The organism is Actinacidiphila sp. DG2A-62 (assembly GCF_035825295.1).
Lineage (GTDB): Bacteria > Actinomycetota > Actinomycetes > Streptomycetales > Streptomycetaceae > Actinacidiphila.
Map to the genome: position 1 here is coordinate 6710001 of NZ_JAYMGI010000002.1, position 57671 is coordinate 6767671.

A 57671-nucleotide genomic window follows, 5' to 3' on the forward strand; every position below is an offset into this window, starting at 1 on the left:
GAAGCAGCCATCCTTGAAAGAGTGCGTAATAGCTCACTGGTCAAGTGATTCCGCGCCGACAATGTAGCGGGGCTCAAGCGTACCGCCGAAGTCGTGTCACTCACACATGAAGGCCTAACGGCTGTGTGGGTGGGTAGGGGAGCGTCGTGTGCCGGGTGAAGCCGCACCGGAAGGTAGTGGTGGATGGTTCACGAGTGAGAATGCAGGCATGAGTAGCGATACACACGTGGGAAACGTGTGCGCCGATTGACCAAGGGTTCCTGGGTCAAGCTGATCTGCCCAGGGTAAGTCGGGACCTAAGGCGAGGCCGACAGGCGTAGTCGATGGACAACCGGTTGATATTCCGGTACCCGCTTTGAAGCGCCCAGTATCGAATCCTCTGATGCTAAGCCCGTGAAGCCGTCGGCTGAGTCTTCGGACGAGGTCGGAGTGGTGGAGCCGGTGACCCGAGGTGGTAGTAGGTAAGTGATGGGGTGACGCAGGAAGGTAGTCCAGCCCGGGCGGTGGTTGTCCCGGGGTAAGGGTGTAGGACGCCAGGTAGGTAAATCCGTCTGGCACACAGTCTGAGACCTGATGCCGAGCCGATTGTGGTGAAGTGGATGATCCTATGCTGTCGAGAAAAGCCTCTAGCGAGTTTCATGGCGGCCCGTACCCTAAACCGACTCAGGTGGTCTGGTAGAGAATACCGAGGCGTTCGGGTGAACTATGGTTAAGGAACTCGGCAAAATGCCCCCGTAACTTCGGGAGAAGGGGGGCCACACCTGGTGATCACTCTTGCAGTGTGAGCTGGGGGTGGCCGCAGAGACCAGCGAGAAGCGACTGTTTACTAAAAACACAGGTCCGTGCGAAGCCGTAAGGCGATGTATACGGACTGACGCCTGCCCGGTGCTGGAACGTTAAGGGGACCGGTTAGTCCTGCTTCGGTGGGGCGAAGCTGAGAACTTAAGCGCCAGTAAACGGCGGTGGTAACTATAACCATCCTAAGGTAGCGAAATTCCTTGTCGGGTAAGTTCCGACCTGCACGAATGGCGTAACGACTTCTCGACTGTCTCAACCATAGGCCCGGTGAAATTGCACTACGAGTAAAGATGCTCGTTTCGCGCAGCAGGACGGAAAGACCCCGGGACCTTTACTATAGCTTGATATTGGTGTTCGGTTCGGCTTGTGTAGGATAGGTGGGAGACTGTGATCATCGGGCGCCAGCCTGGTGGGAGTCGTCGTTGAAATACCACTCTGGTCGTGCTGGATGTCTAACCTCGGTCCGTGATCCGGATCAGGGACAGTGTCTGGTGGGTAGTTTAACTGGGGCGGTTGCCTCCTAAAGGGTAACGGAGGCGCCCAAAGGTTCCCTCAGCCTGGTTGGCAATCAGGTGGTGAGTGTAAGTGCACAAGGGAGCTTGACTGTGAGACTGACGGGTCGAGCAGGTACGAAAGTAGGGACTAGTGATCCGGCGGTGGCTTGTGGAAGCGCCGTCGCTCAACGGATAAAAGGTACCCCGGGGATAACAGGCTGATCTTCCCCAAGAGTCCATATCGACGGGATGGTTTGGCACCTCGATGTCGGCTCGTCGCATCCTGGGGCTGGAGTCGGTCCCAAGGGTTGGGCTGTTCGCCCATTAAAGCGGTACGCGAGCTGGGTTTAGAACGTCGTGAGACAGTTCGGTCCCTATCCGCTGTGCGCGTTGGAGTCTTGAGAAGGGCTGTCCCTAGTACGAGAGGACCGGGACGGACGAACCTCTGGTGTGCCAGTTGTCCTGCCAAGGGCATGGCTGGTTGGCTACGTTCGGGAGGGATAACCGCTGAAAGCATCTAAGCGGGAAGCCTGCTTCGAGATGAGGGCTCCCACCCCCTGTGAGGGGTTAAGGCTCCCAGGAGACGACTGGGTTGATAGGCCGGATGTGGAAGCCTTGTGAGGGGTGGAGCTGACCGGTACTAATAAGCCGAGGGCTTGTCTACAAGACTGTGTGTTCGCGTCCACTGTGCGGTTCTGAAACAACCAGCCCCACCCGTTGGCGGGGTGGGTGTGTTTCATGGTGTTTCGGTGGTCATAGCGTGAGGGAAACGCCCGGTTACATTCCGAACCCGGAAGCTAAGCCTTTCAGCGCCGATGGTACTGCAGGGGGGACCCTGTGGGAGAGTAGGACACCGCCGAACAATCTTTGAAGAAGCCTCAACCCCCGAGCTTGGTCTCGGGGGTTGAGGCTTTTTTACTGCCCGTTACCCCGCGTTCACGTCGTGCCGAGAACCTGGGCGCCTCGACAGCCGGAGGTGTGGAGACGTGCAGCAGATGACGACTGCCGGACGACGACGGCACATGGCCGCTTCCGACATGACGGCCGCCGCGTACCGCGACGCCCTCCGGGAGTTGGGGATCGGGGCGGGTGACGAGGTCATCGTGCCGTCGTTCGGGCCCGGGGCTCCCGCCGACGGTGTGCGGTTGGCCGGTGCGGAGCCGGTCTTCGCGGACATCGACCCCCGTACCTTCTGCCTCGACCCCGTATCGGTCTCGGCGAGCGTCACCAGTCGTACCGCCGCCGTGCTGCCGGTGAACGTCTTCGGGCACCCGGCGCCGCTGGACCGGCTCTCCGAACTGGCCGAGCGGTACGGGCTGGCCCTCGTCGAGGAGGCCCGCAGCGTTGAGGACGCCGGGCAGGTGGCCCGCCGCCGGGCCTACGCGCGGTTCCTGGACTCGGCGTTGAAGGGCGTCGTGGTCCCGTACACCGAGCCCGGGGCGCACCACCTGTATGTGCAGTACGCCGTACGCATCCCGGGAAACGGCCGGCCGGACCGGGACGCCTTCGCGCGGGCGCTGCGGGCCAGGGGCGTGCGGGCCGAGGTGAGCGTTCCGGTACCGGTGCACCGGATGCCGGCGCACCGCTCCGGGGTGCTGCTGCCGGAGACCGAGCGGGTGGCCGCGGACACGCTGTCTCTGCCGGTCCACTCCGGGCTGACGCAGCGGGAGTTGACGCATGTCGCGGACGCCTGCAACGCGCTCGGCGGACTGCTCTGAACGGGTTTCACCGGGGTGCCGTTCATAGGCTAAGATCGTCACATCCGACAGCGCCCCAATAGCTCAGTCGGTAGAGCGTCTCCATGGTAAGGAGAAGGTCTACGGTTCGATTCCGTATTGGGGCTCCGAGGAAGTAAAGGGAGAAGGCCTCCGCCGCTGCGGGGGCCTTCTCTTTTCGGTGTTCCGGTAGGGCCGGCGGGCTCAGTCCTTGGGAAGTTCCGGCACCCGCATGGCCAGGATCGCCATGTCGTCGGAGGGAGCGTCGGAGGCGAAGCGCTCCACCGCGCGCTGGATGCGGGCGGCGACCGCGCCGGCGGTCAGGCCCGTGCAGGTGGCGAGGACGTCCGCGAGGCCGTCGTCGCCCAGCATGCGGGAACCCTCACGGCGCTCGGTGACGCCGTCGGTGACGCACAGCATCACGTCGCCCGGGTCCAGGGTGATCGACTGCTCGACCAGTTCCAGATCCTCCATGACGCCCAGCAGCGGCTGCGGGTCCGCGGCCGGCTCCACCGTGCCGTCGGGCCGCAGCCGCAGCGGGAGCGGGTGGCCGGCGCAGACCATGCGCAGCACCGCGCTGCCGTCCTGCTGCGGCCACAGCTCGCCGTAGAGAAGGGTGAGGAAACGGCTGCGGGCGCCCTCGTCGAGGATGGCGGCGTTGAGGCGTTCGAGGACGGCGGGGCCGCCGAAGCCCTCGCGGGCCAGCAGGCGCAGCGCGTGCCGGGCCAGGCCGGTGACCGCGGCGGCCTCGGGGCCGGTGCCGCAGACGTCGCCGATGGCGAAGCCCCAGCAGCCGTCGCGGATCGGGAACAGGTCGTAGAAGTCGCCGCCGACCTCGTTGCCCTCACCGGCCGCGCGGTAGACGACCTCGACCTCGACGCCCGGGACGCTGGGCAGCTCCGGCGGCAGCAGGCTGCGCTGGAGCGCCTGGCTGATGGCGGTGCGCTCGCTGTAGAGGCGGGCGTTGTCCAGGGCGAGGGCGGCGCGGCGGGACAGATCTTCGGCCAGCTCCAGGATCTCCTGGCGGAAGCGTTCGTCGGTGGGTTTACCGAGGGTGAGCATGCCGATCACGCGGTTGCGGGCGACCAGCGGCAGCACGACGGTCTCCCCGCCCACGGCCGCGGCGGTGGCCAGGACGATGCCCGGGGTGCTCGCGGGGCGTGCGCCGGACGGGCCGTTGCCGACGCCCAGGCTGCGCAGTGACGCGCGCAGGGCGCTGGAGTGGGCGGCGTCCGAGGGCGCCGTCCAGATCCTGGCGCCGGGGGTCGGGTCGGGGTCGGGCGGCCGGACCTGGGACAGCAGCGCCTTGATGCCGTCGATGCGGTCCTCGTCCTCGTGCAGGACGAACGCCAACTCGGGCTCCGCCTGCTCGGCCATCGTGTAGACGGCGCACCAGGAGGCGAGGGTGGGCACGGTCATCTGGGCCATCAGGGCGAGCGTCTGGTCCCGCTCCAGGGTGCCGGCCAGCAGGTCGGAGGCCTCGACGAGGAAGGACAGCGAGCCGCGGCGCAGGCGCTCCAGCTCGGTGAGCCGGGCGCTCTCGACGGCGAGTGCGATCCGGTCGGCGGCGAACTGCAGCCGCAGCGCCTCCTGGTTGGAGTAGCGTCCGGGGGCCTCGGCCGCGACGCCGAGGGAGCCGGTGAGCCGGCCCTCGACCTTCAGCGGGACGGTGACGACCGAGCGCATGCCCGTGCCGGACAGCAGCGGGACGGCGCCGGGCGCCGCGGTGAGGTCCTCGTGCACCGCGGGCATCCGGGCGCTGCCGTAGCGGCCGGTGCCGGCCTCGACGGGGACGCGGGCGAACCGCTGGCGGGCCGAGGGCAGGCCGGTGGAGGCGCGTACCTCCAACTCCGTCTCGTCGTCGGTGGCCAGCAGCAGGTAGGCGGCGTCGCCGTCGAGCATGTCGCGGGCGCGCTCCACGGTGCGCTGGAGCAGTCCGTCGAGGTCGTCGGGGGCGGGGGAGCCGATGAACACCTCGAAGGCGTCGGCGCTCTTGCCCTGCCGTGAGGCGCCGCCGTCGGAGCCGGCGGGGCCGCGGCTGGGGGTCTGCAGGACGGCGCGCTCCTCGGCGCGCACCAGCAGGCAGACCGTGGAGGGGGCGCCGGCGCTGTCGCGGACCCGCAGGTGGGAGCCGTAGACGGGGAGCACGCGGCCGTCTGCGTCGCGCAGCCCGTAGGTGCCCTCCCAGCGGGACAGGCGCAGCGCCTCGGCGAGGCCGATGCCGGTGCCGGGGGTCTGCGGCCAGGCGGTGACGTCGGCGAGCGACTTGCCGACGATGTCGGCGGCGGCGTGGCCGAAGAGGTCGGCGGCGTCGTCGTTCCAGCGCGTGATGACGCCGTCGGCGTCGACCTGGACGACGGCGACCCGGACCCGTTCGTCGGCGACGGGCAGCTCGGCGGTGGGCAGCACCGGGCCGGCCGAGCGGGTGCCGGCCGGGCGCTCGGGCAGGTCGAGCTGGAACCAGACGTCCTTGCCCGCCGGGGTGTACTCCACACCCCAGCGGTTGGCGAGCGCGGCGCACAGCATCAGGCCGCGGCCGCCCTCGTTGTCGCTGTCGCGGAACTGGCGGCCGCGGGACTGCAGCGGCACCTCCCGCTCGGGGTAGTGGTCGGCGACCTCGACGCGCACCGCCGTGTCGTACCGCAGGCAGGTGACGTCGGCGGCGGTGCCGGCGTGGATGACGGCATTGGTCACCAGCTCGCTGGTGAGCACCACCGCGTCGTCCACGACATCGGCGAAGCCCCAGCCGTGCAGGGTGTCGCGGACGAAGGCGCGGGCGACCGCGACCGACCGCCCCACCGGTTCGAAGGTGGCCGCTGCCCGCGCCGTGATCACCGCTCTCCTCGCTGCTCGTGCCTGCTCGAGCGCCGCTCGTGTCTGGCCGGACGTCCCCGCACCGCTCCAGGGCGCGCCGCCGCGCTGCTGAACTCTCACCGACGGCTCCCAGGGATGTGTGCCGGGCACTGCGAAGGGAGGGACGGGCGGGTCCCCCCGATCACAGAGCCAGGTTACTGACCCCCGCGGACACCGTGTGCGCCGGTTGCGGGTGTTTCCACCCCGAAGTCGGCCACGGATGCGAGCGATGCTGCCGAACTGTTATGGCCGGGCGGTGCGAGGGTGAAACACTGGGCGTGTTCTGCAGTCGGCAAGGTTGCACATCTGTTGTACATCTGCGGGTCGGTCGACCCCACAGGAGGACACGGTGGAGTCTGGCGCATCGGCGCGGGGCACGGTCACGCGTACGAAGAACGGGCGATCCCGTGGCGGCGGGACCGTCGAGGTCGATGCCGCGGCGCTCGCGAAGCTGCTGGGGGCCCTCACCGCCATGCGGGACGGCAACTTCCGACGGCGGTTGCCGGTGGCGGGCGACGGGCCGATGGCGGAGATCGCCGCCGTCTTCAACGAGGTCGCCGACCGCAACCAGCACCTCACCGGTGAGCTGGCCAGGGTCCGGCGGGTCGTCGGGCGGGACGGCAAGCTCACCGAGCGGCTGGAGACCGGGGCCGGCGAGGGCGCCTGGGCGGCTGCCATCGAGGCGTCGAACGCGCTGGTGGACGACCTGGTGCGGCCGGTGTCCGAGGTGGGCCGGGTGCTGTCGGCGGTCGCCGAGGGCGACCTGGACCAGCGGATGGACCTGCGCGCGCAGAACGCGGACGGTTCGGCGCACCCGCTGCGCGGCGAGTTCCTGAAGGTCGGCCGGACCGTCAACGGCCTGGTCGACCAGCTGTCGGCGTTCACCGACGAGGTGACCCGGGTGGCCAGCGAGGTGGGCACCGAGGGCAAGCTCGGCGGTCAGGCGAAGGTGCGGGGGGTGTCGGGCTCCTGGAAGGACCTGACCGACTCGGTGAACACCATGGCGTACCGGCTGACCGCGCAGGTGCGCGACATCGCGCTGGTGACCACGGCGGTCGCCAAGGGCGACCTGTCCCGCAAGGTCACCGTGCACGTGGCCGGCGAGATGCTGGAGCTGAAGAACACCGTCAACACGATGGTGGACCAGCTGTCCTCGTTCTCCTCCGAGGTCACCCGGGTGGCCCGCGAGGTCGGTACGGAGGGCGAGCTGGGCGGCCAGGCGCAGGTGCCGGGCGTGGCGGGGGTGTGGAAGGACCTGACCGACTCGGTCAACCTGATGGCCGGCAATCTGACCGCGCAGGTGCGCGACATCGCGCAGGTGACGACCGCGGTCGCCAACGGCGACCTGACGCAGAAGATCACCATCGGCGCGCGCGGCGAGGTCGCCCAGCTGGCCGAGACGATCAACGCGATGACCGAGACGCTGCGCACCTTCGCCGACGAGGTCACCCGTGTCGCGGGCGAGATCGGCGCCGAGGGCCAGCTCGGCGGGCAGGCCCAGGTGCCGGGCGCGGCCGGCACGTGGAAGGACCTCACCGACTCCGTCAACACCGCCTTCCGCAACCTGACCGCCCAGGTGCGGGACATCGCGCAGGTGACGACGGCGGTCGCGGGCGGCGACCTGTCGCAGAAGGTCACGGTGGACGTCTCCGGCGAGATGCTGGAGCTGAAGAACACCGTGAACACCATGGTCGACCAGCTGTCGGCGTTCGGCGCCGAGGTGACCCGGGTGGCCCGCGAGGTCGGCGTCGAGGGCCAGCTGGGCGGGCAGGCGCAGGTGTCCGGCGCGGCCGGCACGTGGAAGGACCTGACCGACTCGGTCAACACGGCGTTCCGGAACCTGACGGCGCAGGTGCGCAACATCGCGCAGGTGACGACGGCGGTCGCCAACGGCGACCTGTCGCAGAAGGTCACGGTGGACGTCTCCGGCGAGATGCTGGAGCTGAAGAACACCGTGAACCGCATGGTCGACCAGCTGGGCTCCTTCTCCGCCCAGGTGACGCGGATGGCCACCGACGTGGGCACCGAGGGGCGCCTCGGCGGCCAGGCGCGGGTGGACGGCGTCAGCGGCACGTGGAAGGACCTGACCGACTCCGTCAACTTCATGGCCGGCAACCTGACGTCCCAGGTGCGGCAGATCGCCCAGGTGACGACGGCAGTGGCCCGCGGCGACCTGTCGCAGAAGATCGACGTGGACGCGCGCGGGGAGATCCTGGAGCTGAAGAACACCATCAACACGATGGTCGACCAGCTCTCGTCGTTCGCCGAGCAGGTGACCCGGGTGGCCCGCGAGGTCGGCACCGACGGGCGCCTCGGCGGCCAGGCGCAGGTGCCAGGTGTGGCCGGGGTGTGGCGCGACCTGACCGACTCGGTGAACTTCATGGCCGGCAACCTGACGGGCCAGGTCCGCAACATCGCGCAGGTGGCGACCGCGGTCGCGCGCGGCGACCTGTCGCAGAAGATCGACGTGGACGCCAAGGGCGAGATCCTGGAGCTGAAGAACACCCTCAACACCATGGTCGACCAGCTCTCCTCGTTCGCCGAGGAGGTCACCAGGGTGGCCCGCGAGGTCGGCACCGAGGGCATCCTGGGCGGCCAGGCGGAGGTCAAGGGTGTCAGCGGCACCTGGAAGGACCTCACCCAGTCCGTCAACTTCATGGCGAACAACCTGACCAGCCAGGTCCGCAACATCGCCGACGTGACCGGCGCGGTCGCCAACGGCGACCTGTCGCGGAAGATCACCGTCGACGCCAAGGGCGAGATCCTCGCGCTGGTGACGACCGTGAACACGATGGTGGACACGCTGTCGGCGTTCGGCGACGAGGTGACCCGGGTGGCCCGCGAGGTGGGCACCGAGGGGCAGCTGGGCGGGCAGGCCCGGGTGCGCGACGTCTCCGGCATCTGGAAGGACCTCACCGAGTCGGTGAACGGCATGGCCTCCAACCTCACCAGCCAGGTGCGGTCGATCTCCTCGGTGGCCACCGCCGTCGCCAATGGCGACCTGACGAAGAAGATCGACGTCGACGCGCGCGGCGAGATCCTGGAGCTGAAGAACACCATCAACACGATGGTGGACACGCTGTCGGCGTTCGGCGACGAGGTGACCCGGGTGGCCCGCGAGGTCGGCACCGAGGGCATCCTCGGCGGCCAGGCCCGCGTCCCGGGCGTGGCGGGCACCTGGAAGGACCTCACCGAGTCGGTGAACGGCATGGCGTCGAACCTGACCGGCCAGGTCCGCCAGATCGCCCAGGTGACGACGGCCGTGGCGCGCGGCGACCTGTCCAAGAAGATCGACGTGGACGCGCGCGGGGAGATCCTGGAGCTCAAGACCACGATCAACACCATGGTCGGGCAGCTGTCCGCCTTCGGTGACGAGGTGACCCGGGTGGCGCGCGAGGTGGGCACCGAGGGCCGCCTGGGCGGCCAGGCGCGGGTACCGGGCGTCTCGGGCATCTGGAAGGACCTCACCGAGTCCGTCAACCTGATGGCCAACAACCTGACCAGCCAGGTCCGCAATATCGCGCAGGTCGCCACCGCGGTGACCCGCGGCGACCTCAACCTGCGGATCGACGTCGACGCGGCCGGGGAGATCCTGGAGCTGCAGGACTACATCAACACGATGATCGTCCGGCTGCGCGAGACCACCCTGGCCAACAAGGAGCAGGACTGGCTCAAGGGCAACCTGGCGCGCATCTCCGGACTGATGCAGGGCCGCCGCGACCTGCGCGACGTGGCGGCGCTGATCATGAGCGAGCTGACGCCGGTGGTCTCCGCGCAGCACGGCGCGTTCTTCCTCGTGCAGGAGACCGCGGAGGACGGCGAGGAGTACGAGCTGCGGCTGATCGGCAGCTACGGCTTCTCCCGGCGCACCATGTCCACGGTGTTCCTGCCCGGCGAGGGGCTGATCGGGCAGGCGGCGGTGGAGAAGCGGACCATCCTGGTCGAGCACGTGCCGCCGGGCTACCTGAAGATCACCTCGGGGCTCGGCGAGGCGCCGCCGTCGCACGTCATCGTGCTGCCGGTGCTCTTCGAGGGCCGGGTGCTCGGGGTGATCGAGCTGGCGGCGTTCCAGCCCTTCACGCAGATCCAGAAGGACTTCCTCAACCAGATCACCGACATCATCGCGATCAGCGTCAACACGATCTCGGTCAACACCAAGACCGAGGGCCTGCTCAAGCAGTCCCAGGAGCTGACCGAGCAGCTCCAGGAGCGCTCGGCGGAGCTGGAGAACCGGCAGCGGGCGCTGGAGCTGTCCAACGGGGAGCTGGAGGAGAAGGCCGAGCTGCTGGCGCGGCAGAACCGCGACATCGAGGTGAAGAACACCGAGATCGAGGACGCCCGGCAGGTCCTGGAGGAGCGCGCGGAGCAGCTCGCGGTCTCCATGCGCTACAAGTCCGAGTTCCTGGCCAACATGTCGCACGAGCTGCGCACCCCGCTCAACTCGCTGCTGATCCTGGCCAAGCTGCTCGCCGACAACGCCGAGGGCAATCTGTCGCCGAAGCAGGTGGAGTTCGCCGAGACCATCCACGGCGCCGGCTCCGACCTGCTCCAGCTGATCAACGACATCCTGGACCTGTCCAAGGTCGAGGCAGGCAAGATGGACGTCTCGCCGACCAGGATCGCGCTGGTCCAGCTGGTGGACTACGTGGAGGCGACCTTCCGGCCGCTGACCGCGGAGAAGGGCCTGGACTTCTCGGTGCGGGTCTCGCCCGAGCTGCCGGTCACGCTGCACACCGACGAGCAGCGGCTGCTGCAGGTGCTGCGCAACCTGCTGTCCAACGCGGTGAAGTTCACCGCGAGCGGCTCGGTGGAGCTGGTGATCCGGCCTGCCGGCGCCGAGGTGCCGCAGTCGATCCGGGAGCAGCTGCTGGAGGCGGGAACGCTGCGCGAGCCGGACCAGCCGCTGATCGCGTTCTCGGTGACCGACACCGGCATCGGCATCGCGGCCAGCAAGATGCTGGTGATCTTCGAGGCGTTCAAGCAGGCCGACGGCACGACCAGCCGCAAGTACGGCGGCACCGGCCTGGGCCTGTCGATCAGCCGCGAGATCGCCCGGCTGCTCGGCGGCGAGATCCACGCCGACAGCCAGCCCGGCCGCGGTTCGACGTTCACGCTGTACCTGCCGATGAGCCTGGGCGACGTGCCGCCCGCCGCGCCGCAGCTGCCCCCGGGCAGCCAGGGCGGCGACGCCGAGCAGGGTTCGGGCGGCCGCACCCGCGGCCCGGGCAGCAGCCTGGCCCGGCTGCGCCGCCGCTCGGCCCAGCCCGCCCCGCAGCCGAACGGCCACGGGGACGGCGACGGCCACGGACACGGCCACGTCCACGGCGACGGTCAGGGCGACGGCGGCCAGGGGCCGGCCGCGCCAGGGGCGGCGCGGGCCGCCCGGCCGGAGCGGCCGCGGGCCCGCACGACGGCAGCCAGGACGGCGCCTACGACGGTGCGCACGCGGCGGCCCGGAACGGAGCCCGGAGCGCCGCCCAGAACGGCGCGCAGGGCAACGGCCGGCAGCCGGGACCCGAAGCGTGGGAGGACCAGGGCGCGGACGCCTACCCCGGCTTCTCCGGGGGCTTCAACGGCGAGAAGGTCCTGATCGTCGACGACGACATCCGCAACGTCTTCGCGCTCACCAGCGTCCTGGAGCAGCACGGCCTGACGGTGCTGTACGCGGAGAACGGCCGCGAGGGCATCGAGGTGCTGGAGCAGTACGACGACATCGTGGTCGTGCTGATGGACATCATGATGCCCGAGATGGACGGGTACGCCACGACCTCGGCGATCCGCAAGATGCCGCAGTTCGCCGGCCTGCCGATCATCGCCCTCACCGCGAAGGCGATGAAGGGCGACCGGGAGAAGGCCATCGAATCGGGGGCGTCGGATTATGTGACGAAGCCTGTCGACACCGACCATCTGCTCACGCTCATGGAACAGTGGATGCACGCGGGATGACGCGTGGCGCGCGGCGCGGGAGATCTTTGCCGACTCCTGTGCCGCGTGAGGTGTGACGGCCCGGAAAGCAGGGAACCTTCTGGTCTCCGCCTGCGTTTTCGGTACGTGTTGAGTGACCTGGCGGTGACAGGGTGTGGCGAACGGCGGGGTGCGACTACCATGACCGGCACAAGGACGGGCGGCGTGACGGAGTCGGCCGCGGGGGCGGCAACCGGCTCATTGCCGGGGCGAGGAGGTCGGGCCATGGTGCAGAAGGCCAAGATCCTCCTGGTCGATGACCGGCCGGAGAATCTGCTGGCGCTGGAGGCGATCCTCTCCGCGCTCGATCAGACCCTGGTCAGGGCATCGTCCGGGGAGGAGGCGCTCAAGGCGCTGCTCACCGACGACTTCGCGGTGATCCTGCTCGACGTGCAGATGCCGGGCATGGACGGCTTCGAGACCGCGGCGCACATCAAGCGCCGGGAGCGGACCCGGGACATCCCGATCATCTTCCTGACCGCGATCAACCACGGCCCGCACCACACCTTCCGCGGCTACGCGGCGGGCGCGGTCGACTACATCTCCAAGCCGTTCGACCCGTGGGTGCTGCGCGCCAAGGTCTCGGTCTTCGTGGACCTGTACATGAAGAACGTCCAGTTGCGCGAGCAGGCGGCGCTGCTGCGGCTGCAGTTGGAGCAGGGCGTGCCCGCCGCGGCCGGCGGCAACGGCCGGGGCGGCGGTCGCGACGGCCGTCGCAGCCGGCCTCGTCGCCGAACTCTCCGCGCGACTGGCCGCCGTGGAGGAGCAGGCCGAGGCGCTGAGCAAGCAGCTCAACGAGTCCGCGGACGCCGCGGCCGTGGCCACCGCCGCGCACCTGGAGCGCAAACTCACCGGACTGCGCCGGGCGCTGGACGCGCTGGAGCCGCCCGGTTCCGGCGGGGACGGCATCGTCAGGCAGCAGGGACCGGAGTAGACCCGGGCGACAGCGGGAGGCGTCCGCCCGGGCGCGGGCAATGGGCGTCCGCCCCGGCGCGTCACCCCGGGTTGACGGACCGTCAATCAGCTCATCTGTCCGATGCGACACGAACGGGCGTATGGGCGGCCACGCGTGTCCCGCGATCACAAGGGCGGTAATCTCGGCACCATGGCCCCCCGTACCTCCGGCACCGCCAAGAAAGCCCCGGCGAAGCCGGCGGCCAAGAAGACCGCGGCCAAGAAACCTGCGGCGAAGGGCGCTGCCTCGAAGCCGCCGGCGAAGAAGGCGGCGAAGGCACCGGCGGCCAAACCCGCGCCCAGGCCCGCACCCTCGCCGACCAACGGCCTCTACCGCATGGTCCGCGCCCTGTGGCTGGGCCTGGCGCACGCCGTCGGCGCGGTCTTCCGGGGCATAGGGCGCGGCGCCCGCGGACTGGACCCGGCGCACCGCAAGGACGGCCTGGCGCTGCTGCTGCTCGGCCTGACCCTGGTGGTCGCCGCCGGCACCTGGTCCAACCTCCAGGGCCCGGTCGGCGACCTCGTCGAGATGCTCGTCACCGGCGCCTTCGGCCGCCTCGACCTGCTGGTGCCGTTCCTGCTCGGCGCGGTCGCGGTCCGCCTGATGCGCCACCCCGAGCAGCAGGAGGCCAACGGCCGGATCGTGATCGGCCTGTCCGCGCTGGCCATCGGCGCGCTCGGCCTCATCCACATCGCCTGCGGCTCGCCGAGCCGCGGCGACGGCGCCCGGGCCATGCGCGACGCCGGCGGCCTCATCGGCTGGGCCGCCGCCTCCCCGCTGCTCTCCACCGTCGGCTCGTTCCTCGCGGTGCCGCTGCTGCTGCTCGTCACCGCCTTCGGGCTGCTGGTCGTCACCGCCACACCCGTCAACGCGATTCCGCACCGGCTGCGCCAGGCGGGCTCCCGGCTGGGCCTGTACGCGCAGCCCGCGGAACCGGACGCGGTGCCGCTGGAGGACTTCTTCGACGACGAGGAGCCGGACGAGCGGCGGCTGCCCGAGGACGAGTCGCCGGTGCGCCGGCTGCCGACCCGCTTCACCAAGCAGCCCGCCCGCTCCGGCGCCGCCGCGCGGGAACCGTACGACGTGGACGGCGACGGATCGTTCGACGAGGAGCCCAAGCCACGGCGCCGGCCCCGCCGCCGCGCCGAGACCGCGGGCGCCGAGGCCGGGGGCCCGGACGCGGTGGACGTGGCGGCCGCGGCCGCCGCATCCCTCGACGGCGCGGTGCTGCACGGCGTGCAGCCCTCGCCGCTGGTCGCCGACCTCACCCAGCAGGTCGGCAAGCAGGTCCCGGCCGCCCGCGCCGAGGACACCGCGGACCTCTCCGGGGCCGCTCAGACACCGCGGACGGCCGCCGACGCCGTCGGCTCCGTACCCGACCTGACCAAGCCCGCCGCGCCCGCCGCCGACGGCGACGGACTGCCCCCGCGCGCCGAGCAGCTCCAGCTCTCCGGCGACATCACCTACGCGCTGCCGTCGCTGGACCTGCTGGAACGCGGCGGTCCCGGCCGCACCCGCAGCGCCGCCAACGACGCGGTGGTCGCCTCGCTCGGCCAGGTCTTCAAGGAGTTCAAGGTCGACGCGGTCGTCACCGGCTTCACCCGCGGCCCGACGGTCACCCGCTACGAGATCGAACTGGGCCCCGCGGTCAAGGTCGAGCGGATCACCGCGCTGGCCAAGAACATCGCGTACTCGGTGGCGAGCCCCGATGTGCGGATCATCAGCCCGATCCCCGGCAAGTCCGCGGTCGGCATCGAGATCCCCAACAGCGACCGCGAGATGGTCAACCTCGGCGACGTGCTGCGCTCGGCCGACGCGGCGGGCGAGGACCACCCGATGACCGTGGCGCTCGGCAAGGACGTCGAGGGCGGCTACGTGATGGCCAACCTCGCCAAGATGCCGCACGTCCTGGTGGCCGGCGCCACCGGCTCCGGCAAGTCCTCCTGCATCAACTGCCTGATCACCTCGGTGATGTGCCGCGCCACGCCGGACGAGGTGCGGATGGTGCTGGTGGACCCCAAGCGCGTCGAGCTGACCGCGTACGAGGGCATCCCGCACCTGATCACCCCGATCATCACCAACCCCAAGCGGGCCGCCGAGGCCCTGCAGTGGGTGGTGCGCGAGATGGACCTGCGCTACGACGACCTGGCGGCGTACGGCTTCCGGCACATCGACGACTTCAACGCGGCGGTGCGCTCCGGCAAGGCCAAGACGCCCGAGGGCAGCGAGCGCGAACTCGCGCCCTACCCGTACCTGCTGGTGATCGTGGACGAGCTGGCCGATCTGATGATGGTCGCCCCGCGCGACGTGGAGGACTCCATCGTCCGCATCACCCAGCTGGCCCGGGCCGCCGGCATCCACCTGGTGCTCGCCACCCAGCGGCCCAGCGTCGACGTCGTGACCGGTCTGATCAAGGCCAACGTGCCCTCCCGGCTCGCCTTCGCGACCTCCTCGCTCGCCGACAGCCGGGTCATCCTCGACCAGCCGGGAGCCGAGAAGCTCATCGGGAAGGGTGACGGGCTGTTCCTGCCGATGGGCGCGAACAAGCCGATCCGCATGCAGGGCGCCTTCGTCACCGAAGAAGAGGTCGGCAAGGTCGTCGAGCACTGCAAGGCGCAGCTCACGCCCACCTACCGCACCGACGTCACGGTGGGCAGCGGCCCCAAGAAGGAGATCGACGAGGAGATCGGCGACGACCTGGACCTGCTGTGCCAGGCGGCCGAGCTGGTCGTCTCCACCCAGTTCGGCTCGACGTCCATGCTCCAGCGCAAGCTGCGGGTCGGCTTCGCCAAGGCCGGGCGGCTGATGGACCTGATGGAGTCGCGCGGCGTGGTGGGTCCCAGCGAGGGGTCCAAGGCCCGCGACGTGCTGGTCAAGGCGGACGAGCTGGACGGCGTCCTCGCGGTCATCCGCGGCCAGGAGCAACCTTCCTAGCCGCCCGGTCGTCTACCCCGGTGCGCGGACGGTTCGCGCGACGGCCGGGAACAGCCCCTGGACAGGTCGGTCGGCCCGAGTGGCGGACAAAAACGGCCCTCCGATTGCTCCCGCGTTCCCGACCGCCCCTAGACTGAACTTCCAGCAGGTGGCTGCACGCTCGAAAGGCGCCCTCGTGTCCATCGGCAACTCGCCCTCCGACGACCGCCCTTCGGTCGGTCGTGCCCTCGCCAAGGCCCGCATCGAAGCGGGGCTGTCCGTCGACGAGGTCAGCACCCGCACCCGGGTACGCGTCCCTATCCTCCAGGGGATCGAGCAGGACGACTTCTCGCGCTGCGGCGGCGACGTGTACGCGCGCGGCCACATCCGCAGCATCGCGCGCGCCGTGGGGCTCGATCCGGAACCGCTGATCGCGCAGTACGCGGCCGAGCAGGGCAGCCCCGAGACGCCCGCGCCGGTGCCGCCGCTGTACGAGGCCGAGCGGCGCATCCGCGCCGAGCCGCGGCGGCCGAACTGGACCGCCGCGATGATCGCCGCGATCGTCGCCGTGATCGGCTTCGTCGGCTACACCGTCGTCTCCGGCAGCGGGGGCGACGACAAGACCAGCGCGGGCGCCACCCCCAGCGCGACCACCACGACGCCCACGCCCAGCCAGTCCCCGCAGGGCAACGGCGAGCCCAAGCCCCCGCAGCCGTCGAACAGCGCCATCGCCGCGGCCCCGCCCGGCAAGGTCACCGTCAAGGTCACCGCGGCCGGCGGCACCAGCTGGATCCAGGCCATGGACGGCAACGGCAAACAGCTGTTCCAGGCGTCCCTGCACAAGGGCGACTCCAAGACCTGGACCGACGACAAGAAGATCAAGCTCATCGTGGGCAACGCGGGCGCGGTGCAGCTCTTCGTCAACGGCAAGGACCTGGGCCCGGCCGGCGACAAGGGGCAGGTCGTCCGGCTGACGTACACCCCCGGGGACCCGACGCAGGGCTGACCGCGGCGCCGCCCCCGGGGTCGGACCCGGGGCCGGTCGCGCCCGCGCGGCGACCGGACCGTACGACCGGGCCGGTGACCGGCGGGCGGGTACTCTGGGCACATGCCCGAACCCCGTACCGTCGCTCTTGTCACGCTCGGCTGCGCCCGTAACGAGGTGGACTCGGAAGAACTGGCCGGCCTCGCGGCGGACGGCTGGCGACTGGTCGAGGACGCCGCCGAGGCCGACGTGGCGGTGGTGAACACCTGCGGCTTCGTCGACGCGGCCAAGAAGGACTCCGTCGACGCCCTGCTGGAGGCCAACGACCTCAAGGAACACGGCCGCACCCAGGCCGTCGTCGCGGTCGGCTGCATGGCCGAGCGGTACGGCAAGGAGCTGGCGGACGCGCTGCCCGAGGCGGACGGCGTGCTCGGCTTCGACGACTACGCGGACATCTCCGACCGGCTGCGGACCATCCTGTCCGGCGGCGTCCACGCGCCCCACACGCCGCGCGACCGGCGCAAGTTGCTGCCGGTCAGCCCCGCCGAGCGGCAGCACACGCACGGCGTGGCGCTGCCCGGACACGGCGAGGCCGCGGCCCCGGCGGGCGCGGCCCCGGCGTCGGGGGCGCGCAGCGCGGACCACCGGGCGGGCATCGCCGCCGACGCCGACGCCTTCGCGTCGGGCGCCGAGGACCTGCCCGAGGGGCTCGCGCCAGCCTCGGGTCCGCGCGCGCCGCTGCGCCGCCGCCTGGGCTCCGGCCCGGTCGCCTCGGTGAAGCTCGCCTCCGGCTGCGACCGGCGCTGCACCTTCTGCGCCATCCCGTCCTTCCGCGGCTCGTTCATCTCCCGCCGCCCCTCCGACGTGCTGGGCGAGACCCGCTGGCTCGCCGGACAGGGCGTCAAGGAGGTCATGCTCGTCAGCGAGAACAACACCTCCTACGGCAAGGACCTCGGCGACATCCGGCTGCTGGAGAGGCTGCTGCCGGATCTGGCCGCCGTCGACGGCGTCGAGCGGGTGCGGGTCAGCTACCTGCAACCCGCCGAGATGCGCCCGGGGCTGATCGACGTGCTCACCGGCACGCCCGGCGTCGTGCCGTACTTCGACCTGTCCTTCCAGCACTCCGCGCCGGCCGTGCTGCGCCGGATGCGCCGGTTCGGCGACACCGACCGCTTCCTGGAGCTGCTGGACACCATCCGGGCCAAGGCGCCCAAGGCCGGCGTGCGGTCCAACTTCATCGTGGGCTTCCCCGGCGAGACGGAGGAGGACCTGGCCGAACTGGAGCGCTTCCTCACCTCGGCCCGCCTGGACGCCATCGGCGTCTTCGGCTACTCCGACGAGGACGGCACCGAGGCGGCCGGCCTCGACGGCAAGCTGGAGGAGGACGTGGTGGCCGCCCGGCTCGCCCGGGTCTCCCGGCTGGCCGAGGAGCTGACCGCGCAGCGCGCCGAGGAGCGGCTCGGGTCGACCGTGCGCGTCCTGGTCGAGGACGTGGACGAGGAGACCGGCGAGGTCACCGGCCGGGCCGACCACCAGGCGCCGGAGACCGACGGGCAGGTCCTGCTCACCGCCACCGGCGGCTGGTGGCGGCCCGCGCCCGGGATGTTCGTGACGGCGAAGGTGACCGGGACCCAGGGCGTCGACCTGGTCGCGGAGCCGCTGGGCGTGCAGGACCCGGACACCGGCGCGGACGGCGCCGAGGGGGTGGCCAGATGACGGAAGCCCCCGAGTCGCCGCCGGCGACGCCCGACCACCTCGGGGACCCGGCGACCGGCACGGCGAGCCTGCTGAACGTCGCCAACCTGCTGACGGTGATCCGTCTGGTCCTGGTTCCCGGCTTCGTCCTCCTGCTCGTGCACGGCGACGGTCACGACCCCGCCTGGCGCTCCTTCGCGTGGGCGGCCTTCGCCGTCGCGATGATCACCGACCTCTTCGACGGGGAACTCGCCCGCCGCTACGGCCTGGTCACCGACTTCGGCAAGATCGCCGACCCGATCGCCGACAAGGCCATCATGGGCGCGGCGCTGGTCGGGCTGTCCGCGCTGGGCGACCTGCCGTGGTGGGTGACCGTCGTGATCCTGGTGCGCGAGCTGGGCATCACGCTCATGCGGTTCTGGGTGATCCGGCACGGCGTGATCCCGGCCAGCCGCGGTGGCAAGCTCAAGACGCTCACCCAGGGCGTCGCGGTCGGCATGTACATCCTGGTGCTCACCGGACCGCTGGCGTCGCTGCGCGCCTGGCTGATGGCCGCGGCGGTGGTGCTGACCGTCGTCACCGGCCTCGACTACGTCCGGCAGGCGATCGTGCTGCGCCGGGCCGGTCTGGAGGCGCGCCGGCGGCGGGCCGCGGCGGTGGTGGCCCGGGGCACGAAGGAGGAGGCGGCGGCGCACGAGGCGCACGCGCCGGGGCACGGGCAGGGCGTGTGAGCGCCGGCGCGGCCCCGCAGGTGCTCGGCCTGCTCCGCGAGCGGGGCTGGACGCTGGCCGTCGCCGAATCCCTCACCGGCGGTCTGGTCGCCGCGGATCTCGCCTCGGTCCCCGGTGCCTCACGCGCCTTCCGCGGGTCGGTGACCGCCTACGCCACCGACCTCAAGCACCGCCTGCTCGGCGTCGACGAACAGCTCCTGGCCGCAAGGGGAGCGGTGGACCCGCAGGTCGCGCGGCAGATGGCCGAGGGCGTACGGGACCGGCTGGGCGCCGATTGGGGCGCGTCGACCACCGGCGTCGCCGGCCCCGACCCGCAGGACGGCCGGCCGGTCGGCACGGTCTTCGTCGCGGTGGCGGGACCGCACGGAGCCGCCGTCCGGGCGCTGAGGCTGACCGGCGACCGTACCGCGATTCGTCGCGCATCCGTGACCGCGGTGCTGGAACTGCTCGCCGCGGAGGTGGGAAGGAGTACGGTTGCGGGTCCGGGCTCCGACGGGTCGTGAGCGTCCTGCCGGAGCCGGTACGAGCGCGCAGACGGGCGCCGGGAGGAGTCCGGGGCCCCAGGAGAGGGAAGAAGACGGGGGGCAGTGATGTTTGCAGCCCAGAGTGAACACGTCTTTGCTCCCCGCACGGCCGGTGCCCGAGGCGGTACGGTGGGGCGAGAAGGAAGCGGCTACGCGGTCCGAGGAGGGAGCCAGCGATGATCCTGCTCCGTCGCCTGCTGGGTGACGTGCTGCGTCGGCAGCGCCAGCGCCAGGGCCGCACTCTGCGTGAGGTCTCCTCGTCCGCCCGCGTGTCTCTCGGATACCTCTCCGAGGTCGAGCGGGGGCAGAAGGAGGCCTCGTCCGAGCTGCTCTCGGCGATCTGCGAGGCGCTCGACGTGCCGATGTCCGAAGTCATGCGCGAGGTCAGCGACGACCTCTCGCTCGCCGAGCTGGCCCAGTCGGCCGCGGCCGAGACCGCCGCGGCGCCGATGCGGCCGCTGCTGGGCTCCGTCACCTCTGTGACGTCCGTCACCTCCGTCACGTCCGCACCGGACGAGCGGATCACCATCAAGGCGCCGAAGAAGTCGGCGGAGGCCGTCGACGTGGTCGCGGCGTAGCCGCCCTTCGTCGCACACGGCCCGAGGCGGCGCAGCACGCCTCCCGCCTTCGCCGAGCCTGCCGACGGCGGCTCCGTACCGGGTGAGCATCCCGGGCGGAGCCGCTGTTGCTTTTGCCATGTGTACCGGCCGGGGGCAGGGTAGGCGAAGGACACCAAGGGGGACGACGGGGGAGCACCAAGGCCACCTGTCGGCGTCGATCCGCGAGGAGACAAGCGCATGAGTGTCGTGAAGAGCCCGCTGCCCGAGCAGTCCCGGAAGGTCGTCGGCGACGCCCTGCAAGGGGCGCTGGTCGATCTCATCGACCTGTCGCTGATCGCCAAGCAGGTGCACTGGAACGTCATCGGCCCCCGGTTCCGCTCCATCCACCTGCAACTGGACGACGTGGTGGACGCCACCCGTGCGGCCTCGGACACCGTCGCCGAACGCGCCTCCGCGATCGGCGTGTCCCCTGACGGCCGCGCCGGCACCGTCGCCAAGTCCAGCGGCATCGACACGGTGACCGACGGCTGGGTCAAGGACGGCGAGGTCGTCGAGATCATGGTGGCCGCCCTGGACGCCTCGATCACCCGGATGCGGGAGCGGATCGAGGCCACCGACGAGCCCGACCCGGTCACCCAGGACATTCTGATCGGCATCACGGCCGATCTGGAAAAGTTCCACTGGATGTTCCAGGCGGAGAACGTCTGAGGCCCGGCGATGGGTCCATGGGCGGAAGCCCTGGTCGTCGGCGGCTGGAGCCTGGGGCTCATACCGCTGCACGCCGTGCCGGTGCGCATGCCCGCGAGGGCGCGCGGCCGGGCGGCGCGGGGGCGGGCGCGGGGTCCGCGTCCGCCGCAGCGGTTCGGGCCGCCGGTGCGGCCCGAGCCTGGGCCGCTCTTGCGGCGTGAGCGGCCTGGAGCGGTGGGGTCGCCGGGTGCGTCGGCGCCGCCGCCCGGGGTGGCCGGGGCGACTGGGGCGGCCGGGACACCCGCCGGGCCTTCGGCTCAGGCGGCGCCCGATGAACCCGGCTCGGGGCCGGCCCCGCTGACAGCGGGGGCACCAGTACGCCACCCTGGCCCGGTCGCCCTGGCCGTGCTCCGCCTTCCTGACCGGTGTGCCGCACCTCAGACAGGGCTCGTGCTCGCGGCCGTACACCCAGTGCGTCCTGCCGCGCCGCGTGTCGCCGGTCGTCACATGGCCGGGGCGCGCCTTGTTCGCCTCCAGCAGGCGCTTGGCCAGCGCCACCAGCTTCTCCGGGGCCGAGACCTGCCCGAACGGCGTCCACGGCGTCACTCCGCGCAGGAAGGACAGCTCGGAGACGTACACATTGCCCACGCCCGCCAGATTGCGCTGGTCCAGCAGCGCTTCGCCGAGCGGGCGCTCCGGCTGCGCGGCCAAGGCGGCCAGCGCCCTGGCCGGGTCCCAGTCCGGGCCGAGCAGGTCGGGGCCGAGATGGCCCACGACGCCGTCCTCCTCCGCGGTCGGCAGCAGCTCCAGCACCGGCAGCCGGTAACCCACGGCCGTGCGCGCGCTCGTGGCCAGCACCGCCCGCACCTGGTGGGCAGGCCCGCCGCGCCACCGCTCGCCCGGCGCGTACAGGTGCCAGGAGCCGTCCATCTGCAGGTGCGAGTGCAGCGTCAGCCCGCCCTCCAGCCTGGTCATCAGGTGCTTGCCGCGTGCGACGACCTCCAGCGTCGTGCGCCCTGCCAGCTCCACCGTCGCCAGCCGCGGCACCCGCAGATCGGCCCGCACCAGGGGCTCCCCGGCCAATGCGGCGTTCAACCGGTGTGCGGTCAGCCAGACCGTGTCTCCTTCGGGCACCTGTCCATCATGCCCGTGCCGCGCCCGGGGCGGCGCCTGCCCTCCCGGGGACGCGTCCCGGTCGCGCCGGCCGCCTCCCGCCACCGCACTGACGCCACACTGGCACCGCCCTGACGGCGTCCCGTTCGGGGACGGTCAGAGGCCGTCGCGTAGGCGGAGGCCGCGGGGGGTGGCGTGGAAGCCAGCGGCCTCCAGGGCCTGGCCGAGGGGAGAGGTGAGCGCGGACTCGCCGTTGGTGCGCTCCACCGTCAGTCGGCCGAGGGCGCCCTCGCGAACCGCCAGGGCCAGCGCGTCCGCCGCGGCCTGCACGCGTATCTCGTCCAGGGGCCAGGCCAGCAGCGTCTTGCCGCCCCGCTCGACGTAGAGCGCCAGCTCGCCGTCGCTGAGGACGACCAGGGCCCCGGCCTTGCGCCCCGGCTTGTGGGTGACGCCCGGGGGCTGCTCGGGCCAGGGCAGCGCCGCGCCGTAGGGGTTGGCCGGGTCGGCGGCGGCCAGCACGACTGTGCGCGAACCGCCGTGGCGCTCCTCGTCCCGCTCCCTGGCGGTGCTCAGCGCGCGCAGCCGGTCCACCGCGCCGTCCATGGCGAACTGCGCCGCGCCCAGCCCCTCCACCACATAGCCCCGCCGGGCCTGCCCGGTCTCCTCGAAGGCCGACAGCACCCGGTAGGCGGCGGAGAACCCGCCCGCCACACCCTCCGCCGCCACCGCGCCCCGGGTGACCACGCCGTGCCGGTCCAGCAGGGTGTGCGTCAGAGCGTGCGCCCGGAGCGTCGCGTCGGACTCGGCCGCGGGAACCAGCGACCACCGGCCCGCCGTGGTCGGCGGCCCGGACCGCGACGCACCGGTGCGCGGCGCCCGCGCGGCCAGCGAGCTGTACCGGCCGCGGGGCACGGCACGCGGCGCCCGGTGCGCGGTGGAACCGGCGGTGCGGCCGGAGCCGAGGAGCGCGCGCAGCGGCGCAAGGGTGTCGTTGGTCAGCCGGCCCGACCAGGCCAGGTCCCACACCGCGTCCGCGATCTGCGGATCGGCGGCCTCCAGGCCCGCCGCCCGCACTCGGTCGGCGATCTGCCGGAAGAACAGTCCGTACCCGCCGTCCAGCGCGGCCAGCACCGCGGCGTGCAGCGGCGTCTGCTCCAGCGGCTGCGGGGGCGGCATCAGCAGCGGCGCGCTGTCCGCGAGATACAGCGACACCCAGCCGTCCTTGCCCGGCAGCGCCCCCGCCCCGGCCCACACGACCTCGCCGGAGGCGGTCAGCTCGTCCAGCATCGCCGGGGTGTATCCGGCCACCCGTGACGGCAGCACCAGCTTCTCCAACGCGGAGGCCGGCACCGCGGCGCCCTGCAACTGCTCGACGGCCCGCGCGAGGCCGTCCATGCCGCGCAGGCTGTGGGTGCCGACGTGCTGCCACTGCGGCAGGAACACCCCGAGCGTGGCCGGCGGCACCGGCTCCAGCTCCTGCCGCAGCGCGGCCAGCGACCGCCGCCGCAGCCGGCGCAGCACCGCGGCGTCGCACCACTCCTGGCCCGCGCCCTCCGGCCGGAACTCGCCCTGCACCACCCGACCCGAGGCGGCCAACCGGTGCAGCGTGCCGTCGGCGACCGCCGCCCCCAGCCCGAACCGCGCCGCCGCCTCGGCGGTGGTGAAGGGGCCGTGCGTGCGGGCGTAGCGGGCCAGCAGGTCGCCCAGCGGGTCCTTCACCGGCTCGGTGAACGCCACCGGCACGCCCACCGGCAGCGCCGTGCCCAACGCGTCCCTGAGACGGCCGGCGTCCTCCACCGCCGCCCAGTGCTCCGCGCCCGCGATGCGCACCCGGATCGCCCGGCGCGCCTCCTCCAGCGCCCCGGCCCACTCCGGCCGGCCGCCGCGCTCGGCCAGCTCCCCGGCGGTCAGCGGACCGAGCACCCGCAGCAGATCGGCGACGCCCTCGGCGTCCCCGATCCTGCGGTCCTCGGTCAGCCACTGCAGCTCCTGGTCCAGCTCGGCCAGCACCTCGGCGTCCAGCAGCTCCCGCAGCTCCGCCTGGCCGAGCAGCTCGGCCAGCAGCCGCGAGTCCAGCGACAGGGCGGCGGCGCGCCGCTCGGCCAGCGGCGAGTCCCCCTCGTACAGGAACTGCGCGACGTACCCGAACAGCAGCGAGCGGGCGAACGGCGACGCCTCCTGTGTGGTGACCTCGACCAGGCGGACCCGCCGGGCCTCGATGTCGCCCATCAGCTCCACCAGGCCGGGCACGTCGAAGACGTCCTGGAGACATTCGCGGACCGCCTCCAGCACGATCGGGAACGATCCGAACTCCGAGGCCACCTGGAGCAGCTGGGAGGCGCGCTGGCGCTGCTGCCACAGCGGGGTGCGCTTGCCGGGGCTGCGGCGCGGCAGCAGCAGCGCCCGGGCGGCGCACTCGCGGAACCGCGAGGCGAACAGCGCCGAGCCGCCGACCTGGTCGGTGACCAGCTGCTCGATTTCGCCCTTGTCGAAGGCGACGTCCGCCGCGCCCACCGGCGACTGCTCGGGGTCGTACTCCGCGCCGCTGAGCCGGGGGTCGGAGTCCAACAGGTCGAGGCCCAGCAGATCGGCGTCGGGCAGCCGCAGCACGATTCCGTCGTCGGCGTGCATCGCCTGGGCGTCCAGGCCGTACTTCTCCTGGAGCCGGGCGCCGAGCGCCAGCGCCCAGGGGGCGTGGACCTGCGCGCCGAACGGCGAGTGGATGATCACCCGCCAGTCGCCCAGCTCGTCCCTGAACCGCTCCACAACGATGGTGCGGTCGTCCGGCACATGGCCGCACGCCTGCCGCTGCTCGGCCAGATACGCCAGCACGTTGTCCGCGGCCCAGGCGTCCAGGCCCGCCGCGGTCAGGCGGGCGCGGGCGGCCTCGGGCGCCAGCGCGCCCACCTCGCGCAGCCACGCGCCCTGCGCCCGGCCCAGCTCCAGCGGGCGGCCCAATTGGTCGCCCTTCCAGAACGGCAGCCTGCCGGGCGCGCCGGGCGCGGGTGTGACCAGCACCCGGTCCCGGGTGATGTCCTCGATCCGCCACGAGGTGGTGCCGAGGGTGAAGACGTCCCCGACCCGCGACTCGTAGACCATCTCCTCGTCCAGCTCGCCGACCCGGCCGCCGCCCTTCTTGGGGTCGGCCCCGGCGAGGAACACCCCGAACAGCCCGCGGTCCGGGATGGTGCCGCCCGAGGTGACGGCCAGGCGCTGGGCGCCAGGTCGCCCCGTCACCGTGTTCGCCACCCGGTCCCACACCAGCCGGGGCCGCAGCTCCGCGAAGGCGTCCGAGGGATAGCGCCCGGCCAGCATGTCCAGCACCGCCGTGTACGCCGACTGCGGCAGCGACGCGAAGGGCGCGGCGCGGCGCACCACCGCGAGCAGTTCGTCCACGTCCCAGACGTCCATCGCGGTCATCGCGACGATCTGCTGGGCCAGCACGTCGAGCGGGTTGGCCGGCACCCGCAGCGCCTCGATGGCGCCCTCTCGCATCCGCTCGGTGACCACCGCGGACTGCACCAGATCGCCGCGGTACTTGGGGAAGACCACCCCCGTCGACACCGCGCCCACCTGGTGGCCGGCCCGGCCCACCCGCTGCAGGCCCGAGGCGACGGACGGGGGCGACTCCACCTGGACCACCAGGTCGACGGCGCCCATGTCGATGCCCAGCTCCAGGCTGGAGGTGGCCACGACCGCCGGCAGCCTGCCCGCCTTCAGATCCTCCTCCACCAGGGCGCGCTGCTCCTTGGAGACCGAGCCGTGGTGCGCCCGGGCCAGCACGGGAGCCGCGCCGCGGGCCGCGCCGGACTGCGCCATGATCTGCGCGGGCGACTGCTCGTCGGGCAGCGCCTCGCCCTGCGCGCGCTCGTGCGCCAGTTCGTTGAGCCTGTTGCACAGCCGCTCGGCCAGCCGCCGGGAGTTGGCGAAGACGATCGTGGACCGGTGGGCCTGCACCAGGTCGGCGATCCGCTCCTCCACGTGCGGCCAGATGGACGGGCGCTCCGCCGGACCGGCCGCGGGCCCGGTGTGCTCGGCGGCCTCGGTGACCGGCGAGCCGCCCAGTTCGCCGAGATCCTCGACCGGGACGACCACCGAGAGGTCGAAGTCCTTCTCGGACGGCGGCTGGACGATCGTCGCCCGGCGCTGGGGGGACAGATAGCGGGCGATCTCGTCCACCGGACGGACCGTCGCCGACAGGCCGATCCTGCGGGCCGGGCGGTCCAGCAGCTGGTCCAGCCGCTCCAGGGAGAGCGCCAGGTGCGCGCCGCGCTTGGTGCCGGCCACCGCGTGCACCTCGTCCAGGATCACCGTCTCCACCCCGCTCAGCGCCTCGCGGGCCGCGGAGGTCAGCATCAGGAACAGCGACTCGGGGGTGGTGATGAGGATGTCCGGGGGCCGGGCGACCAGCGCGCGGCGCTCGGCGGGCGGCGTGTCGCCGGACCGGATGCCGACCCGCACCTCGGGCTCCGGCAGTCCGAGCCGCACCGATTCCTGACGCAGACCCGCGAGCGGGCTGCGCAGATTCCGCTCGACGTCCACCGCCAGGGCCTTCAGCGGCGACACGTAGAGCACGCGGCAGCGGCGGCGCGCCTCGGCCGGCGGCGGGGTGGCGGCCAGCCGGTCCAGGGCGGCCAGGAAAGCGGCCAGCGTCTTCCCCGAGCCGGTGGGCGCGACGACCAGCACGTCCGACCCCTCCGCGATGGCCGACCACGCCCCTGCCTGGGCTGCGGTGGGCTCGCGGAAGGCCCCCGTGAACCACCCGCGGGTGGCCGGGGAGAAGCCGGCGAGGCTGCTGGGAATGGACTGATCGGACATGGCTCCCATCCTGCCTCGCGGGACCGACAGTCCGCTGGCCTCCGCGTCCGGCCTGTGGATAACTCCTGGCGCGGTCATACCGTCATGTCGTCACAATGGCGTATGAGCGACGGCGAGCGGGCACGGCACTGGGAGCATCCCGGGCTGCCCGGCGTCGACCTGCTCAGGGCCCGCTACATCCGCCACACCTTCGCCCGCCACGCGCACGACGGCTATGTCATCGCCGCGGTCACCGGCGGCGTCGAGGGCATCGGGCTGCCCGGCGGACCCGAGCGGGCCGGCCCCGGCCAGGTCGTGCTGATCAATCCCGAGGTCGCGCACACCGCCTACGCGGGGGCCGAGGGCGGCTGGAGCTACCGCGTGCTCTACCCGTCGCGCGAGGTCGTCGCCTCCGTGGCCGCCGAGACCACCGCCCTGCGGGGCACGCCCAGCTTCACCGCGCACGTCCTGGACGACCCCTGGGCCGCGCGCATGATCGCCGACGTGCACCGCGCCGCCGAGGGTGACGACCCGCTGGCCGCCGACACCGCCATGCGGCTGGTGGTGGCCCGGCTGCTCGCCGGGCACGCCGCCGCCTCCCCCTCGGCCCCGGCGCCCGCCGCGCCGCACGGCGCCGGTCCGGCCGCCGCGGCCCGCGCCCGCGACCTGCTCGCCGCCTCGCTGACCCGGCCGCCGAGCCTGTCACGTCTGGCCGCCGACACCGGCACCAGCCACTTCGCACTGCTGCGCGCCTTCAAACGCGCCTACGGGCTGCCGCCGCACGCCTGGCTGACCGGCGAACGCGTGCGGGTCGCCCGCCGGCTCCTGGAGGCCGGCCTCGGCCCCGCCGACACCGCTGCCGCCGTCGGCTTCACCGACCAGTCCCACCTGAACCGCCACTTCGGCCGCATCGTCGGCGTCCCGCCGGGGGCGTACCAGCGTGAGCGCAAGAACGTCCAAGACCGCGTCCGCCGCGATCCGTAGCGTCGGACGGGTGACCGCACCTTCCGTATCCCAGAGCAGCCCGGTTCCCCAGGAGCAGCCGTCCGCCGACCGCGCGGCCGTCGTGCGCGACGCGCTCGGCGTGGGTGTCGCCGTGGGCCTGTCGGGCTTCGCCTTCGGCGTCACCTCCGCCGGCGCCGGGCTCTCCCTGGCGCAGACCTGCGCGCTGTCCCTGCTGGTCTTCACCGGCGCCTCGCAGTTCGCCCTGGTCAGCGCGCTCGGCGCGGGCGGCAACCCCTTCGCCGCCGCGGCCGGAGCGCTCTTCCTCGGCACCCGCAACGCCTTCTACGGGCTGCGCCTGTCGCAGCTTCTGAGACTGCGCCCGGCCGTGCGCCCGCTGGCCGCCCAGTGGGTCATCGACGAGACCTCCGCCGTCGCCCTCGCCCAGCCCGACCGCTCCCGCGCCCGCCTCGGCTTCACGGTCACCGGCGCCACCCTGTACGCGCTGTGGAACCTGACCACCCTGGTCGGCGCGCTCGGGGCGTCCGCGCTCGGCGACCCCGACGCCTGGGGCCTGGACGCGGCGGGCCCCGCCGTCTTCCTCGCGCTGCTCGCGCCGATGGTGAAGGGCCGCACCGAGCGGGCCGTCGCGGGACTCGCCGTGGTGCTCGCCCTGGTGTGCCTGCCGCTGCTGCCCGCCGGCGTCCCCGTGCTCGTGGCAGCGCTGGCCGCGCCCGCGGTGCTGGCCGCCGCACGCCCGCGGACCCGGGCGGCGAGATGAGCGCCGCGGCCGACACCTGGACCGCCGTCGCGGTCACCGCCGCGGGCTGCTACGCGGTGAAGCTGACCGGCCTGTCCGTCCCCGCGGGGCTGCTCCAGCGGCCGGTGGTCAGGCGGCTCGCCGCCCTGGTCCCGATCGCCCTGCTGGCGGCGCTGACCGCGCTGCAGACGTTCGGCGCCGACGACCTGCGCCCGGTCCTCGACGCACGCTCGGCCGGGCTCGCCGCCGCGGCCCTCGCCCTGCTGCTGCGCGCCCCCTTCCTCGTGGTGGTCGCGGCCGCGGTGCTCGTCACCGCCGCCGTGCGCGCGATCGCCGGGGGATGACGCGATCGCCGGGGGACAAGCCGCGCGGCGATCCGTACGCCGGTCCCCGGACAGGGTCTGTCGCCCCGTCGCCCCGTCCCCCGGATACGGCCGCGCGCACCGCCGCACCCGCCCTCGTGACGGCCGCGCCATACTGGCACCCATGCGGCTGACGATTTTCTGGGAACGGATGCGCGCGCAGTTCGGCGAGACCTATGCCGACTCCTTCGCCCGCGACCATGTGATGTCCGAACTGGGCGGCCGCACGGTGATGGAGGCGCTGGAGGCCGGCTGGGAGGCCAAGGACGTGTGGCGCGCGGTCTGCGTCGCGATGGACGTGCCCCAGGCCCGCCGCTGACGGCCCGCCGAGGGCGCGCGGGCGGGCCGCGCTCCCCGCGGATACGGGCCGTGCGCCGGTCCGCTCATTGGTGCAAATGGGTTGATATCAGGACTTGACGCCCGGCGGACCCCAGACTTGGCCCTGTGGCAGGAAGCGAGGAGACCCGCGAGCCGGACGGTGGCCCGCCGCACGGCGAGGCGCGGGCGACCCGCGCTCGGATGCCCCGGTGGCTGCCGCGCGCCATGCTCCTCGCGCTCGCGCTGGTCGCCTGCTACCAGTTCGCGCACTGGGTCTTCAGCCGCCTGATCGGCCTGCTCGTCAACGTCCTGGTCTCCTTCTTCTGCGCCGTGGCCATCGAACCCGCGGTCGACTGGATGTCCCGCAGGGGCATGCGCCGCGGCCTGGCCACCGGCGTGGTGCTGCTGGTGCTGTTCCTCGCCTCGGCCGGCTTCGTCCTGGCCCTCGGCTCGCTGCTGGTCGACCAGATCAGCACGATCGCCGACAACCTGCCGCAGTACGTGCACGACGTCGTGGTGTGGATCAACCGCACCTTCGGCAGCCACCTGGACACCGGCCACCTCAAGGACCGGGTGTTGCACTCCGACTGGGTGCGCACCTACCTGTCCAACGGCGCCAGCAGCGTGTGGGGGATCTCGGCCACGGTCCTCGGCACCGTCTTCCAGATCTTCACCGTGCTGCTCTTCACGTACTACATGGCCGCCGACGGTCCCCGGCTGCGGCGCGCCCTGTGCTCCCTGCTGCCGCCCGCCCGGCAGGCCGAGGTGCTGCGCGCCTGGGACATCGCCGTCGCGAAGACCGGCGGCTACCTCTACTCGCGCGCGCTGATGGCCCTGATCTCCGGCGTCTGCCACTACGTCCTGCTGCAGGTGCTCGACGTCCCCTACGCGCCCGCCCTGGCGGTCTGGGTCGGCGTGGTCTCCCAGTTCGTGCCCACCGTCGGCACGTACCTGGCGGGCGCGCTGCCCGTCCTCATCGCGTTCACCGAGGACCCGTGGGACGCGCTGTGGGTGCTGTGCTTCGTCGCGGTCTACCAGCAGTTCGAGAACTACCTGCTGCAGCCGCGGATCACCGCGCGGACCGTGGACATCCACCCCGCGGTGGCGTTCGGCTCGGTGATCGCGGGGACGGCGCTGCTGGGCGCGGTCGGCGCGCTCATCGCCATCCCGGCGACCGCCACCCTCCAGGGCTTCTTCTCGGCCTACGTGCGGCGCTACGAGGTCGACGACCCGCGGTTGTGAGCGCCGCCCGGGCCCGCCGCCGCGTCCGCGCCGTGCCGGCCGTCACCGGACGGTCCGGGCGGGGCGCGGTCCGGCGGGTCGCTTGACATGAAAATCGAACAGCCATTCTTATGATGGGGCGGGTGGTTTTCCACAGGCCCGTGAAGACGTCCGGCGCGTTGTCAGTGGCAGGCGCTAGCGTCGTGGACGTGAAGCGATCGAACCAGACATCCCGGGTGGAACCCATGGCAGGAAACGACCGCGAGAAGGCGCTCGACGCCGCGCTCGCACAGATTGAACGGCAGTTCGGCAAGGGCGCCGTCATGCGCCTCGGCGACCGGCCGAATGAGCCCATCGAGGTCATCCCCACCGGGTCCACCGCCCTGGACGTGGCGCTGGGCGTGGGCGGCCTGCCGCGCGGCCGCGTGGTGGAGGTGTACGGCCCGGAGTCCTCCGGCAAGACCACCCTCACGCTGCACGCGGTGGCCAACGCCCAGCGGGCCGGCGGCACGGTGGCGTTCGTGGACGCCGAGCACGCCCTCGACCCCGACTACGCCAAGGCCCTCGGCGTCGACACGGACAACCTGATCCTGTCGCAGCCGGACACCGGCGAACAGGCGCTGGAGATCGTGGACATGCTGGTCCGCTCCGGCGCGCTCGACCTGATCGTCATCGACTCCGTGGCAGCCCTCGTGCCGCGGGCCGAGATCGAGGGCGAGATGGGCGACTCGCACGTGGGCCTCCAGGCCCGCCTGATGAGCCAGGCGCTGCGCAAGATCACCAGCGCGCTCAACCAGACGAAGACCACGGCCATCTTCATCAACCAGCTCCGCGAGAAGATCGGTGTGATGTTCGGCTCGCCGGAGACCACCACCGGTGGCCGCGCGCTGAAGTTCTACGCCTCGGTCCGGATCGACATCCGCCGGATCGAGACGCTCAAGGACGGCACCGACGCGGTCGGCAACCGCACCCGCGTCAAGGTGGTCAAGAACAAGGTCGCGCCGCCCTTCAAGCAGGCCGAGTTCGACATCCTCTACGGCCAGGGCATCAGCCGCGAGGGCGGCCTGATCGACATGGGCGTCGAGCACGGTTTCGTCCGCAAGTCCGGCGCCTGGTACACCTACGAGGGCGACCAGCTCGGCCAGGGCAAGGAGAACGTCCGCAACTTCCTCAAGGACAATCCCGACCTGGCGGACGAGATCGAGAAGCGCATCAAGGAGAAGCTCGGCGTGGGCGTCCCCAAGACCGAGGCGCCCGGCGCCCAGCCGGGCACGGACGCGGCGGGCCCGGCGGTGGACGCCCCGGTCGCGGCCAAGGCCGAGGTCCCGGCCCCGAAGAAGGCGACCAAGGCCACCGCCGCCAAGGCCTGACGCCATGGTGCGCAGGTCCCAGGAACGCGGCGGCTCTTCCGAGTCGAGGGCCTCGCGAGAGCCGCCGCTCGATCCGGAGGAGCAGGCGCGGGCACTCTGCCTGCGCCTGCTCACCGGAACCCCCCGCACCCGCAGGCAGTTGGCCGACGCGATGCGGAAGCGGGAGATCCCCGACGACGTGGCCGAGCACGTCCTGGAGCGCTTCCAGGACGTCGGCCTGATCGACGACCAGGCGTTCGCCAACGCGTGGGTGGAGTCCCGGCACCGGGGGCGCGGGCTGGCCCGCCGCGCCCTGGCCCGGGAACTGCACCACCGCGGGGTGGACGCGGAACTGGTCACCGAGGCCGTCGCCCTCCTCGACTCCGAGCAGGAGGAGGAGACCGCGCGGGAGCTGGTACGCCGCAGGCTCCCGAGCACCCGGGGACTCGACCGCGACAAGCGCATCCGCCGCCTCGCCGGCATGCTCGCCCGCAAGGGCTACTCGGAGGGCCTGGCCCTCACAGTGGTCCGCGACGCCCTCGCCCAGGAGCGCGCCGCCGGAGAAGCCGAGGACGACGGCGCCGAGCCCTGGCTGTGGGACTGAACCGGTCGCCCGGAGGCCGTCGCACGGCTCCGGAGGCCGTCGCACGGCTAGCGGGTCGTGCCGCCCACCCGGCGTCCGTTCTGCTTGCCGCCGGCCGCCCGGCCCCCGCCGGCCGCCTCGCCGCGAGGCGCACCAGGCGCGCCCGGCGCACCAGACGTGCTCCCGAGCGCGGGCGGCAGGTCCTCGTCCGCTGCGCCCGGAGTCGGCGGGCCGCCGCGCGCCAGGTCGGCGTAGGAGTACAGCTCGGCCGGGCGGCAGCCCACCATCGCCGTCACCAGCCGGCCGTCCGGCCGGATGAGCAGCACGGTGTGCGCGGTGGCGCCCGGATAGCCCTCCGCCACGAGCAGTTCGGCGCGGGTCGGCAGCGCGGCCACCGCGGAGGCCAGCCGCGGCATCAGCCCCGCGGTCAGCCAGTGCCGGGAGTCCCACACACCGGTGCCCGGGGCGATCAGCACCACCACCAGGCCCCGGCCCAGTCGGTCGCGCAGCCGCCCCACGGTGCCGTCCAGCGCGGTCACCGGGACATCGCTGACCAGGCCGCCCGGCGGGGTGTCGCAGTCGGCCACCAGCGGGGACGCGCCGGTCCTGCCGCCGCCGCGGGGCGCGGGGAGCGCCAGCGGCGAGCGGAGGTAGGCCGAGGCGGCGGCGCTGCCGCGCCCCAGATGGCTGTCGGTGAGGATCTCGGCCTGGCCGCGCGAGGAACCCGACAGGCTCTGCCGCACGGTCTGCCAGGCCCCGGTCGCCCGCAGCAGCGGCAGCGCCTGGTCGGCGGCGCGCAGCCGGAGTCCGACGGCGCCGCGGCGCTCGGCCTCGTAACTGTCCAGCAGCAGCCGGGACGCGCCGTCGTGCCAGGCCAGGCCGAGCTTCCAGGCGAGGTTCTCGGCGTCCCGCAGTCCCTCCTCGACGCTCTGCGCGCCCAGCGCCCCCATCAGGTGCGCCGCGTCGCCGGCCAGGAAGACCCGTCCGGCCCGCCAGCGGCGTGCCAGCCGCTGATGCACCGGGTAGTCGGCCGAGCCGATCACCTCGTACGCGGGCACATGCCCGCACCAGGCGGTCAGCGAGGACCGTACCCGGTCCACCAGCGCGTCGGAGGTGAGCCGGCCGCCCTGGACCGGCAGCAGCCAGTCCAGCCGCCACAGGTCGCCCGGCAGCGGCCTGGCGGTGATCTCCTGCCCGGCCGGGGCGCCGGGCGGGTCGCGGTGCAGCAGCGCCACGCCGGGCTCCGGCAGTTCGGTGCGCAACACCGCGACCGCGTGCCGGTCCACCCCGGTGCGCCCGGGGAACCGTACGCCCAGCAGCTTGCGGACCGTGGACCGGGCGCCGTCGCAGCCCACCAGGAAGCTGCCCCGCCACCAGGTGTCGTGGGAGCCGGTGGTGTGCACGTTCACACCGCGGCCGTCCTGTTCGACCGTGTCGGCTTTGCAGCCCGGCACGATCCGCACCGAGCCGCAGGTCAGCAGCGCCGCGCGGAGTCCCTGCTCCAGCAGGTGCTGGGCGATGTGGACCGGGGCCTCCGAGGTCCAGGAGCCGGCGCCCGCCCCCGTCCCACCGGCCCCGGCCCCGCCTGCGCCACCGGGAGCCGCGCCCGCCCCCGCGTCCGCGCCGAAGTCGATCCGCAGCAGCTCGGTGCGGCGGCGCAGTGTGCGCCAGCCCGCCCAGGTCATACCGTCCTGGCGCAGCCGGCCGTAGCCCAGCCGCTCCAGGTTCGCGGCCGTGGCGGGCCCGAGGACCGCGGTCCGCAGACGCCGCATCCCCTCGGAAACGGAACTGTCGGGCGTCTCCGCCTCGTCCAGCACAATGACGGGGACGTCGCGGCGGCCCAGCCCCAAAGCGAGGGCGAGGCCCGTCGGGCCCGCCCCCGCGACGATCACCGGGTCCACGCAGCGGCCCCCGGAAGAAGTGCGGTCACAAAACGTATGCAACTCACTGCGACTGCCCACGTCAAGCGACGGTCCTCCCTCGGCGCGGTGTTCCGACGGCACGTCAGAGGCGCACCGGGGCACGCGGGCGGCGCCGGTGACGCGTACCGGGTCGGTAACGGTCGGGGGTGTGAGCCGGTACACCCTTGACGCACCCCGCCCCCATCGGCGTGGATTCGGTCGGGACGGTCCGAAGAACGACCGGAAAACGCCGGTGGAACATCCGTCCCGTGAGACGGCCGGCGCCACACCGCCGGCCCGCCGAGGACGGCGCAAGGGACTGGAAAGAGGTGAGGTGGCACGTGCGACTGCTTCTCGTGGAGGACGACGACCGCGTGGCCGCCGCGCTCTCCGCGGTCCTCGGCCGGCACGGCTTCGACGTCCACCACGCGCGCAGCGGCGAGGAGGCCATCCAGGCCATCCTGCCCGGTCAGGGACCCGCCTTCGACTGCGTGCTGCTCGACCTCGGGCTCCCGGACCAGGACGGCTTCGAGGTGTGCAGCAGGATCCGGCGCCGCACCGCCACCCCCGTGATCATGGTGACCGCCCGCGCCGACGTCCGTTCCCGCATCCACGGCCTGAACCTCGGCGCGGACGACTACGTCGTCAAGCCGTACGACACCGGTGAACTGCTGGCCCGCATCCACGCCGTCAGCCGCCGTCCGCCGCTGCGCCCGCCCGGCGACGTGCTGCCGGACGCCGACGGCTCGCCCGCCGACGACGGCGGCCACGGCGCGGCGGCCCCGGGACCCGGCGGCCCGGCGCTGCGCCTCGGGCCCGTCGCCATCGACCTGCCGACCCGCCAGGTCACCGTGGACGGCGCGCCGGTCGCGCTGACCCGCAAGGAGTTCGACCTGCTGGCGCTGCTGGCGCAGCGCCCCGGCGTGGTCTTCCGCCGCGAGCAGATCATCAGCCAGGTGTGGCGCACCGCGTGGGAGGGCACCGGCCGCACCCTGGAGGTGCACGTCGCCTCGCTGCGCTCCAAGCTGCGCACCCCGGAGATGATCGAGACGGTGCGCGGCGTCGGCTACCGGTTCGTCGTACCGGCCCGCTGACGGACGGCGAGGAACGCCCGCGTGCGCTCACGACTGCTCCCGCTGCTCATCGTGCTGATGGCCGGCGTCCTGCTCGCCCTCGGCTTCCCGCTCGCCGCCAGCCAGGCCGCCGCCCAGCAGCAGCGCGTGGTCGTCGACCGGATCGACGACACCACCCGCTTCGCGGCGCTGGCCCAGTTCGTCACCGCGGGCGACGAGCAGACCTCCGTGGGCCCGGACGACGACGAGCGGCTGCACACCCTGCGCACCGAACTCGCCCGCTACCAGGAGCTGTACGGCATCAGCGCGGGCGTCTTCTACCGCGACCGCACCGCGATGGCCACCGCCCCGGTGCACTGGCGGCTGCCGGCCCGCGGCGAGCTGTTCGACGCGTACTACTCCGCGCTGCTCGGGCGGCGCGCCCACAATCCGGAGCAGGTGTGGCCGTGGCAGCGCCGCAGGCTCGCCATCGCCTCGCCCATCGTGCGCGACGGCGACGTGGTCGCGGTCGTCGTCACCGACTCGCCCACCGGCGCCCTGCGGTCCCGCATCCTGCACGGCTGGCTGCTGCTGATCGCCGGCGAGTTGGCCGCGATGGCGCTCGCGGTCCTCTTCGCGGTCCGGCTGACCGCGTGGGTGCTGCGGCCGGTCGCGACCCTGGACCGGGTCACCCACGACATCGCGACCGGCAGGATGACCTCCCGTGTGGAGGAATCCGGCGGTCCCCCGGAACTCAGGCGCCTGGGCCGGTCGTTCAACGAGATGGCCGACCACGTCGAACAGGTGCTGGAGCAGCAGCGCGCGTTCGTCGCCGACGCGTCCCACCAGCTGCGCAACCCGCTGTCCGCGCTGCTGCTGCGCATCGAGCTGCTCGGGCTCGAACTGCCGGACGGCCACACCGAGGCCGAGTCGGTCAAGGAGGAGGGCCAGCGCCTCGCCCAGGTGCTGGACGACCTGCTGGGACTCGCGGTCGCCGAGAGCTCGGGCAGCCGCCGGGTCAGCACCGACGTCGCGGAGCTGGTCCGCGTCCGGGTCGCGGCGTGGGAGCCGGCCGCCCGCCACGCCCAGGTGCGCGTACGCCTCGACGAGCCCGCGGGCGCCGGCGCCGAGGTGACCGCCTGGGCGGACCCGGTCGCGCTCTCCAGCGCCCTGGACGCGGTGCTGGACAACGCGATCAAGTTCACGCCGGCGGACGCGACGGTGACGGTGACGGTGGCGGTGGGGGTCGACGCGGCCGGCGACCACGCCGCGATCACCGTCGCCGACAGCGGCCCCGGCCTGACCGAGGAGGAGCTGTCCCGGATCGGCGACCGGTTCTGGCGCAGCGCCCGCCACCAGAACGTGCACGGATCGGGGCTGGGCCTGTCCATCGCCCGCGCCCTGCTCGCGCAGAGCGGCGGCGGCCTCGCGTTCGCCACCCGAGAGCCGCACGGCCTGGAGGTCACGCTCACCGTGCCGCGCACCGCGCCGGTCAAGGCACAGCCCGGTTGACGGCTACCGCTACCGGTACGGCTGACCGCTACCGCTACCGCTACCGCAACGGCTGACCGCTACGGCTTGACCGACCGGTAGTACCGCGCCGCGCCCGTGTGCAGCGGCAGCGGATCGGTGAAGACGGCGGTGCGCAGGTCCACCAGCTGCGCCGCGTGCACCTCCTTGCCGATCGCGTCCCGGCTGTCGATCACCGCACGGGTCAGCCGCTGCACCAGCCCGGCGTTCGCCTGGTCCGTGGTGACCAGCAGGTTCGCCACCGCGATCGTCGAGACCGGCCGGCCGCCCTGTGCCTTGGGGTACGCGTCCGCCGGCATGACCGCCTGACGGTAGTACTGCATCTGCGGACCCATCGCGTGCAGCCTGCCGACCAGGTCGCCGAGCTGCACCAGCTTGATCCGGTCCACCGGCGTGGCCATCGCCGTGATCGCCGCGGTGGGCAGCCCGCCGGACCAGAAGAACGCGTCGAGCCGGCCGCCCAGCAGCATCCCCGGGGCCTCGTCGATGCCGACCGGAACCGCCTTGATGTCGGTGTCGATGTCGAGGCCGGCCGCGGCCAGCAGCCGGCGCGCGATCAGGTTCACGCCGGAGGCGCCCTGCCCGATGCCGACGGTCAGGCCGCGCAGGTCGCGGGCGGATCGCACCGGCGAGTCACGCGGCACGACGAGCTGCATGTAGTCGTCGTACAGCCGCGCGCAGGCGCGCAGCCGGGATTTGCCCGGGCCGTCGTACGCCGCCACCGCGTCCGCGGCGGCGATGGTGAAGTCGGCGTGCCCGGCGACCACCCGCTCGATGTTGTCGACCGACCCCTGGGTGTTCACCAGGTCGACCCGCACCCCCGGCAGCGCCGTCCGCAGGTCGGTCTTCAGCAGCTTCCCGTACGTCTCGTAGACGCCGTCGCGCACCCCCGTCGCCAGCGAGATCGGCCGGTGCGGGTACGACGGGCCGCCGGACGGCAGCAGCCACCACAGCAGCAGGGCCAGCACCGACGCGGCCGCCAGCACCGCCTGCACCGGCCCCGGCAGGCGTCCGCGGAGGCGGGAGAGGTCCATACCGGGCGATCCTGCCAGCACCGGGACGATCCGCGGAAGGGGCGGGCGGCCCGGCCGCGGGACCACGTACTCTGGTTGATTGTTATGAGCGCGCGCACTTACGAGGTCCGCACCTACGGGTGCCAGATGAACGTCCACGACTCCGAACGGCTGTCCGGCCTCCTGGAGGACGCGGGCTATGTCCGCGCACCCGAGGGCGCCGACGGCGCGGATGTCGTCGTCTTCAACACCTGCGCGGTGCGGGAGAACGCGGACAACCGCCTCTACGGCAACCTGGGCCAGCTCGTCCCCAAGAAGGCCGCGCGGCCGGGGATGCAGATCGCCGTCGGCGGCTGCCTGGCGCAGAAGGACCGCGACACCATCGTCAAGCGCGCCCCCTGGGTGGACGTGGTCTTCGGCACGCACAACATCGGCCGGCTGCCGGTGCTCCTGGAGCGGTCCAGGATCGCCCAGGAGGCGCAGGTCGAGATCGCCGAGTCGCTGGAGACGTTCCCCTCCACGCTGCCCTCACGCCGCGAGTCCGCGTACGCCGCCTGGGTGGCGATCTCCGTGGGGTGCAACAACACCTGCACCTTCTGCATCGTGCCGGCGCTGCGCGGCAAGGAGAAGGACCGCCGCCCCGGCGACGTGCTCGCCGAGGTCGAGGCGCTGGTGGCCGAGGGCGTCATCGAGGTCACCCTGCTCGGGCAGAACGTCAACGCCTATGGCTCCGACATCGGCGACCGCGAGGCGTTCGGCAAGCTGCTGCGCGCCACCGGCGGCGTCGAGGGCCTGGAGCGCATCCGCTTCACCTCGCCGCACCCGCGCGACTTCACCGACGACGTGATCGCCGCCATGGCCGAGACGCCCACGGTGATGCACCAGCTGCACATGCCGCTGCAGTCGGGCTCCGACCGGGTGCTCAAGGCGATGCGCCGCTCGTACCGGCAGGACCGCTACCTGGGCATCATCGAGAAGGTGCGCGCGGCGATGCCCGACGCGGCGATCACCACCGACATCATCGTGGGCTTCCCCGGCGAGACCGAGGAGGACTTCGAGCAGACCCTGCACGTGGTGCGCGAGGCCCGCTTCGCCCAGGCGTTCACCTTCCAGTACAGCAAGCGGCCCGGCACGCCCGCGGCCGAGATGGACGGCCAGATCCCCAAGGCGGTCGTGCAGGAGCGCTACGAGCGTCTGGTCGCCCTCCAGGAGGAGATCTCCTGGGCGGAGAACAAGAAGCAGGTCGGGCGGACCCTGGAGGTGCTGGTCGCCGAGGGCGAGGGCCGCAAGGACGACGCGACCCGGCGGATGTCCGGACGCGCCCCCGACAACCGGCTGGTGCACTTCGAGCCGCCCGCCGAGCCGGTCAGGCCCGGCGACATGGTGACCGTCGAGGTCACGTACGCGGCGCCGCACCACCTGCTCGCCGAGAAGCCCGCGCTGGGCGTCCGGCGGACCCGCGCGGGCGACGCCTGGGAGCGCCGCAGCGCCGCTCCTGCCAAGCCGGCCGGCGTGATGCTGGGCCTGCCGACGATCGGTGCCCCGGCGCCGTCCGCGCAGCCCGTGACGGCCGGCGGCTGCGCGGTCGACTGAGCGCCCGGCCGCACGAACGATCGGCGCACGGTCGGTCGGCGCACGGTCGCCGAGGGGCCCCGGCGCGCGCCGGGCGCGGGCGCGGCGCGAGGTGTCGGTGGGCGGTGTCGGTGGGCGCGAGTAGGGTTCCGCACATGCTCGTCGCCGCCGCTGTCTGCCCCTGCCCGCCGCTGCTGGTCCCGGAGGTCGCGGCGGGCGCCGCGTCCGAGTTGGACGCCCTGCGCCGGGCGTGCGCCGACGCCATCGGCGTGCTCGCCGCCTCGCGCCCCGAGCGGCTGGTCGTGATCGGTCCCGCGGAGCGCCCCAGCCGCGGCGTGTTCCCGCCCGGCGCCGCCGGCTCCTTCCGTGCGTTCGGCGTCGACCTGGACGTGACCCTGGGGGAGGCGGAGGCCGGCGCTGCGGACGGCGCCGAGGCCGCGGCGGACTCCGGGACGGAGGACGGCTCGGGGCCCGGTGCCGAGACCGGCGCGGCGGGCGGCGCCCCGGCGCAGGCGCCGCCGCTGCCGCCCTCGCTGGCCGTCGCCGCCTGGCTGCTGCGCGGCTGGAAGGCGGCGCCGGTCGAAGGGCTGGGCGTGGGGGAGCAGCTGGAGCCGGACCGGTGCGCCGCCGCGGGCCGGGCCGTCGCGGGCTCCGCCGAACGGGTGGCGCTGCTGGTGATGGGCGACGGCAGCGCGTGCCGTACGGTCAAGGCGCCCGGCTATCTGGACGAGCGCGCCGAGTCGTTCGACGCCGAGATCGCCCGGGCCCTGGGGTCCGCCGACGTCGGCGCGCTGGCCGCCCTCGACCCGGAGCTGGCCCTGGAGCTTCAGGCGGCCGGCCGCGCCCCCTGGCAGGTGCTCGCGGGCGCCGCGGAGGAGGCCCACCTGGGCGGAGAGCTGCTGCACGAGTCGGCGCCCTATGGCGTCGGGTACTTCGTGTCGTCCTGGACCTGAGCGCGGCGGTCTGGACGGCGGCGTGCCCGGGTGCGTCGCGGATACGAGCCGGGCGGATCGTCGAGCCGAGCGGATACGAGCCGGGCGGCGCGTACGGCCGGGGCGTGGACGCGCGGAACGACCGGTGAACCGGTGAACACCCGTGAACGAGGACGGGCCGCGGATGGTGGAAATCCGCGGCCGTCCGGCAAGGGGTGACTCGCCTCCCACGGCCCCGGAGGGACCCGGCCGGTCGGAAGGGGCCGGGCGACCGGACGGGTCGTCGTGGCGGCCGGAGGAGGCCGTGAGGCGGTCGTGGGGGAGGTCGTGGAGCCCGAGGGCTCGGGGGACCCGGGGAGGGCTCAGGCCGAGCCGCCGCCACCTTGGTCGCCGTAGTTGTGCGCGGCGTTCTTCGCCTTGTCCACGCCGGAGTCGATCTGGCTGCTGTACTTGCCGCCGGTCTTGGAGTCGACGGCCCGGCCTGCCTTGTCGAGGCCCTGGTCGACCTTGTCCCCGTGCTGGCGCATCATGTCGGAGGCCTTCCCCTTCGACATGCCGAGCTTTTCCTTGAGCGTGTCCATGAAGCTCATCTCGCACCTTCCCTCGAAGAACTTCTCTCGAAGATGACGGCCAAGGAAGGGGCGGGGTGCGCCGTCGCACCCTCCGGGCCGGGCCCATGAAGGCTCAGACCATGACAAAACGCCCTTCACTTCTTCCGACCATACCCGCGGTCCCGGCTTTTCGCTCCGGGGGCTTTGGGACACTGGGGGAGTGAAGAACCGTGTCATCGCCGTCGTCGGCCCCACCGCGGCCGGGAAGTCCGACCTGGGGGTCGCGCTGGCCCGGCGGCTCGGCGGCGACGTGGTCAACGCCGACTCCATGCAGCTCTACCGCGGCATGGACATCGGCACCGCCAAACTCACGCCCGCCGAGCGCGGCGGCGTCCCGCACCACCTGCTCGACGTCTGGGACGTCACCGAGACCGCGAGCGTCGCCGACTACCAGCGAATGGCCAGGGCCGAGATCGACCGGCTGCACGCCGAGGGACGGGTGCCCGTCCTGGTGGGCGGCTCCGGGCTCTACGTGCGGGCCGCGCTCGACGTGATGGAGTTCCCGGGCACCGACCCCGCCGTGCGGGCCCGCCTGGAGGCCGAACTGGAGACCCTCGGGTCCGGCGCGCTGCACGCCCGGCTCGCCGCGGTGGACCCCGAGGCCGCCCGCGCGATCCTGCCCGGCAACGGCCGACGGATCGTCCGCGCGCTGGAGGTGGTCGAGATCACCGGACGGCCCTTCACCGCCAACCTGCCGGGCCACGAGTCCTTCTACGACACCGTGACGATCGGCGTGGACGTGCCGCGCCCCGAACTGGACGAGCGGATCGCCCTGCGGGTGGACCGGATGTGGCAGGCCGGGCTGGTGGAGGAGGTGCGCGCCCTCGAATCCGCCGGACTGCGCGAGGGCCTCACCGCCTCCCGCGCGCTGGGCTACCAGCAGGTGCTGGCCGCGCTCGCGGGCGAGTGCGGCCTGGACGAGGCGCGCGCCGAGACCGTACGCGCCACCAAGCGCTTCGCGCGCCGTCAGGACTCGTGGTTCCGGCGCGACCCGCGGGTGCACTGGCTCTCCGCGCGGGGCGGGGAACTCACCGAACAGTCCCTGGCGTTGGTCGGACAAGCTCCGAAAAGCGGTCACAGCCTGATCACGTGATGGCATCGGGACGCCCCGGCGTCCCGGAGCACGCCCGCGACCGTGCCATCATCGAGCATCGAGCTACGGTGTCGGAGACTTGGGAGGGCGCGTGGCAATGGCAGCCGGCCCGCGCGACACACCCCACGGACGCGACACCGCCGCGGACTCCGGCGCCGCGCGCGAACCGCGGGAGGGACGCGTCCCGGAGTCCCGCGGCCCGCGCGAGTCCATGGACGCGATGGAGTCCGAGGACCCGGGCGATCGACTCGAACCCCTGGAACCGGGGGAGCCCCTGGGCTCGTTGGAGTCTCTGGAGTCACTCGACCCCCTCGGGCGACTTGAGCCGCTCGGGTCCGCCGAGGAGCTGCCGCCGATCGAGGACGGCGAGTCCTTCAGGGAGCTGCGCCCCGCCCGGCGGCTGAGGATCTGGCAGCTCGCGCCGATCACCGCGCTGGCCGTCGGCGGCTCGCTGATGTTCGCCTTCCCGCTGGCCTTCGAGTCCGGCGACGCGGGCCCCGTGGTGGCCATGCTCGGCCTGCTGCTGTGCTGCTGCGCGGCCGGATGGGGTCTGATGGCCGCCCGCCGGCTCGGCCAGACCTGGCCGGGACTGCCCTCCCGCGGCTCGGGCGCGCGCCCGGACTGGCGCTTCGTGGCGGGCTACGCGGTGCTGATCGCGCTCGTCGCGGTGCTCGCGGTGTGGCGGGTCGCGCGGCTGCGCTGAGCGGGCGACGCGGGATTGCTGGCCTGCGCCGAGGGAGCGACGCGGGATTGCCCGCCCGTGCTGGGCAGGCGACGCGGGATTGCTGGCCTGTGCCGAGGGGGCGACGCGGGTGGCGCCGCCGCGCCGGGCCGCCGTCGCGAGGCGCCCGGCCGCGGCGGGCCGCTGTCGCAGGTACCGCGTACGATCGGACACGTGACCGACACGCACCACGGCCCCGCGCCCCTGGGCCCCCTCGCCTTCCTCAAGGGGCACGGCACCGAGAACGACTTCGTGATCGTCCCCGACCCGGACGGCCGGATCGAGCTGTCCGCGGCCGACGTGGTCCGCCTGTGCGACCGCAGGGCCGGCATCGGGGGCGACGGCGTGCTGCGCGTCGTCCGCTCCGCCGCGCACCCGGAGGCCGCGGCGATGGCCGCGGAGGCCGAGTGGTTCATGGACTACCGCAACAGCGACGGCAGCATCGCCGAGATGTGCGGGAACGGCGTCCGGGTCTTCGCCCGCTACCTCCAGCGGGCCGGCCACGCCGGGCCCGGCGACCTCGCGGTCGCCACCCGCGCCGGAGTCCGCCGGGTGCACATCGCCAAGGACGCCGAGGACGGCGCCCCCGGCGACATCACCGTGCACATGGGGCGCGCCGCCCTGCCCGGCGGCACGGTGGCCGTGGCCGTCGGCGACCGGAGCTGGCCCGCGGTCCACGTGGACATGGGCAACCCCCACGCGGTCGCCTTCGTCGCCGCCCTGGACGACGCGGGCGATCTGCTGCGCGCCCCCGTGGTCAGCCCCGCCTCGTCCTACCCGCGCGGTACGAACGTGGAGTTCGTCGTCGACCGCGGCCCCGGCCACGTCGCGCTGCGCGTGCACGAGCGCGGCTCCGGCGAGACCCGCTCCTGCGGCACCGGCGCCTGCGCGGTGATGGTCGCCGCCGCGCGCCGCGACGGCCTGGACCCGGCGGTCGCCAGGCCCGTCACGTACACCGTGGACGTCCCCGGCGGACGCCTGGTCATCACCGAACGTCCCGACGGCGACGTGGAGATGACCGGTCCCGCGGTCATCGTGGCCGAGGGCACGGTGGACCGGGAGTGGCTGGAGGCGGCACGCTGAGGCCCGCAGGGCGCCGCCGTGGAACCGGCGTCGCCGTGGAAGGCCCCGCCGTGGAACCGGCGTCGCGGGAGCCGACGCCGTGACGGGTCGACGCCGTGAACGGGCCCATCTCCCTGCCCGCCGGACACCCGAACGCCCTTCGCCGTAGCGGAGTCAGACCGACCGTCACCCCTGCGGCCTACCCCCGTTCGCGGGTGGCGGGAATCGGGCGTATGGGGGCAGGTCGTTCCCTCCGGCATCCCTCGAACGGGTGACGGGAATCACTCTCGGCGAGAGCGCGACAGCCGCTCGTGGTGGGCTCGGTAGCATCAAGCACCGGCGCGGCCCCACGGGGCGTGGAGGGCTCCCGCAGCCGGTCCACGCTGCCGGAGGGCCGATGAGCGCACAGGACGCGGTGCGGGCGCCAGGCGCCGCGGACGACCGCAGGCGGGGCCTGCGCCGGATCGACCTGCGCAGGCTGAGCCGGGTCGCCCTGCTCGGATCGGGCGGAGGCAACCGGCATCCCGACGCCATCGAGCACCTGATCAAGGTGCACCACTCCCGACATCCCGAGGCCGGGCCCGCCGCGATCGAGCGGCTGCGCAAGGCGTATCTGCTCGCCGAGTCCTCGCACCGCGGCCAGATGCGCAAGAGCGGCGAGCCCTACATCACGCACCCGCTCGCCGTCACCCTGATCCTGGCCGAACTCGGCGCGGAGACCACCACCCTGACCGCGTCGCTGCTCCACGACACCGTCGAGGACACCGACGTGACCCTGGATCAGGTGCGGCGGGAGTTCGGCGCGGAGGTCGCCCACCTCGTCGACGGTGTCACCAAGCTGGAGAAGGTCGACTACGGCGCCGCCGCCGAGCCGGAGACCTTCCGCAAGATGCTGGTCGCCGCGGGCAGCGACGTGCGGGTGATGTCGATCAAACTCGCCGACCGGCTGCACAATGTGCGCACGCTCGGCGTCATGCGGCCGGAGAAGCAGGTCAGGATCGCCAAGGTGACCCGCGATGTGCTGATCCCGCTCGCCGAGCGGCTCGGCGTCCAGGCGCTCAAGAGCGAGCTGGAGGACCTGGTCTTCGCGATCCTTCACCCCGAGGAGTACGCCGGCACCCGCGCCATGATCGAGGCGCACGCCGCCCGGCCGGACCCGCTGGCGGCCGTCGCCGCCGACGTGCGCACGGTGCTGCGGGACGCCGGCATCGCCGCCGAGGTGGCCATCAGGCCCCGGCACGCGGTCTCGGTGCACCGCCTGATGCTCAAGCGCGGCGCCGAGCCCGGCGGCTGCGACTTCGGCCGGCTGCTGGTGCTGGTCGCCGAGGACGCCGACTGCTACGCCGTGCTCGGTGAGCTGCACACCTGCTTCGTGCCGGTGATCGCCGAGTTCAAGGACTTCATCGCGGCTCCCAAGTTCAACCTGTACCAGTCCCTGCACACGGCCGTCGCCGACTCCGAGGGCCGCATTGCGGAGGTTCTGGTGCGCACCCGGCGGATGCACAGGGTCGCCGAGGCGGGCGTCATCGCCCTGGGCGACCCGCATGCGGCGGGTGAGGCGTCCCGGGCCGCGGAGCGCTCCGCGGCGGCCGAGGGCGAGCGTCTGGACCCCACGCAGCCCGGCTGGCTGGCCCGGCTGCTGGAGTGGCAGCGGGCCGCACCCGACACCGACACCTTCTGGACCGCGCTGCGCGACGACCTCGCCCAGGACCGCGAGATCACCGTCTTCACCGACCAGGACGGCGACAGCTCCGGCACCATCCGGCTGCCCGCCGGGGCCAGCTGCATCGACGCCGCCTACGCGGTGCACGGCGAGGCCGCGCACGCCTGCGTCGGGGTGCGTGTCAACGGCCGGCTCGCGCCCCTGGGCACCCGGCTGCGCGACGGCGACACCCTGCACCTGCTGATGGACGACACCGGTGGCGCGGAGGGTCCCGAGGGCGCCGAGGACCCGGCCGACTCGGGTCCTGACCCGGCCTGGCTGGAGCACGCCGCCACGCCGGCCGCCCGCATCGCGATCAGCCGCTGGCTGGCCCAGCACCCCGCCTCCGCGGCGCAGGACGACGGCGACGCGGCGGACGGCCGGTCCGCTGAGTCCGGCGGGCGCCGGGGCCGCGGCCTCGCCGCCGCCGCGCGGGCGCGGCGGGAACGGCCGGTGCGCGCCGCGGGCGCCGGCGACCATGAAGGTCACGGGGGTCACGAGGGCCGCCGCGGCCACCGCGGTCACGAGGACCACGACCATCAGGGTGCGGACTCCGAGCCGGTGGCGCTCACCGACCTGCCCGGCGCCCCGGTGCGCCTCGCCCGCTGTTGTACGCCGGTGCCGCCGGACGGAATCACCGGCTTCGTCATCCGCGGCGGCACCGTCGCCGTCCACCGCACCGAGTGCCCGACGGCCGCCCGCATGGCCGCGACCGGGCGCACCCCCGTGCCGGTCCGCTGGCGCGACGGCGCCGCGCCCGGCGGCTACCGCGCCACCGTGCTGGCCGAGGCGCTCAGCCGCCCCCGGCTGCTCGCCGACCTCACCGAGGTGATCGCCTCCCAGGGCCTCGGCATCGTCTCCGCCGCCGTCGAGCCGCCGCAGGAGCACCGGGTCCGGCACACGTACACCGTCGAGCTGCCCGATCCGCGGGCGCTGTCCGCGCTGATGCGGGCGATGCGGGCGGTGCCGGGCGTCTACGACGTGTACCGCGCGCAGCCGGCCGTCACGGGCGCGGCCCGCGACTGAATCGGCCGGGGTCCGCTCCCGCCCAGGTCAGGCCGGGTGCGGAATTCCGGGGCGGCGCCGGCCGTTGTAGAGCGTGAAAGTCGCGTGACCCGCACCGTCCGGCGTGCGACCATCGTCGGTGTCGGCGCGGATGCGTTCCGTGCAACCGCGCGAGCGCTCGCCGAGCCCGCGATTTCCTGACCGTACGACCAAAGGACCCAATGACCTCCTTCACTTCATCCTCTTCCCAGAGCCGCCAGCGCCTCCCCGAGAGCCTTCGGGCCGACGCCCTGATGGAAGAGGACGTCGCCTGGAGTCATGAGATCGACGGGGAGCGGGACGGCGAGCAGCTGGACCGCGACGACCGCGCCTCGCTGCGCCGCGTGGTCGGCCTCTCCACCGAACTCGAGGACGTCACCGAGGTCGAGTACCGCCAGCTCCGACTGGAGCGCGTGGTGCTCGTCGGCGTCTGGACCTCCGGCACCGTGGAAGACGCGGAGAACTCCCTGGCGGAGCTCGCCGCCCTCGCCGAGACCGCGGGCGCGCTGGTGCTCGACGGCGTGACCCAGCGCCGTGACAAGCCGGACCCCGCCACGTACATCGGCTCCGGCAAGGCGCACGAGCTGCGCGACATCGTCGTGGAGACCGGTGCCGACACCGTGGTGTGCGACGGTGAGCTGAGCCCCGGCCAGCTCATCCACCTGGAGGACGTCGTCAAGGTCAAGGTGGTCGACCGGACCGCCCTGATCCTCGACATCTTCGCGCAGCACGCCAAGTCCCGCGAGGGCAAGGCGCAGGTGTCCCTGGCGCAGATGCAGTACATGCTGCCCAGGCTGCGCGGCTGGGGCCAGTCGCTGTCCCGGCAGATGGGCGGTGGCGGCTCCGGCTCCTCGGGCGGCGGCATGGCCACGCGTGGTCCCGGTGAGACCAAGATCGAGACCGACCGGCGGCGCATCCGCGAGAAGATGGCCAAGATGCGCCGGGAGATCGCGGAGATGAAGACCAGCCGCGATCTGAAGCGCCAGGAGCGCAAGCGCCGCAAGGTGCCGTCGGTGGCGATCGCCGGTTACACCAACGCGGGCAAGTCCTCGCTGCTCAACCGGCTCACCGGCGCCGGCGTCCTGGTGGAGAACGCGCTGTTCGCCACCCTGGACCCGACGGTGCGCCGCGCCGAGACGCCGGCGGCCGGCTCTACACGCTGGCCGACACCGTGGGCTTCGTCCGGCATCTGCCGCACCACCTGGTCGAGGCGTTCCGCTCGACCATGGAGGAGGTGGCCGACGCCGACCTGATCCTGCACGTGGTGGACGGTTCCCACCCGGTGCCGGAGGAGCAGCTGGCCGCGGTCCGCGAGGTGTTCCGCGACGTCGGCGCGCTCGACGTGCCGGAGATCGTGGTGGTCAACAAGGCCGATGCCGCCGATCCGCTGGTGCTGCAGCGGCTGCTGCGCAACGAGAAGCACGCCATCGCCGTCTCGGCCCGCAGCGGCATGGGCATCGACGAGCTGCTGGAGCTGATCGACGACGAACTGCCGCGGCCGGACGTCGAGGTGGAGGCCCTGGTGCCGTACACCCACGGCGGCCTGGTGTCCCGCGTGCACGCGGGCGGCGAGGTGCTGTCCGAGGAGCACACCGGCGAGGGCACGCTGCTTCGGGTGCGCGTCCACGAGGAACTGGCGGCGGAACTCGCGCCGTTCACCCTGGTGGCCCGGCACTGAACGAGCCCGGCACTGAACGAGCCCGGCGCTGAAAGACACCGTGTAAGGACCGGCCTCCCCGGAGGCCGGTCCTTACACGTGTCGGAACCGGGTCCGCTGCCGGCGCGTGCGACCGCGAAACCGCCGCCGCCGATTCAGCGGAAGCGGTTGCTCACATCGTCGAAGACCTGCTGCGCCTGGGCGCCGAGCCGCGGACCGGCCACCCAGATGTCGGTCTGCGGGCCGATCGAGGTGTTGCTGACCAGCGCGGTCGTGCCGTCCGGCCGTGAGGTGAACCAGCCGCCGCCGGACGCGCCGCCGGTCATCGTGCACCCGATGCGGTACTCCCCAGGGGCGTCCGCGTCCAGCGACAGCCGCCCGGGCCGGCCGACGCACGCGTACATCCGCTGGCCGTCGTACGGCTCGGCGGCCGGATAGCCCCACGCGCCCATGGTGTCGATCCGGGTGACCGACGGAGCGTCGAACCACACCGGCATTGCCGCGCCGACCGTCTCCTGCAGGGACCTGCCGCCCTTCTCCGGCACCACGTGGAGCACCGCGAAGTCGTACGCCGAGCCGTTGCCCCCCTCGGCCGATCCGCCGGAGATCCACTGGTCCGAAGTGCTCGCCCAGTCCGCCCAGAACACCCCGTAGGGCGCGAGCCGGTCCCGGGAGGCGCCCTTGAGCTGATCGGCGCTCAGCCCGGCGTCGTTGTAGTCCGGCACGAAGGCGATGTTGCGGTACCAGCCGCCGTCCTTGCCCGCGTGCACACAGTGCCCGGCCGTCCACACCAGATCGGACTTCCCGGGGTGCGCCGGGTTTTCGACGATCGTCGCCGAGCAGACCAGCGGCCCCTGCGGGCCGTCGAAGAACAGCTTTCCCACCGCGGCTGCGTTGGTGTGGTACGGCGGCGTCACCGGCCGCGCCCGCACGGGCGCCGGCTGCGGGTCGGTCCTGCCGCGGTCGGCCGGCACGTCGGCGGCCACCTGCTTGTCGCTCTGGTCCGCCGCGCGCATCCGGTCGTCGCTCCACAGCCCCTCGATCACCGGGTTGACGAAGTCCTTCGCCTTGCGCAGCCACGTCGTCCGGTCCCAGTCGCGCCAGCCGCCGTCGCGGTACGCCCGCTCCCACATCTTCAGGTCCTCGGCGCTGGTCGGGAAGGAGGTCGGCAGCTTCGGCAGGCCGGCGTGCCCGCCGTGCGAGGCGCTCGCCGGCGGCCCGTCGGCGGCGGGGCCGGAGCTGCCCCCGGAGGACCCGCAGCCGGTCAGCGTGCCGGCGAGGAGCAGCGCGGCGACGGTCGCGGCCGGCGCGGTCGAGGCGTGCGTGACGGGGCGCACGGCAGCCCGTGTGCCGGTCCGGCGCCGGCTCGCGCGGCCCCTTCTGCCGCGGCTCCTGCGGCCGCCGTGCCGGGTCGCCTCGGGCGTCTGCGGATGGATGGCGTGGCCCGCATGGTCGTGTCCCCCCTGGCTGCATGCTCGACCGTCGGTTCCAGGGACGGCGGACGGACCGCGCCCGGTTCCGTACGGAAAGTCTGGCGACCGACCGTGATCGGTTCGTCACACCGTCGTTAGTACGGACGGGGGACGAGGCGACGGGACGCGAGCGCAAGGGAGAACACGTGGCGGCGAATTCCGGGACGCCGGGCGGACCGGCGGCAGCGGCCGGCGACACCGCCGCGGATGAGGCGATCCTGCGCCGCCAGGCCCAGCGGGAGTCCGCGGCACGCACCTACGCCAGGTCCCTGCCGGTGGTGCCGGTACGGGCCCGGGGGATGACGGTGGAGGGCGCCGACGGCCGCCGCTACCTGGACTGCCTGTCCGGCGCCGGCACGCTCGCGCTCGGCCACAACCACCCGGTGGTGCTGGAGGCGATCAGAGGCGTCCTGGACTCCGGCGCGCCGCTGCACGTCCTCGACCTCGCCACGCCGCTGAAGGACGAGTTCACCACCGCGCTGTTCGAGACGCTGCCGCCCGAACTGGCCGCGCACGGCCGCGTCCAGTTCTGCGGGCCGGCCGGCACCGACGCGGTCGAGGCGGCCGTGAAGCTGGTCAGGACCGCCACCGGCCGCGCCGGGCTGCTCGCGTTCTCCGGCGCCTACCACGGCATGACCGCCGCCGCGCTCGCCGCCACGGGTGACGTCTCCCTGCGCGCCACGGTCGGCGCGGGCGACGCCGGCGTCACCCGCCTGCCGTACCCGTACGACTACCGCTGCCCGTTCGGCGTCGGCGGCGAGCGCGGCGCCCGGCTGGCGGCACGCTGGACCGAGCACCTGCTGGACGACCCCAAGGGCGGCGTCCAGCCGCCGGCCGCGATGCTGCTGGAACCGGTCCAGGGCGAGGGCGGGGTGATCCCCGCGCCGGACGCCTGGATGCGGCGCATGCGGGAGATCACCGCCGACCGCGGCATCCCGCTGATCGCCGACGAGGTGCAGACCGGCGTGGGCCGCACGGGCACCTTCTGGGCGGTGGAGCGCAGCGGGATCGTGCCCGACGTCATGGTGCTCTCCAAAGCGATCGGCGGCAGCCTCCCGCTCGCGGTGATCGTCTACCACGAGGAACTCGACGTGTGGCGGCCCGGCGCCCACGCCGGGACCTTCCGCGGCAACCAGCTCGCCATGGCCGCGGGCGCCGCCACCTTGCGGTACGTCCTGCGCAACGCCCTGCACGAGCGCGCGGAGGAGGTCGGCGCGCGGATGCTCGGGCGGCTGCGCGAACTGGCCGCGGACCACGCCTGCGTGGGCGATGTGCGCGGACGCGGTCTGATGATCGGGGTGGAACTCGTGGACCCCGGCGGCGAGCCCGACGACGCGGGCGCGCTGCCGGCCGCGCCGCGCCTGGCGGCCCGCGTCCAGCAGGAGGCGCTCCGCCGCGGTCTGATCGTCGAACTCGGCGGCAGGCACTCCGCGGTGGTCCGGCTGCTGCCGCCGCTGACCATCACCGACGAGCAGGCCGACGCGGTCCTCGACCGGCTCGCGTCGGCGGTCGAGGCGGCGTGGGCGGCCGAGGCCGACGGACCCGCGGGACCGCCCCCGCCGCGCCCTTCCGTGGTCGTCGCCTCCGGCGGCCCCCGCGCCCCGCTGCGCGCCCAGGCCGGCGCCGGTCAGGCGTCGTCGGCCACCACACCAGGCCGTCCGGCCGAACCGACCAGGGGAGCCCCGGCATGACCACACCAGAACCACGGCCGACCCGGGTCGACGCCGACACGGGACGCGACGCCGACCCGCGGGCCCGCGAGGAGCGCGACCGCGGCCCGGACGCGCTCGGCGCGGGCGGAACGCTCCGGGAGACCGGGGGAGTCGCACCGGACGGCGGGGTGGCGAACGCCGCGGCGCGGGACGGCGGGGAAGGCGCGGGCTCCGGGGACGCGGCGCCCGAGGGCGTCGTTCCGCCGCAGCGCACCGTCGAGCGCGCGCTCGACAGCGCGCCGGAGCTGCCGGAGTTCACGGCCGCCGCAGGTGCGCTCGCGCCGGCGGGCGCCGGAGCGGTCTCGTCGGCAGAGGCCGCGGCGGCCCTGTCGGCGGCTGAGAGCGCACGACCGGTCGGGCGCGCGGCACGCGACGCGGCGTACCACGTCGCGGACGCGGCGGGGGCCGAGGCGCTGCTGCGCTGCTGGACCCGCGAGACGGGCGCGCCCCGGCCGGCCGACGCCGTGCTGCGCCTCGCCCTCCCCGCGTCCGGCACCTGTGCCTGGGCGCCGGTCCACCACTGGTCGCCCACCGGCCACCACCGCTTCGGCCCGGTCCACATCGCCGCGGAACCTCCGGCCCCGGCGCCGACCCCGGCTGCGGCACCGGCCCCGGCCCCGGCCGCGCCGCCGATCCCGATCGCCCCCCCGGCGGCCCCCGCTCCGGCAGGCTCCGCCCCGATCGACGCTCCGGCAGACCCCGCCCCGGTCGACGCCGCGCCCGCCACCCCGGCGCCGGGCAGCGTGCCCGACCCCGTGACCACCGCCTCCGCGGCGGTACCGACGCGCCCGGACGTTCCCGAACGCGCGCCGCTGCCCGACCCCGCGCCGGGCGCCGCCGTATCCGGGAACGTCCCCACCGCCGCCGTGGCAGTCCCGCCGCCCGGTGCCGGACCCGACGGCGGATCGGCCGGGCCCGCCGGACCCCCGACCGCCACGGGCAGGCCCGCCGCGCCCGTGTCGGCCTCCGGCGGCGCGCCCGGTCCCGCAGCGGGCCACCCCGGCGCATCGACCGCCGCCTGCGCGCCGGAGGACGCGCCGTTTCACCCGGGCTCCGCCGACCTCGACGGCCGCGCCGCCGGACCCGCGCGGGCGCTGAGCGCCGTCGAACTGGCCGCGCTGCTCGCGCGCGAGGCCGGTGGTGACGGCGCGGACGCCGCCGACCTCGTCGCGCGCGTCGCGGACTCGGTGCGGCGCACCGCGATGTTCGTCGCCGAGCGGCGCGAACGGCCGGGCCCGGCGGAGCCGGAACTGCCGTTCCTCGACTCCGAGCAGGCCTTGCTGCTCGGGCACCCGATGCACCCCGCGCCCAAGGGCCGCGAGGGCCTGTCCGATGCCGAGAACGCCGCCTACTCGCCCGAACTGCGCGGACGCTTCCCCCTGCACTGGCTGGCCGTGCACCCGTCCGTCCTCGCCTGCGACTCCGCCTGGACCGAACGCGGCCGGCCGATCCAGGCCACCGCGCTGCTCGCCGGACTCGCCGGGGCCGGGCTGCGGCTGCCGGAAGGCGCCGCGCCCCTGCCGCTGCACCCGTGGCAGGCCCGCGACATCCGGCACCGGCCCGGCGTGCGCGCGCTGTTCGAGGCCGGGCTGCTGCACGACCTCGGCCCGCAGGGCGAGCCCTGGTACGCCACGTCCTCCGTGCGCACCGTCTACCGGCCGGACGCCCCCGCCATGCTGAAGCTCTCGCTCGGCCTGCGGATCACCAACTCCCGGCGCGAGAACCTCCGCAAGGAGCTGCGCCGCGGCACGGAGGTGCACCGGCTGCTGCGCAGCGGGCTCGCCGCGCAGTGGCACGCCGCCCACCCCGGCTTCGACATCGTGCGCGATCCCGCCTGGCTCGGCGTCGACACCCCCGAGGGCCGGCCGGTGCCGGGCCTGGACGTGGTGCTCCGGCACAACCCGTTCGGCCCGGGGGATCAGGCGCACTGCGTCGCGGGGCTCACCTCGCCGCGCCCCTGGCCGGGCCGGCCCGCCGCGGAGATGCGCTCGCTGCTGGCCGTGCTGGTCGACCGGCTCGCCGCCCGCACCGGCCGTCGGACCACCGCCGTGGCCACCGAGTGGTTCCTGCGCTACCTCGACACCGTGGTGCGGCCGGTGCTGTGGCTCGACGGCCACGCGGGCGTCGCGCTGGAGGCCCACCAGCAGAACACCCTGGTGCTGCTGGACGCCGACGGCTGGCCCCGCGGCGGCCGCTACCGCGACAACCAGGGCTACTACTTCCGCGAATCCCGCCGCGCCGACCTGGAACGCCGGCTGCCCGGCATCGGATCGGCCAGCGACACCTTCGTCCCCGACGAGGTCGCCGACGAGCGCTTCGCCTACTACCTCGGCATCAACAACGTGCTCGGCCTGATCGGCGCCTTCGGCTCCCAGCAACTGGCCGCGGAGGAGGTGCTGCTCGCCGCCTTCCGCCGCTTCCTGGCCACGGCGGACGGGCACGGCTCCCGGCTGCCCGGCCGGTTGCTCGGCGAACCCGAACTGCGCTGCAAAGCCAACCTGCTGACCCGGTTGCACGGCCTGGACGAGCTCGTCGGCCCCGTCGACACCCAGTCCGTCTACGTCACCCTCCCCAACCCGGTCGCCGCCACGGCCGCACCCACCGGCCGACCGACGGCGCCGGCCGCCGAGGAGTCCTGATGACGCCCGACGACTCCGGCGCCGAGGACACCCTCGACCTGAAGCTGCCCGCCGAGGCCGTCGCCCTGTTCGCGGCGACCCCGGAGCCGTCCGACGACACCCGGCGCCACGACGGGCCCGGCGACGACGGGCCGGCCCACGAAAAGTCGCCGTACGGACCGGGGCACGGGCCCGACCGCGGCGCCGACCGCGCCCCCGGCCGAGGACCGGACCGCGGACTCCACGACGACGGCCGCGACCTGCTGCTGGACCGGATCGCCGACTGGCCCGCCGCCGACACCGCCGCCGGGACCTTCCGGCTGGTCCCGGTGCTGGCCGCCCGGGACCTCGCCCTGATCAGCAGGTGGATGAACGATCCGGCGGTCGCGGAGTTCTGGGAGCTGGCCGGCGAACAGGACGTCACCGCGCGGCACCTGAAGGACCAGCTCGACGGCGACGGCCGCAGCGTGCCCTGCCTCGGCGTCCTCGACGGCGTGCCGATGAGCTACTGGGAGATCTACCGGGCCGACCTCGACCCGATCGCCCGCCACTACCCCGCGCGACCGCACGACACCGGCGTCCACCTCCTCATCGGCGCCGTCGCCGACCGGGCCCGCGGCCTGGGCGGCACCCTGCTGCGAGCCGTGTCCGACCTGGTCCTGGACAACCGGCCCGGTTGCACCCGCGTCGTCGCCGAACCCGACCTGCGCAACACCCCCTCCGTCTCCGCCTTCCTCACCGCCGGCTTCCGGTTCAGCCAGGAGCTGGACCTGCCCGGGAAACGCGCGGCGCTGATGATCCGCGACCGCGCCCTGCGCAACCGCCTGTAGAACCTCCCGTCCCAGGAGCCCACCGTGATCGCCTCCGCCCCGACGTCCGACTCCGCCGCCTGGCGGCACGCGGCCCGCCGCCTGCTGGCCAAGATGCTCGCCGAGTTCGCGTACGAGGAGGTGATCGTCCCCGAGCCCGACCCGTCCGCCGGCCCCGACGCGTACCGGCTCGTGCTCGACGACCGGACGACGTACCGCTTCCGGGCCCGCCGCGGCTCGTACGACAGCTGGCAGGTCGACGCGGACAGCATCGAGCCGACCGGCGACCCGATGCACTTCCTCGTGCACGCCCACGACACCGTGCTCGGCCTCAGCGGCGACACCACCGGTCACCTGATCCGCGAACTGCTCAGCACGCTGCGCGCCGACACCAGGCTGGACGCCTCGGCGCTGACCGCCGCCGAGCTGGCCGACCTGGACTACGCCGACCTCGAAGGGCACCAGACCGGCCACCCCTGGCTGGTGGCGAACAAGGGACGTATCGGATTCTCGGACGCCGACGCCGCCCGCTGGGCGCCGGAGGCCCGCAGACCCGTCCGGCTGCCCTGGATCGCCGTCCACCGCGACCTCGCCGAATACCGCGGCACCGGCACCGTGACCACCCCCGAACTCCTCTACGCGCAGGAGCTTGCCCCCGCGACCCTCGACACCTTCCGGCACGCCGTGACCGACCGGGACCGGGACCCGGCCGACTACCTGCTGCTGCCCGTGCACCCCTGGCAGTGGGACCAGGTCGTCGCCCCGCTCTTCGCGCCCGCGATCGCCGACGACCTCATCATCCACCTCACCACTGACAACGACCTCCGACTGCCCCAGCAGTCGGTCCGCACCTTCCTCAACACCAGCCGCCCGCACCGCAGAACCGTCAAACTCCCGCTGTCGGTGCTCAACACCCTGGTGTGGCGCGGGCTGCCGACCGAACGCACGCTGGCCGCGCCCGCCGTCACCGCCTGGGTCCACTCGCTGCGCGACGACGACCCGTTCCTGCGCGACGAGACACGCGTGGTCCTGCTCGGCGAGGTGGCCTCGGTCACCGTCGCCCACCCGCAGTACGACCGGCTGCCCACCGTGCCCTACCAGTACCGCGAACTGCTAGGCTGCATCTGGCGCGAGCCGCTCGGCGCGTACCTCGACCCCGGCGAGCGGCCCAGGACGCTCGCCGCGCTGCTGCACACCGATCCGGCGGGGCGGTCCTTCACCGCCGAGCTCGTGGAGCGTTCGGGCCTCGAACCCCGGGTGTGGCTGCGGCACCTTTTCGCCGCGCTGCTCCCGCCGCTGCTGCACTTCCTCTACCGCTACGGCACGGTGTTCTCCCCGCACGGCGAAAACGCCATCGTGGTCTTCGACGACCACGACGTCCCCGTGCGACTGGCGGTGAAGGACTTCGTGGACGACGTGAACGTCTGCGAGCAGGTGCTGCCGGAACACCGCACGATGCCCGCCGACGTCCGGGAGGTTCTGCTCACCGAGTCCGCCGATTTCCTTCCGCAGTTCATCCATTCGGGTCTGTTCGTCGGCGTGCTGCGCTATCTCGCGCCGCTGTGCGAACACCGGCTCGGGGTGCCGGAGCAGGAATTCTGGACGATGGTGCGCGAAGAGATCCTGCGCCACCAGGACCGCTTTCCCGAACTGAAGGAACGGTTCGCGCTCTTCGATCTGCTCACCCCGCGGATCGCCCGGCTGTGCCTCAACCGCAACCGGCTGCACCTCGACGGCTACCGCGACCGGGCCAGCCGCCCGCACGCGGCCGTCCACGGCACCGTGCCCAATCCCCTGCACGCCCCCTGACGTCCTTCTGCTCGCCGGCCGCCCGGCCGCCCGGCCGCCGGCCCAGCGGGTCGATACGATTTCCGTACGGCCGGGAGGCGACACCGGGCGGTACGGCAGAAGGACGCGAAGGACCCGGGGGGCGACATGCGCGCGGAGGCGGGCGACGGGACGTGTCCGGGGTGCGGCACGGCCGGCGCCCGGCCGGGCCAACTGGTCTGCCGGGGGTGCTTCGCGCCGTTCGCCCTGATACCCGCCCCGGCCGACCACGACCCGGACGCGACCGACGCGCTGCCGCGGGTCGAGGAGGCCGGCGAGCCCGCGGTGGCCGGCCGGCCCGGCGCATCCGGCACCCAGGGCGGCCGGACCGGCGCCCCCGCCGAATCCGAGCACACCCGGATCATCAACGTCATCCCCGGCGCGCTGCGCGGCGCCGAGCAGACCCGCAGGGACGCACCCGGCCGCGCGCTGCGGCTGAGCTTCCCGAGCGGCGAGATCGTCGCCGTCGAACTCGGCGAGCACATCAGGCTGGGCCGCGAGCCGCAGCTGTGCCCCGCGGTCAGCTTCCTCGCCGTCCACGACAACCTCTCGCGCCTGCACGCCACCGTGGGCGTCGAACTCGACGGCGCCGCCTGGATCGTCGACGAGGGCTCCACCAACGGCACCTTCGTGCACGGCTACCGGCTCGGCTCCGGCGAGCGCGCGCCGCTGCGCCCCGGCGACAAGATCCGCCTCGCCGCCGACGTCAACATCCGCGTCATGCCGTAGCGCACGTCATGCCGTAGCGCACGTCATGCCATGGCGAAGGTCACGCCGCGGGGCGCGCCGCCGCATAGGACGCCACGCAGCGCGTCAGCGGGTGCTGCGGACCGAGCGCCGAGGCGGTGTCCCGCGCCAGCTCCTGCAGGCGGCGCGCCACCGCGGGCGTGCCGTTGATGCCCTCCAGAGCGCGCACCCGGCCGAAGAGCGCGGCGAAGGACGCCGGATCGTCCTGTGCGCCCTGCCGCAGGACCTGCTGCAGGGCCTGCCAGTAGCGGCCCTCCGCGTCGGCGTAGCGGCCCGT

35 protein-coding genes, 1 tRNA gene, 2 rRNA genes and 5 pseudogenes (2 of these 43 cut by a window edge) are annotated in these 57671 nt (G+C 73.5%); 35 read left to right on the forward strand and 8 right to left on the reverse strand.

Annotated elements, in window-relative coordinates; genetic code table 11:
- The 4 genes from VSR01_RS30160 to VSR01_RS30175 form a co-directional block, all read left to right on the forward strand.
- Window positions 1-1956: ribosomal RNA gene (locus VSR01_RS30160) — 23S ribosomal RNA — on the forward strand (it extends 1171 nt beyond the left edge of the window).
- An 81-nt stretch (window positions 1957-2037) separates the two neighbouring features.
- Window positions 2038-2154: ribosomal RNA gene (gene rrf, locus VSR01_RS30165) — 5S ribosomal RNA — on the forward strand.
- 160 nt (window positions 2155-2314) lie between these two features.
- Window positions 2315-3010, forward strand: coding sequence for a DegT/DnrJ/EryC1/StrS family aminotransferase (locus tag VSR01_RS30170; protein ID WP_326453900.1), 696 nt, complete (start codon window positions 2315-2317; stop codon window positions 3008-3010).
- A 52-nt stretch (window positions 3011-3062) separates the two neighbouring features.
- Window positions 3063-3135, forward strand: a tRNA-Thr gene (locus VSR01_RS30175).
- Window positions 3136-3211: 76 nt separating this feature from the next.
- Here the strand turns inward: VSR01_RS30175 and VSR01_RS30180 are convergent.
- The gene (locus VSR01_RS30180; RefSeq protein ID WP_326452191.1) at window positions 3212-5842 is read right to left on the reverse strand and encodes a SpoIIE family protein phosphatase; all 2631 of its coding nucleotides are present in this window, start codon (window positions 5840-5842) and stop codon (window positions 3212-3214) included.
- Window positions 5843-6209: 367 nt separating this feature from the next.
- Between VSR01_RS30180 and VSR01_RS30185 the strand changes: the two genes are divergently transcribed.
- The 10 genes and pseudogenes from VSR01_RS30185 (at window position 6210) to VSR01_RS30225 (ending at window position 20895) form a co-directional block, all read left to right on the forward strand.
- The gene (locus VSR01_RS30185; RefSeq protein ID WP_442785578.1) at window positions 6210-11450 is read left to right on the forward strand and encodes a HAMP domain-containing protein; all 5241 of its coding nucleotides are present in this window, start codon (window positions 6210-6212) and stop codon (window positions 11448-11450) included.
- Window positions 11429-11806: pseudogene (locus tag VSR01_RS38025) on the forward strand (response regulator); the annotation flags it as partial. The gene VSR01_RS30185 and the pseudogene VSR01_RS38025, both read left to right, overlap by 22 nt.
- Window positions 11807-12049: 243 nt before the next feature.
- A pseudogene (locus VSR01_RS30190) lies at window positions 12050-12758 on the forward strand (response regulator).
- Between the two features lie 171 nt (window positions 12759-12929).
- Window positions 12930-15713, forward strand: a complete 2784-nt coding sequence (locus VSR01_RS30195) for an FtsK/SpoIIIE family DNA translocase (RefSeq protein WP_326452192.1) — start codon at window positions 12930-12932, stop codon at window positions 15711-15713.
- A gap of 175 nt (window positions 15714-15888) precedes the next feature.
- On the forward strand, window positions 15889-16698 hold the full coding sequence (locus VSR01_RS30200) for a helix-turn-helix domain-containing protein (RefSeq protein WP_326452193.1): 810 nt from the start codon (window positions 15889-15891) through the stop codon (window positions 16696-16698).
- A 102-nt stretch (window positions 16699-16800) separates the two neighbouring features.
- Entirely contained in the window at window positions 16801-18393 is a 1593-nt protein-coding gene (rimO, locus tag VSR01_RS30205) for a 30S ribosomal protein S12 methylthiotransferase RimO (RefSeq protein WP_326452194.1), read from the forward strand.
- On the forward strand, window positions 18390-19103 hold the full coding sequence (gene pgsA / locus VSR01_RS30210; protein ID WP_326452195.1) for a CDP-diacylglycerol--glycerol-3-phosphate 3-phosphatidyltransferase: 714 nt from the start codon (window positions 18390-18392) through the stop codon (window positions 19101-19103). The genes rimO and pgsA overlap by 4 nt, the downstream gene beginning before the upstream one ends.
- Window positions 19100-19606, forward strand: coding sequence for a CinA family protein (locus VSR01_RS30215; protein ID WP_326452196.1), 507 nt, complete (start codon window positions 19100-19102; stop codon window positions 19604-19606). The genes pgsA and VSR01_RS30215 overlap by 4 nt, the downstream gene beginning before the upstream one ends.
- Before the next feature lie 197 nt (window positions 19607-19803).
- The gene (locus tag VSR01_RS30220) at window positions 19804-20205 is read left to right on the forward strand and encodes a helix-turn-helix domain-containing protein (protein WP_326452197.1); all 402 of its coding nucleotides are present in this window, start codon (window positions 19804-19806) and stop codon (window positions 20203-20205) included.
- 219 nt (window positions 20206-20424) lie between these two features.
- On the forward strand, window positions 20425-20895 hold the full coding sequence (locus tag VSR01_RS30225; protein WP_326452198.1) for a Dps family protein: 471 nt from the start codon (window positions 20425-20427) through the stop codon (window positions 20893-20895).
- 258 nt (window positions 20896-21153) lie between these two features.
- On the opposite strand, the pseudogene VSR01_RS30230 reads toward VSR01_RS30225, so the two are convergent.
- Both VSR01_RS30230 and VSR01_RS30235 read right to left on the reverse strand, forming a co-directional pair.
- Window positions 21154-22008 (reverse strand): annotated as a pseudogene (locus tag VSR01_RS30230) (DNA-formamidopyrimidine glycosylase family protein); the annotation flags it as partial.
- Window positions 22009-22143: 135 nt separating this feature from the next.
- Window positions 22144-26805, reverse strand: coding sequence for an ATP-dependent helicase (locus VSR01_RS30235; protein ID WP_442785579.1), 4662 nt, complete (start codon window positions 26803-26805; stop codon window positions 22144-22146).
- A 102-nt stretch (window positions 26806-26907) separates the two neighbouring features.
- Between VSR01_RS30235 and VSR01_RS30240 the strand changes: the two genes are divergently transcribed.
- From VSR01_RS30240 to recX, 7 genes and pseudogenes are all read left to right on the forward strand, one after another.
- The gene (locus VSR01_RS30240) at window positions 26908-27768 is read left to right on the forward strand and encodes an AraC family transcriptional regulator (protein ID WP_326452200.1); all 861 of its coding nucleotides are present in this window, start codon (window positions 26908-26910) and stop codon (window positions 27766-27768) included.
- 10 nt (window positions 27769-27778) lie between these two features.
- A complete protein-coding gene (locus VSR01_RS30245) occupies window positions 27779-28507 on the forward strand; it encodes an AzlC family ABC transporter permease (protein WP_326452201.1) in 729 nt (242 codons plus the stop codon).
- On the forward strand, window positions 28504-28830 hold the full coding sequence (locus VSR01_RS30250) for an AzlD domain-containing protein (protein ID WP_326452202.1): 327 nt from the start codon (window positions 28504-28506) through the stop codon (window positions 28828-28830). Before VSR01_RS30245 ends, VSR01_RS30250 begins: the two co-directional genes overlap by 4 nt.
- A 142-nt stretch (window positions 28831-28972) precedes the next feature.
- Window positions 28973-29167: a DUF3046 domain-containing protein gene (locus VSR01_RS30255; protein ID WP_326452203.1), complete on the forward strand. Its 195-nt coding sequence runs from the start codon at window positions 28973-28975 to the stop codon at window positions 29165-29167.
- Between the two features lie 125 nt (window positions 29168-29292).
- Window positions 29293-30408: an AI-2E family transporter gene (locus tag VSR01_RS30260; protein ID WP_326452204.1), complete on the forward strand. Its 1116-nt coding sequence runs from the start codon at window positions 29293-29295 to the stop codon at window positions 30406-30408.
- A gap of 224 nt (window positions 30409-30632) precedes the next feature.
- Complete coding sequence (recA, locus tag VSR01_RS30265) at window positions 30633-31757, forward strand: recombinase RecA (RefSeq protein WP_326452205.1); 1125 nt, start codon at window positions 30633-30635, stop codon at window positions 31755-31757.
- Between the two features lie 13 nt (window positions 31758-31770).
- Window positions 31771-32340: pseudogene (gene recX, locus VSR01_RS30270) on the forward strand (recombination regulator RecX); the annotation flags it as partial.
- A 47-nt stretch (window positions 32341-32387) separates the two neighbouring features.
- On the opposite strand, the gene VSR01_RS30275 reads toward recX, so the two are convergent.
- Window positions 32388-34220, reverse strand: coding sequence for an FAD-dependent monooxygenase (locus VSR01_RS30275; protein ID WP_326452207.1), 1833 nt, complete (start codon window positions 34218-34220; stop codon window positions 32388-32390).
- Window positions 34221-34561: 341 nt separating this feature from the next.
- Here VSR01_RS30275 and VSR01_RS30280 point away from each other — a divergent pair, with 341 nt between their 5' ends.
- Together VSR01_RS30280 and VSR01_RS30285 are read left to right on the forward strand one after the other, a co-directional pair.
- A complete protein-coding gene (locus VSR01_RS30280; RefSeq protein WP_326452208.1) occupies window positions 34562-35314 on the forward strand; it encodes a response regulator transcription factor in 753 nt (250 codons plus the stop codon).
- Window positions 35315-35335: 21 nt separating this feature from the next.
- Window positions 35336-36784 (forward strand): sensor histidine kinase, encoded by a 1449-nt coding sequence (locus tag VSR01_RS30285; protein WP_326452209.1) that lies wholly within the window; start codon window positions 35336-35338, stop codon window positions 36782-36784.
- 59 nt (window positions 36785-36843) lie between these two features.
- On the opposite strand, the gene VSR01_RS30290 is transcribed toward VSR01_RS30285, so the two are convergent.
- Window positions 36844-37836, reverse strand: a complete 993-nt coding sequence (locus VSR01_RS30290) for a TAXI family TRAP transporter solute-binding subunit (protein WP_326452210.1) — start codon at window positions 37834-37836, stop codon at window positions 36844-36846.
- A gap of 84 nt (window positions 37837-37920) precedes the next feature.
- On the opposite strand from VSR01_RS30290, the gene miaB reads away from it, so the two are divergent.
- The gene (gene miaB / locus VSR01_RS30295) at window positions 37921-39408 is read left to right on the forward strand and encodes a tRNA (N6-isopentenyl adenosine(37)-C2)-methylthiotransferase MiaB (RefSeq protein ID WP_326452211.1); all 1488 of its coding nucleotides are present in this window, start codon (window positions 37921-37923) and stop codon (window positions 39406-39408) included.
- A gap of 134 nt (window positions 39409-39542) precedes the next feature.
- Window positions 39543-40340, forward strand: coding sequence for a class III extradiol dioxygenase subunit B-like domain-containing protein (locus VSR01_RS30300; RefSeq protein ID WP_326452212.1), 798 nt, complete (start codon window positions 39543-39545; stop codon window positions 40338-40340).
- A gap of 341 nt (window positions 40341-40681) precedes the next feature.
- On the opposite strand, the gene VSR01_RS30305 is transcribed toward VSR01_RS30300, so the two are convergent.
- Entirely contained in the window at window positions 40682-40909 is a 228-nt protein-coding gene (locus VSR01_RS30305) for an antitoxin (protein ID WP_326452213.1), read from the reverse strand.
- 181 nt (window positions 40910-41090) lie between these two features.
- Here VSR01_RS30305 and miaA point away from each other — a divergent pair, with 181 nt between their 5' ends.
- From miaA to hflX, 5 genes and pseudogenes are all read left to right on the forward strand, one after another.
- Window positions 41091-42023, forward strand: coding sequence for a tRNA (adenosine(37)-N6)-dimethylallyltransferase MiaA (gene miaA / locus VSR01_RS30310; protein ID WP_326452214.1), 933 nt, complete (start codon window positions 41091-41093; stop codon window positions 42021-42023).
- Between the two features lie 97 nt (window positions 42024-42120).
- Window positions 42121-42726 (forward strand): hypothetical protein, encoded by a 606-nt coding sequence (locus tag VSR01_RS30315; protein ID WP_326453901.1) that lies wholly within the window; start codon window positions 42121-42123, stop codon window positions 42724-42726.
- A 192-nt stretch (window positions 42727-42918) separates the two neighbouring features.
- Window positions 42919-43827: a diaminopimelate epimerase gene (gene dapF, locus VSR01_RS30320; RefSeq protein WP_326452215.1), complete on the forward strand. Its 909-nt coding sequence runs from the start codon at window positions 42919-42921 to the stop codon at window positions 43825-43827.
- A 376-nt stretch (window positions 43828-44203) separates the two neighbouring features.
- Window positions 44204-46534: a RelA/SpoT family protein gene (locus tag VSR01_RS30325; RefSeq protein WP_326452216.1), complete on the forward strand. Its 2331-nt coding sequence runs from the start codon at window positions 44204-44206 to the stop codon at window positions 46532-46534.
- A gap of 200 nt (window positions 46535-46734) precedes the next feature.
- Window positions 46735-48230 (forward strand): annotated as a pseudogene (gene hflX / locus VSR01_RS30330) (GTPase HflX).
- A gap of 134 nt (window positions 48231-48364) precedes the next feature.
- Here hflX and VSR01_RS30335 read toward each other — a convergent pair.
- Entirely contained in the window at window positions 48365-49546 is a 1182-nt protein-coding gene (locus VSR01_RS30335; RefSeq protein ID WP_326452217.1) for a trypsin-like serine peptidase, read from the reverse strand.
- Window positions 49547-49827: 281 nt separating this feature from the next.
- On the opposite strand from VSR01_RS30335, the gene VSR01_RS30340 reads away from it, so the two are divergent.
- The 5 genes from VSR01_RS30340 (at window position 49828) to VSR01_RS30360 (ending at window position 57376) form a co-directional block, all read left to right on the forward strand.
- Window positions 49828-51372, forward strand: a complete 1545-nt coding sequence (locus VSR01_RS30340; protein ID WP_326452218.1) for a diaminobutyrate--2-oxoglutarate transaminase — start codon at window positions 49828-49830, stop codon at window positions 51370-51372.
- A 701-nt stretch (window positions 51373-52073) separates the two neighbouring features.
- Window positions 52074-54032 carry an IucA/IucC family protein gene (locus tag VSR01_RS30345; RefSeq protein WP_442785723.1) on the forward strand — a complete coding sequence of 653 codons (1959 nt, stop codon included), beginning with the start codon at window positions 52074-52076 and terminating at the stop codon, window positions 54030-54032.
- Window positions 54032-54841, forward strand: coding sequence for a GNAT family N-acetyltransferase (locus tag VSR01_RS30350; RefSeq protein ID WP_326452219.1), 810 nt, complete (start codon window positions 54032-54034; stop codon window positions 54839-54841). The genes VSR01_RS30345 and VSR01_RS30350 overlap by 1 nt, the downstream gene beginning before the upstream one ends.
- Window positions 54842-54865: 24 nt before the next feature.
- Entirely contained in the window at window positions 54866-56629 is a 1764-nt protein-coding gene (locus tag VSR01_RS30355) for an IucA/IucC family protein (protein WP_326452220.1), read from the forward strand.
- Between the two features lie 126 nt (window positions 56630-56755).
- The gene (locus tag VSR01_RS30360; protein WP_326452221.1) at window positions 56756-57376 is read left to right on the forward strand and encodes an FHA domain-containing protein; all 621 of its coding nucleotides are present in this window, start codon (window positions 56756-56758) and stop codon (window positions 57374-57376) included.
- Between the two features lie 40 nt (window positions 57377-57416).
- Here the strand turns inward: VSR01_RS30360 and VSR01_RS30365 are convergent, their stop codons facing one another.
- Window positions 57417-57671: the 3' portion of a serine/threonine-protein kinase gene (locus VSR01_RS30365; RefSeq protein WP_326452222.1), read on the reverse strand. It continues 942 nt past the right edge of the window; only the last 255 of its 1197 coding nucleotides appear in the window; its start codon lies off the right edge, out of view; it ends in the stop codon at window positions 57417-57419.

Bases quoted from the DNA above. Each gene is read 5' to 3' on its own strand.
- VSR01_RS30170 (WP_326453900.1), top strand. From the start codon at position 2,315: ATGGCCGCTTCCGACATGACGGCCGCCGCGTACCGCGACGCCCTCCGG.
- VSR01_RS30195 (WP_326452192.1), top strand. From the start codon at position 12,930: ATGGCCCCCCGTACCTCCGGCACCGCCAAGAAAGCCCCGGCGAAGCCG.
- rimO (WP_326452194.1), top strand. From the start codon at position 16,801: ATGCCCGAACCCCGTACCGTCGCTCTTGTCACGCTCGGCTGCGCCCGT.
- pgsA (WP_326452195.1), top strand. From the start codon at position 18,390: ATGACGGAAGCCCCCGAGTCGCCGCCGGCGACGCCCGACCACCTCGGG.
- VSR01_RS30220 (WP_326452197.1), top strand. From the start codon at position 19,804: ATGATCCTGCTCCGTCGCCTGCTGGGTGACGTGCTGCGTCGGCAGCGC.
- VSR01_RS30225 (WP_326452198.1), top strand. From the start codon at position 20,425: ATGAGTGTCGTGAAGAGCCCGCTGCCCGAGCAGTCCCGGAAGGTCGTC.
- VSR01_RS30235 (WP_442785579.1), bottom strand. From the start codon at position 26,805: ATGTCCGATCAGTCCATTCCCAGCAGCCTCGCCGGCTTCTCCCCGGCC.
- VSR01_RS30240 (WP_326452200.1), top strand. From the start codon at position 26,908: ATGAGCGACGGCGAGCGGGCACGGCACTGGGAGCATCCCGGGCTGCCC.
- VSR01_RS30250 (WP_326452202.1), top strand. From the start codon at position 28,504: ATGAGCGCCGCGGCCGACACCTGGACCGCCGTCGCGGTCACCGCCGCG.
- VSR01_RS30255 (WP_326452203.1), top strand. From the start codon at position 28,973: ATGCGGCTGACGATTTTCTGGGAACGGATGCGCGCGCAGTTCGGCGAG.
- recA (WP_326452205.1), top strand. From the start codon at position 30,633: ATGGCAGGAAACGACCGCGAGAAGGCGCTCGACGCCGCGCTCGCACAG.
- VSR01_RS30290 (WP_326452210.1), bottom strand. From the start codon at position 37,836: ATGGACCTCTCCCGCCTCCGCGGACGCCTGCCGGGGCCGGTGCAGGCG.
- miaB (WP_326452211.1), top strand. From the start codon at position 37,921: ATGAGCGCGCGCACTTACGAGGTCCGCACCTACGGGTGCCAGATGAAC.
- VSR01_RS30300 (WP_326452212.1), top strand. From the start codon at position 39,543: ATGCTCGTCGCCGCCGCTGTCTGCCCCTGCCCGCCGCTGCTGGTCCCG.
- VSR01_RS30305 (WP_326452213.1), bottom strand. From the start codon at position 40,909: ATGAGCTTCATGGACACGCTCAAGGAAAAGCTCGGCATGTCGAAGGGG.
- VSR01_RS30315 (WP_326453901.1), top strand. From the start codon at position 42,121: ATGGCAGCCGGCCCGCGCGACACACCCCACGGACGCGACACCGCCGCG.
- VSR01_RS30325 (WP_326452216.1), top strand. From the start codon at position 44,204: ATGAGCGCACAGGACGCGGTGCGGGCGCCAGGCGCCGCGGACGACCGC.
- VSR01_RS30350 (WP_326452219.1), top strand. From the start codon at position 54,032: ATGACGCCCGACGACTCCGGCGCCGAGGACACCCTCGACCTGAAGCTG.
- VSR01_RS30360 (WP_326452221.1), top strand. From the start codon at position 56,756: ATGCGCGCGGAGGCGGGCGACGGGACGTGTCCGGGGTGCGGCACGGCC.